The organism is Acinetobacter sp. TAC-1, from assembly GCF_029025845.1.
In the GTDB taxonomy this organism is placed as follows: domain Bacteria; phylum Pseudomonadota; class Gammaproteobacteria; order Pseudomonadales; family Moraxellaceae; genus Acinetobacter; species Acinetobacter guillouiae.
Genome location: NZ_CP118892.1, coordinates 2,534,947 through 2,592,617 on the forward strand (window position 1 = coordinate 2,534,947; position 57,671 = coordinate 2,592,617).

Consider the following 57,671-nt stretch of genomic DNA (forward strand, 5'->3'; position numbering starts at 1 on the left):
TATTTGCTAAAGGCTGAACAACTATTTGAGACCTTAATGAAGTTGCAACCAGACAATGAGGAGTATGAGAAAAATTATTATGCTGTACTCAGTGACAAACTGATGCTGTTACAGAAATATCATCGTGATCAGAATGAGCAAAAACGCCTCATCAATATACTTAAAAAGACTTTATTTCACTATTTATCTGATCCCAATCAAGCTTTCGATGCAGGAAATTTTATTATTTTAGCGCAACAGTATTTTAAATATCTCAATCAGGAAGACCCGAAACTTGCTGAAAAATGGTTACGTGATAATCAGGCTAAAATTGAAGCTGTGGTGAATAAGAATCGTAAGCAAACTCAGCGAGAAAAGGAATTCCTCGCTGAATTCTATGCGCTGCTTGGTCAAACGGTTCGAGCATTGTCCTACTTAAAACAATTAGAATTTTCTGATGAGAACAATACAGAACCATCCTCATTTGAAAATGAACCCAATCTTGCCAATTTAAGGCTAAATCCTGAATATCAGAAATGGTTTAAACAATATAAACAGGATTATGCTGCATATCGTAAAGCAATTCCCAAAGTATGTAAGATCAATCAACTTGAAACAACACAAGATACTTTACAATAATGCTGTTGGAGACTTAACGAATCAAACCTTGCGGTTGCAGAATAATCACCAAAGCCCCAATGATTACAATACATCCACCAAACAAATCCCAGCGAGTTAAGCTAACTTGATCGACAAATTTCAGCCACATCAGTGCACTAAAGATATAGATACCGCCATATGCGGCATAAATACGCCCTGAAGCAGCCGGGTGCAAGGTTAATAGCCAAACAAATACCGCCAAACTTAAAACGGTAGGTATCCATAACCAATGGCTTTTATTTTGATTCAGAATCAAATAAGGAAAATAACAACCTAAAATTTCTGCAACAGCTGTGACAAGAAATAATAAAATCGTAGTTAAAATTTTAGTAAATGCAATGTCCATTGATACTCAAAGAATAATCATGAAGTTAGAGTATATGTGATTTTCACGCGAGCTAAGCAATAAAATTTTGAGCATACTAAAACAACTAAGCTTTTATCTATAAATTGTAGTTGTTGTTTGCCTCATCCACAAAAGCATACATTTTTAAAATATGTTGATGAATTTGCCTTGTTTAAAATAGGATAAAATATCAGCATCTACATTTTTTGGTTTTTTATGGATGAAAATAAATCATTTCGTGTTTAATTTCTTCATTTTCCTCTGGCTTAGCCAAAATGTAGATGCAGCAACACTGAGTCTTCCCCTGTGGCCCAATAGCGCGACACTGGCACCATCCAGTGAACAATATACGATAAATAAGCATGGTGCTATTGAGCATATCACCTCTCCTCAACTGCGCGTATATTCCCCCAAACAGAGCAATCACATCGCTATTTTAGTTATTAGTGGTGGGGGTTATGCCAGAGAGGAATTGGCGAAAGAAAGCACGCCAACTGCACAGTTTTTACAAGAACAGGGATTTACCGTATTTGAATTAATCTACCGCTTACCTAATCAGGATGGCAATAATCTGCTTGCGCCCTTTCAAGATGGCCAAAGAGCCCTGCGTATCATTCGTTATCATGCACATCAATTCAACATTGATCCAGACAAAATTGGTGTACTGGGTTTCTCCGCAGGTGGGCATTTAGCTGGAATCGTTGCGACACAATGGCAACAACAATTTTCGAGTTTAAATGATCCGATTGATCAAATTTCCGCTCGGCCTAATTTTGTGGCGCTACTCTACCCAATCATTAGTATGCAAGCGCCGCTAGATCATACCCATGCTTATAAAAGCTTATTTGGATCAAAACATGATTTAGCCAAACAAATCTTGTTTTCAGTAGATTTACAAGTCAAACAGAATACACCTCCAACCTTTTTAGCCCACGCCATTGATGATCCGATTTCACCTGTTCAGAATAGTCTCAATATGCAAACCGCTTTGCAGCAACACAAGATCACTTATGAATTACATCTTTTCAAAAATGGTGGACATGGTTGGGGCTTAGGCAAAGCCAATACTGAAACAACACAATGGCCAGCATTATTCCTAGCTTGGTTAAAGAAAATTGATATTTTATAAGCGTCTAATTCAAAAAATAACCCGCAATCAATGCGGGTTATTTTAAAGCTCATTCACAACTATGCTGGTTCAGCAGTCTGATCTTCAAAGACTTCTAATGTAAGCCCTACCGCCTTACCATTTTCTTTCTTCACAGAGACAGCAACGTTACCACCATGATCTGCAAGCTCACCAAATAGAATCATCTCAGCAAGTGGTTTCTTCAAATGTTCTTGAATCAAACGTTGCATTGGGCGAGCACCCATTAAACGGTCATAGCCATTCTCAGCCATCCAATCGCGAGCAGATTGATCAACTTCCAGTACCACTTTTTTATCATCTAACTGCGCTTGGAGTTCGGTTAAGAATTTATCAACAACAGACTCAATCACTGTGGTAGGCAATGCTTTAAACTGAATGACACCATCTAAACGATTGCGGAACTCTGGTGCAAATGCACGTTTCATCGCTTCTTGATTGTCATTACTATTGTCTTGCTCAGTAAAACCGATACTGTTACGAGAAATACTTTCAGCACCGATATTGGTAGTCAATACAATAATCACATTACGGAAATCAGACTTACGTCCATTGTTATCGGTTAAAGCACCATGATCCATGACTTGTAATAACAAGTTAAAGACATCTGGATGTGCTTTTTCAATTTCATCTAATAACAAGACACAGTGCGGATTCTTATGAATCGCGTCAGTCAGTAAACCACCTTGATCATAACCAACATAACCTGGAGGCGCACCAATCAAACGAGAAACAGCATGACGCTCCATATATTCAGACATATCGAAACGAACAAGCTCTACACCCAGCAATTTTGCCAATTGTTTGGTCACTTCTGTTTTACCAACACCTGTAGGCCCTGCAAAAACAAAACTACCTACTGGTTTATCTGGTGCTTTCAAACCTGCACGTGACAGTTTAATCGCAGAAGCCAAAGCTGTAATCGCTTCATCTTGACCAAATACCACACGTTTAAGATCACGCTCTAGATATTCAAGTACCGATTTATCATCTTTAGATACTGTTTTTGGCGGGATACGTGCAATCTTCGAAATAATATCTTCGATATTTTCAACTGTAATCAAAGTATCATCTTGTTCAGCTTTTAAACGACGTTGTGCACCAGCTTCATCAATCACATCAATCGCCTTATCTGGCAAGAAACGATCATTAATAAACTTAGCAGACAACTCAACCGCTGAAACTAGCGCAGTATCTTCATATTTAACATGATGGAAATCTTCAAACTTGCTTTTCAAACCACGCAAAATATCAATTGTTTCTGAAATAGAAGGCTCATTCACATCAATTTTTTGGAAACGACGTGATAGTGCATGATCTTTTTCAAATACTTGGCGATATTCTTGGAAAGTGGTTGAACCAATACAACGTAAACTACCATTCGCCAACGCAGGTTTAATTAAATTCGATGCGTCCATGGTACTGCCCATACTTGAGCCAGCACCAATGATCATATGAATTTCATCAATAAATAAAATTGCTTCTGGTTTCTTTTTCAAAGCATTGAGAAGCTGTTTCAAGCGTTTTTCAAAGTCACCACGGTATTTTGTACCTGCAACCAATGCGCCGATGTCTAAACTAAACACTTCAGCAGTCGCAAGTGGCTTAGGTGCTTTACCATTCACAATCAACCAGGCCAGACCTTCAGCAATCGATGTTTTACCCACACCAGGATCACCTACAAGCAATGGGTTGTTTTTACGGCGACGGCAAAGAATTTGAGCAGTTCGTTCAATTTCTTTTTCACGCCCGATTAAAGGATCAGTTTTGCCTTTTTGCGCTTCAATATTCAAATTCAAAGTATAAAGTTCAAGTGGTCCAGCATTTGCTGAAGCATTTGATTCACCTTCTAAATCATCAGATTCTTCTTCAACTTGAATTTCTTCTTTACGCGCACCGTGTGACAAATATTGGGTTAAAGTCAAACGATTGATTTGATGTCGTTTTAGCAAATAAACGGCAAAAGAATCTCGCTCAGAGTACATCGCTACCAGTACATCTGCACCCTCTACTGTGCGATCACCGCCACTTGACTGAACGTGGAAAATTGCACGTTGTAAGATACGGTCAAAACTTTCAGTTGGATGAGGGGCTTGGTCGTTGTTTTCTCCTAGTTTAGGGGTATGTTGTTCTACATACTCCTCTAACTCTTTACGCAAACTGATAATTTCAGCACCGCATGCTTTTAAGGCATTTACCGCTGAATCGTTATCAAGTAAAGCCAATAATAAATGTTCAACCGTAAGAAACTCATGTCTCTTTTGACGAGCCATGCTAACAGCCAAACGGAGTGAAACTTCTAATTGACGACTGAGCATGAAACCCCCTTATTCTTTTGGCTCAATCTGACAAAGCAATGGATGACCTTGAGATCGAGCGTAGTTATTAACTTGGTTGGCTTTAGTCTCCGCAATGTCTCTTGGATAAACACCAGCTTCACCTTTTCCTTCATAATGTACTGTTAACATTACTTGAGTGGCTTGGTCAAGATTCAAAGCAAAGTATTGTTGTAAAATTTCAATAACAAAGTCCATCGGAGTGTAATCATCGTTCAATAAAACGACAGAATACATCGGTGGTCGCTTCACTTCAGGTGGTGCAGTTTGTACTGCAACATCTGCTTGATCATGGTCTGGATGGTTTGGATCTTCTGAATTACTTATACGAATACTCAAGTGCCAATCTATAAATCCTGAATCACGGAATGATGATTTCACTTCATTTAAACTCATTTGACGTTTATTAGTTCGCATATTTTTCAAAATACTTATGATTTATTGAGAATTAGCCGCAGCTTGAGGAACCTCTGCAGCAAACGCTGCTGCACTGTCTACAGCTTGCCCACGTGACCAACTAAACCGTTTAACCACTGGCGTGGCACCATTTAGGCGGATTTCGATAAATTGTGGATTAAAGCCCTTAGGCATGGTCCAACGTCCAGTTAAGCGCTCATAATCAGTAAAATTATAATTCGCATCTGCCATTGGCACTGTTAACACCTCAGTACCGCTAATCAAACGAATTTCAACAGAACCCGTCGCACGTCTTGGACTAACTTGAATAAGATCAAGCTGATATTCATAAGCGTTTTCTGGTAATGGCTTAACGGCCAAATTTTGAATGGTTAAACTCAAACCGCCACGTTGTTTTAACACTTCACGATAAATCGCACTCATCACATCAACTTGTGATTTTTCAGCATTGGCTTTGTTCAATGACTCTAACAGATCGTTAGAGTTCGAAACAGCCACATCTCGTTCCTGTACAGCAGCATTTAAGCTTTTATTTAAATTAGCCAGCGTTGTTTTTTGTTGCTTCACAACTTCTACCAACTGTTCTGCATCTGCATCAAAACCGACTACCGTTAGCCCTTGGCGATGTCCAACCGTATAACCTAAAAGTACACTGCCAGCACATAATACAACCCCACCGATCACCAAAGGCATATTCCCTTTTAAAAAAGGCTTTTTCGGTGCTTGAGCTGGTTGTGACGCGGTATTTGTTTCTGTGTTCTGCATCATCATCTCTAAGTATTATTGATAGAATCAAAACACACATTTAACCGCAAAGTTATATGTGTGTGAAGCCATAAAGCGTTTTTTATGGTAATAATCCGATACCTTGTAAACCAGCATCTTCAGCAAAACCAAACATTAAGTTCATATTTTGTACAGCCTGTCCTGCCGCACCTTTGACTAAATTGTCTTGAACAGACAAAACTATTAACTTGTTCGGATGCGGTTTATACAGTGCAATTCTGAGTTGGTTTGCACCACGTACAGAACGTGTTTCTGGTGAACTATTTGCAGGCATTACGTCTACAAATATTTCATTTGCATAAAATTTTTCATAAAGACTTTGTAAATCTGCTGCTGCACCTTGCTCTGTCAAATCAACATAGATTGTACTAAACATACCACGAATCATCGGAACCAAATGCGGCACAAAAAGAATCTGATCAAATACATTTTTTTGACCCGAAATATTTTCTAATGCTTCTACAATTTCAGGATGATGACGATGTCCAGCAACGCCATAGGCTTTAAAATTATCTGCATTTTCAGAATAAATCATGCCTAGACTAGCTTTACGCCCTGCACCTGATACACCCGATTTCGCATCAATGATAATACTTTCTGGTTTAACCAATGTTTCAGCTTGCTTAAAAAGTGGCGCTAATCCCAACTGAACAGTTGTTGGGTAACAACCCGGGTTACCGACAACATTGGCATTTTTAATTTGTTCACGATTAAGTTCAGATAAACCATAAACAGAGTCTTTCAGTATCTCTGGGCAGGCATGCTGCATCCCATACCATTTTTCAAACTGTGCTAAATTCTGCAAGCGAAAATCAGCGGCTAAATCGATAACTTTGCTATTTGCTGCCAAAAGTTGTTGTGCATGCTGCATTGCCACCCCATGCGGGGTCGCAAAAAACACAACATCACATTTTTTTAATTCATCAATGTTTAAATCTGAATACTTAAGCTCGGTGTGCCCACGTAAGCTTGGAAACATATCATCTACACGGCGACCATCTTCGGTACGTGATGTCAGTACATTCACTTGAACATTTGGATGTCGTAGTAAAAGACGCAACAATTCAACGCCTGTATAACCTGTTCCACCGACAATACCCACTGAAATCACGTTTTTTACCTCGATTTAAAAGTATCCATTTTGTAGTGCTGTAGTATGACAGGAAGTTGATGCTTTCTAAACTATTTTACTGGGTTTTTATGATATTTTAGCATTATGACAAAGTTAAATTCACATAAGTTCGATTGATGAATCTTGCGCAATACAGTTGCGCCCTCTACGTTTGGCAACATACAAAAGTTTGTCAGCAGCTTCTATACCACTCGCTAAATTACGATGTCTCACTTGTGTTAAGCCAAAGCTGGCTGTCAATAAGATGGATTGAGTTAAAAATTGCTCAGTTTCAATAGCAGTCCGCATACGCTCAGCAATTTTATAGGCATAATCGAGATCTTCAACTTGTAATAAAACAATAAACTCTTCACCACCAAAACGCCCCACTAAGCCCTTTTCACCGACATGCTGACTGACAAGACGACCTACGCTTTGCAAAATCTGATCACCGACCAGATGCCCATGGGTATCATTAATTTTCTTAAAATGATCGACATCACACATCAGCAAAAAATATTGTTTTTCTGGCAAATCGATTAAATTGATTTTAGCTGCATCATAAAAGCCACGGCGATTGAGTAAATGCGTTAATGGATCTCTAGAACGTTCATCATTTAATTTCAAAATAATGTCTCGTACTAATGTCCCTAAAAGTACGATCGCAAACCACATGCTCAGGATAATACTGGCAGCAAGCATCATTAACCACCATACTGAATTTACAAGCATACTGGCTTCAATATTTTTCAAAAAAAAGAAAATAATAATGACACGGACAAAAGTATATAAAACAATAAAAAGGTAAGAATAATCGACCAGCTTATTTAACCAATCACTTTGCTTATCATCTTTAAAAATAGATACTAAAACTAAGGATTCAACTGTGGCAATGCTCAGGTTTAAAATTAGCATTCGCATCCATAGCTGTTCATCAACAAAAGAATAATAGACCAGCAGACATATTGTGATAAGGATCAAAATGAAAGCCACTAAAGTGTGCGCACTGGCTTTCTTTCTCAATGCCATAGTATAGGCGCTGGCCCATGCACCAAATAGGTATAAACCACCAACAACAGGGGCAGAGAATGTTAATTGTTGGTTAGACATAAAACTTTGTGCAGCTAAAGCAAAAGACGGCACGATATATCCAAGACCCAACCAAAATAAATAAGTAGGTGCTTTAAAAAAATAATGGCAGATCAAAAGTAAACTGCCCATTAATATCAGGCAGATCGGTACAATCAAAATAAAGTAATGAGTATCTGCAAAATTCACGTCTGATATCTTTATGATAAGAAATAGGAAATATTGGCAAGTCGCCAAGTTTAGAGTATTTTTTTATTCGCTCCCAACTTATGCTTAAAATAATCAGACTATTTTGTAATTTAACTGCTTTTATTAAGAAATACTTTTAAGGCATTATACCCTTACTTAAAATTTATGATGATCAATATACACACGCAGACTATTCAATGACATTGTCTATAAATCTATCAACTTAAATGTCTAAGAAAAATAGGTTTCGTTCATCAGTCCTTTTTAAGACCTAAATCAACATAAAAACCTCATCCTAACTTTCGTCCAAAAGGAGAAGCAACGTTCAATACCAATATTAATAAGTTCACTTGAGCGCTGTTTGATTTATGAAAAAATTTGATGATAAGGAAACAAACCTTTTCATTTTAATTCTCGTTTTTGGCATAAAAGACTATTCAAACAAATTCAAAGAAAACGGTCTTGTCTTGCTAAATGATCTATGCATAATAATTTAGAGTAATTACTCTAAAATTAACAAAAGGACGCATTGGTCATGATTGGATCACGAGCGTGGATGAATACAAGTAATGGAAAACTTAGCTTTAAAGAAAAAACTCAGCTTATCAAACAAGTTCTCATTCCTGCCACACTGAACTATGGCAAAACTTTTCTAAAAGCGAATCATGATTCAACTTCATTTACACTGGATAATTTTCAGATTCCTGACACAGCAATTGTCAAAGAAGCGATGAACGAATTAAAACAAACGGCTTCACAAGCGATCATCAATCATTCTTGGCGGAGCTATTTTTGGGCTGTTGCTATCGCCCACTCCAAACAATGGCAATTTGATCAAGAGAGTCTTGTTATTTCATGTTTGATGCATGATTTAGGACTGGTTAATCATTTGGATCAATATGCATGTCAATGTTTTAGCTTTGAAAGTGCCTTAAGAGCTGAAACACTCTGCAGCAAACACCATTATCCCGAAGACAAAATGGTTAATATTTCAAATGCGATTTGTTTACATATGAATGGCAGTTTAGATGAAAGTGATCACAGTCTTTCTAAAGAAGTGCTATTACTACAAAAAGCCACTTCCTGTGATGTCATTGGGACTGATCTCTACTTATTTTCAAACAGTTTTAAAAACCAAATTTTAAACCAATATCCACGGGTACATTTTAATTCAGAAATGCGTAAACTTATCTCAATTGAAGCAAAAAGAAACCCTCAATCACGGACTGCTTTAATGCACAAACTCGGACTTTCAAACATGATTCAAATGAATATTTTTAAGGACTAAATCATGAAAAATACCTCTTTTACCCAAAAGAATATTGATTTTGGGCAATATCCAATTGTAGTCGATATTTATTCAAACCCTGAAAACAGCCATAGTGTTATTTTGCTGGCTGCGCTAGGCATAGCAATCAGTAAATACGAGGTGCTTATTACCGCTTTAAGCCAAAGTGGCTTGAATGTTATTGTGGCTGATTATCCTCATTGTGGGCGTAATACTCCGCCTGTTTCAGCAAAGATTGATTATGGTTATGCTGATTTACTCAATGACTTTATTCCTCAACTGGAAAAGCTAGCCTTAGAACTAAACCAACAAGTTCCAATCTTATTTGGACATAGTTTAGGTGGACATTTAGCAACACTTTATGCACAAAATCATGCAAACAAAGTCATTGGTGTTGCCACAGGCAATATCGGTTTAAAAAATTGGGACTTAAAAGGTAAAATCAATATTTTAAAAGCAGTCTCAGTGATCAACGCCATGATTTTAAAAGATGGTTATTTTGCAGGCTATAAAATTGCTTTTGGGAATAAAGAGACAAAATCCTTAATGCGTGATTGGTCTAAAGTTATCTTTACAGGAAATTATGCACATATTATTGGGCAAGAAAACGCGGTGAATAACGCTGCCTTATTTGTCTATTTAAATGGCGATGATTTTGCACCAATGTCTTCAATGCTTGGCCTAAGTGGTTATTTTAAAAACCCACAAATAAACACGCTGGATTTAACCCATAAAACCCAAGGCAATCAACATAGTGCATGGATTAAACAGCCTGATGAAGTCGTCGAAATAATTATAGAATGGATCAATAGTTTTACTGAATAAGTTTTGCCTTTGACATCAAAATATATCCACCTTCTTCACTTTCTCCAGTGCTGATTGCTTCCCAGCCATGACCTAAATAAAAAGACAGAGCTTGTTTATTTTCAGATAAACATTTGAGATAGCCTGTATCCGTAAACAGTTGTTCTGCTGCGTGTAGCAATGCTGTCCCTATACCCTGATTTTGAGCATTTGGGGCAATAAATAGATGATGTAAAAAGTTCTCTTGCAGGTAAATAGATGCAAATCCCAAATATTCTTGGTCTTTTTCAGCCACTAAAATCATTTCATTTTCGGTATATTTTTCAAAATCACTCAGCCCCCATTTTGAAGAATCTAACCACGGCCAACTTAATTTTCTGGTATTTAAAAAAAGTTCACTCAATGGTGCTCGGTCATGATTTTGAAAAGATCTGATGTGCATCGCTGTACCTCAATTAAAGTCCCTATAACCTTAGCTTATTTAAGCCAACCTTATTTAATCTAACGTTATTGCCCTTTCTCCAATCACCTCAACAATCCGTAATAAATAACCATCTGGATCTTGAACTAAAAATTGCCTTTGTCCATGCTCTATATTTTCTGCACGGTACCAACGTTCTTCTAACGCTTCAAACAGCGGCCATTGTGCGACATCCAAACGATTTAAAATACTGTCGAGTTGGTCTACTTCAAACTGAAAGTTAATCCCTCTTCCCAATGGGTAGGCCAATGCTCCTGTTAACCATTGTCCTTGTTGTTGTTGCTCCAACATAAACTGAACACCATCAAGTTCCACATAGATAAATTTTTCTTCAGTCCGTTGATACATTACAGAAAAACCCAATATTTCCACCCAAAACTGATAACTTCTCTTCAAATCGGTGACGATCAATTCTGGAACCAATTTATTCCACTGCATTTAAAAATCCTACTTAATTCATTAATTTTTAATATTCAATATGTTGTAAAATATTTACAACCTTTCCAAATGGATCTTTGACATAGAATCGCCTAACACCCCAGTCTTCATTGGTTAAGGGATAGAGAATGTTTAAATCTAATTTTTTGGCTTTTTCATAAAGTTCATCCACATTGTCGACCTCGATTGAAAAATCGGGTACATCTGTTTTATTTCCCCCTTCCGAAGCAATACTGATTTGTGGATGCATCATTTCCTGACTGGCAAATGTTTTGATCCAACCATGATCCATCACCAAGTCCATCGCTAAAAAATCACCATAAAAAGCTTGGGCACTGGCTAAATCTAAAGCTTTAATATTACTTATGATTCTTTTTACAGTCATACGCTTTTCCTCATTTTTGTTTTAATGCAATCTAGAAATTTACTTATTTTATTAGGCCCACTACCAAGGCATTACACTACTTTTTAAAACTTTACGATGCTGCTGATAGTGTTGATCATGCTTTTCAACTTCAGACCAAAAAGCAGCGCTATGATCAAAATGTTTGGTATGTGCCAATTCATGTACACAGACATAACGGGTAATTTGTTGATCACATAAAACCAAGGCACTATTGAGCATAATATCATGATGGGCTGTACAACTTCCCCAACGCGTTTTCGGGTGTCGAACAGCACACTGTCCAAACTTTAAACGGGTTTCATCACTGACTTGCTTTAAATAGATTGGTAAATAATGCTTTGCATAAGCAATCACAAAAGCTTTTAAGTAGCTTTCAGGCTGACGCTCGCTGATAAATAACTGATGCTTTTGCTCATCTAAAATATAGCTATTTTTCTGAGTTTTATAAATAATTTCTAAGGGCTGTTTTAAATTAAACAGTTGCAAGCTTGTCGGTAATATCTGATCAACTTGCTGTATTTTTTCCTGCTGTTTATGCCATGTCTCAATCATCCATTGTTCAGACTCGTGTAAAAAATGCTGAATCTGACGTTGGGTACAATATTTGGGCACAGTTAGGCGAATCTGCGTGGGTTCAACACGTAAACGCAAGCGTGTTGCCCGTGCATGATGTGTGATTTTTATTTCAGGAAGATTTGCCATCTTAATACGCTTATTTTTAGAATCTCCCCCAACGCTTACTTTAAAAAGGGAGGTAGTAAAACTCGTCTTTACTCAAGCAGAAGTTAGGGGAAATTTTTTCTTATCCTGCGGTACGCTCTTCAATACCATCATTGGTGGCGACTACAGCGACATCAGCTTTATTGATCGCAAAAATACCATTACACACCACACCAGGAATATCGTTAATGGTTTTTTCGACCTCTAATGCATTCAAAATATTTAAGTTATACACATCTAGAATGACATTACCATTATCCGTTACTACACCTTCACGATAAACTGGGTCACCGCCTAAAGATACGATTTTACGCGCAACTGCTGAACGTGCCATAGGAATCACTTCGATAGGCAATGGAAATTCACGGCCTAATTGATCGACCCATTTCGAGTCATCAACAATACATACAAATTTTTTCGCAATAGATGCCACGATTTTTTCACGCGTGAGTGCAGCACCACCGCCTTTAATCATATGTAAATGACGATCAATTTCATCAGCACCATCTACATAAGCATCTAAACCACCAACATGGTTCATATCAACCACTTCAATGCCTAATTTCTTAAGACGTTGAGCTGTTGCTTCTGAACTGGCTACGGCTGCTTCAAGTTGTAACTGAGGTAATAATTCAATTAAGAAGTTCACTGTACTACCAGTACCGACTCCCAAAATGCCCCCTCTTGGTAAGTGTTTTAAAGCGGCTTGGGCTGCAGCTTGTTTTTTCTCGTCCTGGGTTGCATAAAGGCTCATGACATCTCTCAATAAAATTTCAATTTCCTGCACATTTTGCATAATTTAAAAACGCAAAGGTACAACGGTTTGTTACAATGAGCGCTCATTTTAAACTGTTAGATGGAAAATTAACATGCTGTCTCGTTTGGTTCGACAAATATTACAGGCAACGGTGTATGACGTTGCAATCGAAACCCCACTCGAAGCAGCGCCACGAATTAGTGAAAAACTAAACAATAACATTCGCTTTAAACGCGAAGATTTACAACCTGTCTTTTCCTTCAAACTACGCGGTGCGTATAACCGTATTAGTCAATTACCGAAATCTCAGTTGGAACGTGGCGTTATTACTGCTTCAGCAGGTAACCATGCTCAGGGCGTGGCTTTATCTGGTCAAAAGTTAGGTATTCGCGCCATTATTGTGATGCCGAAAACCACCCCTGACATTAAAGTTCAAGCAGTAAAGCGTTTGGGTGGTGATGTTGTGCTTCACGGCGACTCATTTGATGTTGCTAACAAATATGCCATTCAACGTGCAAATGACGAAGGTTTAACCTTTATTCCGCCTTATGACGATGAACTGGTTATGGCCGGCCAAGGTACAATTGCCAATGAAATATTGCGTCAATGGCGTGATGTTGAATATGTATTTGTTGCTGTGGGCGGTGGTGGTTTAATTGCTGGTGTAGCAGCATATCTTGGTGATGTTGCCCCGCATGTCAAAGTTATTCCTGTCGAATATGATGAATCTGCATGTTTAAAAGCAGCATTTGAAGCCAATCAACGTGTAGTACTCCCTTCTGTAGGCTTATTTGCAGATGGTACAGCCGTTGCTCAAATCGGTGAAAAGCCATTTGAAGTCATTCAACTACAAAAATCTGATAACTCAGGTCCAATTGTTGAACGTGATGTGGTACTGGTCAATACAGATGAAATCTGTACGGCAATTAAAGACACTTATGATGAATGTCGTAGTATTGTTGAACCATCAGGTGCTATGGCGCTCGCAGGTATCAAAAAATACGTTGCGGCACATGGTCTTGAAGGCAAAAATATGGTGTCGATTGTTTGCGGCGCCAACATGAATTTTGATCGTTTACGTTATATTGCTGAGCGTACCGAACTTGGTGAACGTAAAGAAGCCATTTTTGCAGTGACCATTCCAGAAGAAAAAGGTTCTTTCCTGAATTTCTGTCGTGCTTTGCAAGGGCGTAATATTACGGAATTTAACTACCGTGCCAGTGATGCATCTGCTGCTCAAGTCTTTGTCGGTATTAGCTTAAAGGCTGGTGAAAAAGAACGCCATGACATCTATGAAGCAATGAAATTACATTATGATGTCGATGATTTATCGGATGATGAAGTTGCAAAATTGCATATCCGTTATTTGATTGGTGGTCATGCCGATATTGCCAATGAACGTTTGTTCCGTGTTGAGTTTCCAGAACGCCCAGGTGCTTTATTAACATTCTTAGAGCGTCTTGGTCCAACCCATAACATTAGCCTATTCCATTATCGTAATCACGGTGCAGCAGAAGGACGTGTTTTGGTTGGCTTGGATGCAGAAGATGCGGTACAGAATCCAGATGGACTGATTGAGACGTTGGAAAATATCAATTACCCATATCAAGAAATTACCAATAACTTAGGTTATCAACGTTTCTTAAAATAGAAATAGCTTCAAAATAGAAATAGCCTATAAATTTTTTTATGGGCTATTTTTTATAAAATCAGAACAATTCGAAAAAGTTAACTTAATAAACCGCCATATTTAAATCACCATCATCATTAAATGCGTCATTAAAAGCATCCACAATCTGATTTAATTGTTGCTCATCTTGTGTGGGCACAAGCATCCAATACGGATTTTCACGATATATAATCAATAAAGAAAGCTGATACTGATTTGCAACCAGTTTAATTTGATCAAAAATGATTTCTTCTGTTTGTTGCATTGCGTCCATTTGATCACCTAATGAAACATCATCATCTTCATCGTACTGATCAAATACTTCAGCTATTGCGACTTCGATTTCATTTTGCAATTGCTCAGCATCAATATTGTGCTGGTTAAAGTAGAAATCGTTTTCAATTCCATTGTCATAATATTCTTTTAATTCAATATAATGCAAGAAATCATGCTGTTGATTGATCCATTCACTAAAACTATAAAATTCAATGTCTTGAGGAATTTGTTGTGCATTTAGCTCGGGAATTAAATGTTGAAGTAATGAATATATTTTCTGTGACATGGATATCTCTCTATTTTATTATCAATATGTTGAATTAATCGCAAAAAACTAAGTCGATCTTGAACAATCAAATAATGCGTAATGTTCTATACTGACATCTTCATCATGAAATTGTTTGTTAAAACACTTGCAGAACTTTTCAATTTTATATTCATGATTTGGTACGATCAACCAATAATAATCTTCAGCATAAATCAGCAACAGTTCATGATCATGTTGTCTGGCTTGTTTTAATATTTCCTCGAATACAACATCATAAACCTGATCTTGAACATTATAATAGCGCCCAATAACATCTTTGTGTACTTCATAATGATCAAATAAAGGCTTCACTCTTTCGCGAATTTGAGTTTGAATTCCCAAGCTATCGACTGCATATTCATGAAAAATCGCACAACGCTCAATCTCATTTTCATGAAATTGCATACGGTCAATTTTCATTAAATATCCACGAAATCGCCCACCAAACTTTTCAGCTTCGATCCAATTGAGGAACTCGACAAAACGTTTACGATGTTTCTTTTTGGGAATATCTCTTTGCTCCAACGCTGGGAACCAATGTTGGAGAATTTTAAAAATTTTCTTATCATCCATTTTTTTATCATCCATTTTTTATTCTTGGATCGAAAGCTCAATCTTGGCTTTGCATTTTTAAATTTCAAAGCAATGATATCGGATCAATTTTAAGTTTTTATGACATAAATCTGGTTTTATTTACATTTATCGCTTTTTATTCTCAGTTTGTAGATTGGCGTTGCAATACTTTAAAGATAAAATATATAAAAATTGAATATGATCATACCAACACAAAATCAGTGTCGGGATAAGGACTTTGTAGAATGGCGCAATTCGCTGTCATCGGTTTAGGCAGTTTTGGTGAAGCAGTTGCACTAGAACTCACCAACTTAAATCACGATGTAATAGGTATTGATACATTAAAGAAAAATGTAGAAAACATTGCCGATAAAATCAGTCATGCAGTTATTGCAGATGCTACCGATGAACATGTGTTAGATGAACTGAATATCAAAAATTGTGATGCCGTGGTGGTTGCCATTGGTGAAGATATTGAAGCCAGTATTCTATGCGTATTGCATTTAAAAAATTTGGGTATCGAAAAAATCTTTGTAAAAGCCAAATCTAAATCACATCATATGATTTTGTCTCATTTAGGCATTACAAAAATCATTCACCCTGAAGAAGACATGGGGATTCGTGTTGCGCAATCACTCAGTTATCCAATGGTGAGACGTTATATGGCATTAAATAATGATCGCTATATCGTCAAAATTGAAATAGGTGCAAATTTACAAGGCGCGCAATTTCAAACGGTCATGGAAAATACCCCCGAAATTACAACCTTGTTATTACAACGCGGTTCACATGTACTGTATGATATTGCACCGGGGACGATTTTACAGGAAAAGGATATTTTAATCCTTGAAGGACCTGTAGAAATGTTAAGACAATTTTCGATTCGTTTCTTATAGTTATAACTATGCGTTTATCTAAAAAAGAACTAATCAACAAAAAACACAACAGTATTAATCTCAGTCCACCGAGCTTACTTGCTTTAGGTTTTTTAAGCTTTATTATCATCGGAACATTGCTTCTTAAACTTCCTTTTGCTAATCAAGGCAATTTGACATGGCTAGAGGCCCTGTTTACTGCCACGTCTGCTGTAACCATTACTGGGCTGTCTGTCGTCAATATTGGCGACTCCTTAACCACTTTTGGTCAAGTTGTGGTGATGATCCTGATCCAATGCGGCGGCTTAGGTTTTATGACGTTTGCAATCTTAGCTGCTTTGAGTCTTTCCTCAAAAGTTGGTATTCGGCAGCAAGTTATGGCACAGGAAACCATTGGTCAAACCAGTTTAGCCAAAGCAACCTTTACAGTAAAAGGGGTTTTTCTTTACTCATTGTTCTTTGAAGCGATTGGTACAGGGATTCTAACCATGGCTTGGTCACATCACTACGACCTTGAACATGCATTTTTCTACGCACTGTTTTATAGTATTTCTGCGTTTAACAATGGTGGATTTTCATTATTTCCCAATAGCTTAATGAGTTTCTCTGACCAGTATATGGTGACATTTACCATCAGTATGCTGTATATCATCGGTGGGATTGGTTTTGTTGTGTTGATGGATATTAAAAGAGCCAAGCGTTGGAAGAAACTCTCTACCAATAGTAAGTTAATTCTGTCTACGATTGCGGGCTTAAACCTTTTTGCCTTTATTGTTATTTGGGCAATAGAAGCGTCCAATCCTTTAACACTGGCTCCAATGTCTGTTGGTGATCAAGCTTTAAACGCGTGGTTCCATGCTACCGTACCTCGTTCATCAGGTTTTAACAGCTTGGAAGTCAGCAGCATGACCAATGCATCAACCTTAATTACCATGGTATTGATGTTTATTGGTGGTGGTTCTTTAAGTACTGCTGGTGGAATTAAAGTCGGCACATTTATTATTATGATTTTAAGTGTCATTACCTTCTTAAAACGTTCAGATGAAATTACCATTTTTGGGCATTCTGTTTCTCATCAGGCCACCTTTAAGGCAATGGCGGTCATTTCAATTACTTCACTGCTGATCCTGATTGGCTTTTTTACTCTACTGATCCTTGAGCCTGATAAAAAGTTTTTAGACTTATTATTTGAAGCCGTTTCTGCAGCTTGTACTGTCGGCTTATCACGCGGAATCACTGAAAATTTACATGCTGGCAGCCAAATTGCTTTAATTTGTCTAATGTTTGCTGGACGCTTAGGACCACTAACACTGGCTTATTTGATTGCTACACCGAATAAAAGTCGTGTTCGTCATCCAAATACTGAAATTCAGGTGGGTTAATTGTTTTTAGTCATCAGACGAATACAACTTAAATAGCTTTGTGGGATCATTTTAATCTTATCGCATATATCTAATATTGGCTGAGACTCCTTAAATAGATTGCTCAGACAATCCTTGCAAAATGCATACTGATGACAGTACCACCCATAAAAAAGCGATCTTATCAATGATAGGATCGCTTTTTTACATCTTTCTAAGAATGATTATTCTACTTCTAACTCACTATTGCCTTTAATCAAACGATGCTCTGACTGCAAATATTCATCTGATTGCATTTCGAGTAAACGAGAGCGTGTACGTTCAATTTCGAAAGCCAGCTTCTCTCCGTCATAAATCTCAATAATCGAGTCTTGAGATGTCAGTAGCAGTTTTACGCCACGGTCATAAAACTCATCTACCAGATAAATAAAACGACGTGTACCTTCTGACAACAAATCAGTTAAGTGCGGAACATTACTCACTAAAACAGTATTATAAATATTGGCAATTTCAATAAAGTCCGATGGGCTACGCGGTTTCATACAGAGTTCTCTAAACTCACACCACAATACATCTTCTGTATGGCCTAAAGTTTCAACAACACGGTTATTAATCGTAATTGGTTCTTCTGACACTGTCTGCGATGTGGTTAATGCATTAAAACGCTTTGCCATCCAGACTTTATTGTCATCTGTCAGTGGCGATTTAAACAATTGCGCTTGTTTTAATACCCGTAAACGATAGTCAACACCCGCATCAACATTCAATACCACACAATGTTTTTTTACCATTTCAATCGTTGGAATAAAACGATCACGATGGATTCCATTTTTATATAAACCATCTGGGGCAATATTGGATGTGGCAATCAAGGTAATGCCACGGGTAAATAATTTTTGGAATAAATCACTGAGAATCATTGCATCAGTTACATTTGATACAAAGAACTCATCAAAACAAATCACCACAGCTTCTTTATAAATTTGATCTGCAACGATATCTAAAGGATTACGCTGTCCAGAAAGCTTGTTTAACTCTTTATGCACAAATTGCATAAAGTGATGGAAATGCATACGGGTTTTACGGCGAAAAGGAATCGAATCGTAAAATTGATCCATGAGCCATGTCTTTCCACGCCCTACACCGCCCCACATATATACACCTCTCGGTGCAGTTTGACGGCGGAAACGACGAAAAGCTTTTTTTGATGCTTTATAACGATTGATCAATTCTTGCCATACCCGCTCCAACTCATGTACTGCTTGAGCCTGAGCATCATCTGGTAAAAACTGTCCAGATGACAATGCTTTTGCATAACGCTCAGCGGGTGATACGGGAGTAAATGCTGTTGAAGTTGTATTCTGATCTAACATATCATTTTGTTACTTTTAAAGGCTAAAGGAAGTATATCGAATATTCATTTTTGATAAATAAAACTTTGGGATAATTCTAACTCTATATCTCATATCAGCACTACCTGTTTATTTACCATATTGACGCGGGCTTTGCCCAAACCAACGTTTAAAAGCATGATTAAATGCAGCGGGTTCTGAGTAGCCGAGTAATTCCGCAATCACCTCAATTGAATATTCCTTATATTCAATCAAGCGCAAAGCTTTGTGCTTAATCAGCTGTTCCCGAATTTGTTTATAGCTGGTATTTAATTGCTGCAACTGATGGCGTAAGGTTCTTTCAGGCACATTCAACGCCTGAGCCACTTCGGCCATCGAAGGAATAATCCCTTGCTGTAATTCCAAATAATCATTTACCCGTTGAATCAACGGCGCAATTTTCTGTTCTTCGGCATTCAATCGCTCGATTTCAGCAATACACTTGGCTTCGTAAACCCGATGTGTAATTGGATCTGCGGATGGAATCGGCAGTTGCATCACATCTTCATTGATCCAAAAAGCGGCTTTTTCACAATTAAAATGTAAATCTGAACCGTAATAATCATGATATTGCTTTAATACACTTAAATCCTGAGGCTGCTGAAAGGGTAACTCGATTCTCACGCTGGGCGCTGTAAGTCCCATCATTTTATAAATATCATCCAGAAATTTATAAGTTCCAGAGATTTCACATTGCGCTCTCAACAAACCCATTTCTGTTTCTAAATCTACAGGCTTGTAGGTTAATGCGACTTGATGATCGCCTTTCTCAAGCCCTAAGACACCGTATAAATAAGTTAAACCCTGATAATGCACACCATTTTGAATCGCATCACCAACATTACTACATGTCACCAAGAGCATGAGTAACGGGCCATATCCCGCCAAAGAATAATGCTGACCGATAAACAAGCCTGTTTCTGGCTGTACACCCTGCCCAATCACTTTTTGTATATCCCACTCTAAACTGGGATGAATGATTGAACTAGGATCGAGTGCATCTGCTTTGATCCCAATACTTGCAAGTCGTGAATCTACATCGATTCCAGCATTACGCATACCATGAATTAAATACATTAAACCGAGAATCGAGCGTTTCATTGGATCATCATTTGATTTCTACCCAAACTTTGTACTACAAAGATGGTTTTTTGCAAATTGCCGAATATATCAATTTTTGTGTCAGTGCAATCATATTTCAAGCGTTGCATTTCCGATATTCTATGCAAAACTGGAAAAGTCAGAGCGAACAAAAATGAGTACAGCCCCTACGACTGAAGCAAAAACCCAATCAACGCAAGTTGCAATTATTGGATCTGGATTTGGTGGTTTAGCCATGGCAATCCGCCTATTGCAAGCCAATATTCATGATTTTATCATTTTAGAAAAAGCAGATAATGTTGGTGGTACATGGCGTGAGAACCAGTACCCAGGTGCGGCTTGTGATGTTCAATCACATATGTACTCGCTTTCCTTTGCACCAAAAACAGATTGGTCAAAACGTTATGCCGAAGCGCCTGAGATTTTTGACTATATTCAAGATTTAATTCAGCAATTCAATTTAAAGAAATACATCCAATTTAATCAAGAAGTGGTGTCTACACGTTATGATGAGCACAATTTCAATTGGCATTTAACACTAAAAAGTGGACAAAAAATTGAGGCTCAATTTGTTATTTTTGCATCAGGGCCATTGCATGTACCACAGATTCCTAAAATTAAAGGGGTTGAAAAATTCAAAGGTGAAGTTTTCCATTCATCACACTGGAAGCATGACTATAATTTAAATCAAAAAAATGTAGCATCCATTGGTACTGGTGGTAGTGCAATTCAATATATTCCTGAAATTGCTGCAAAAGTTCAAAATCTTTATGTATTTCAAAGAACCCCTGCTTGGGTGATTCCTCGTGATGAACGCGCCTATAATGCACTTGATAAAAAACTATTTAGTCGCTTTGAATGGTTTAGAAAATTACACCGTGCTCGTTTGTACTGGTCAAATGAATCACGTGTCGTCCCCATTGTAAAACCACAAATCATGAAATATGGTCAGAAACTTGCTGAAGCTTATATAAAATTCCAAGTCAAAGACAAAGAAATCGCCAAAAAACTGACCCCTGACTATATTATGGGCTGTAAGCGTATTCTGATTTCCAACAAATACTTTCCAACATTTAATCGTAAAAATGTCGAATTAATCACCGATGGAATTCAGGAAATTACAGAAAATAGCATCATCACTAAGGATGGCAAAGAACGTCAAATTGATTGTTTAATTTATGGTACTGGTTTTATTACAGACCCACGCATCTATTTAAAATCATTCGATTGCTATGGTGAACACGGCGTTGAATTAAAAACCGCATGGAAAGACGGTGCAGAAAGTTTTTATGGGATCAGCACCAAAGGCTTTCCTAATCTATTTCAATTGCTTGGTCCAAATACCGTACTGGGTCATAACTCTGTAATTTTCATGATTGAATCTCAAGTGAATTATATTTTGCAATTGATTCAAATGGTTGCAAAAACACAGACGCAAGCGGTAGCGGTAAAAGCTGAAGTACAAGATCAATTTAATGAAGATGTACAGCAACAGCTTGCAGGCACGGTATGGCAATCAGGCTGTGTCAGTTGGTACCAACAAGATGGCGGTAAAAACTTTGCATTATGGCCAACCTATACCTGGAAATTTTGGCTCAACACCCGCAAAGTAAACCCAGCAGATTTTCGCTTATTAGGCCGTGAGCAAAGTGCCAAGCAAAAGTCAAAAGCTGCATAAACTTGCTTGATATTCTTCTATAAATTTTCAACCGCTTTTCTGCGCTTCGACTATAATAGATAGGTATCCATTGCCTATCTATTTTTTCATGCAATCACTTTGGCTTATTTTCCAACTTTTATTTTGTTTATGTTTAGGGTTTATTTTAGCCCGCAGAATTCCACAATCCATTGAAAAAATAGCTTTTAAAATACTGCCTTATTTTACCTATATTCTTTTAATTGCGATTGCAATGGAGTTTTCTCAAACAATTCATAATATTGCCAGCCCTGCACAGATTCTCACCAGTTCAATCACAATTGCATTCACCACATCAATGGGTGCATTTTTTTGTTGTTATCTGGTATTTACAGCGATTGGCTACAAACCATCACAAGGTAAAGTTTCTGCTGAATTATTGATGGGTTCATTACTCAACATCAGCTATGCATTTATTGCACTGGCTGTAGGTTATGGCTTAGCAGAGTTGGCCCACCTTTTCCATGTTCCACTGCATGTCAGCACATGGAATTTACTTTTAGTTTACATGTTACTGATCGGCTTGGATCTGGCTTACTCGCCACTGGATCGTTCTTGGTTAAACTGGAAAATTATGCTGGTACCGATTGCCTGCGTGATTGGCTCACTATTGGGTGCTGTTGCGGCATTTTTCCTGATTCAAGACATCAGTATGAAAGATTTAATCATGCTATCGCAAGGTTACGGCTTCTATTCGATGACAGGGATTGTGGTGACTGAATTAAAGAATGCCCATCTGGGAAGTATTGCGTTAATGAACGATTTATTTAGGGAGATTTTTGCCATTTTATTTATGTATATGATTGGATGGCGTTATCCACGTTCAGCAATTTCTTCTGCTGGTGCAACCGCAATGGATGTCACCTTACCTATGGTGAAACAAGCTTGCGGCAATGATTATATTCCACATGCAATGGTCAGTGGTTTTGTTCTGTCGGTATTGGCGCCAATTGCGGTAAGTGTTCTGGCTGCACTTTAAAATTAAGTGCTGAATGTGGCATCCATCGTACTTTATCTGACGAGATAGTAATACTGATCAATAGAATCACTGGAATAAAAAGTTTTTTAAACTTCTGAAAAAAAGATCTAGTAGCGCAGGCACACTACAGTGTATACACAGCAATTTTTATTATATAAATCAAAGAAATCACCCTCTTGATCAACTGAAAAAGAGGGTTTATTTTTATAGGGTCGCTAAAATATCTTGCAGGGTTTTACTTGGATGTTCAGATTGAGTAATTGGACGACCAATCACTAAATGTGTAGAACCATCAAGCATTGCTTGCTTAGGCGTTACAATACGCTTTTGATCATCCGCATTTGCACCAGCTGGACGAATCCCTGGTGTTACCAAAGCAAATTCAGCACCCAAATCTTGACGTAACATCTTGGCTTCCTGAGCCGAGCATACCACGCCATCCAAACCACTCTGTTGAGTCAATTTAGCCAGACGTTTCACTTGTTCAAATGGCTCTATGTCTAAACCAATATCACACAAGTCTTCACGTTCCATTGAAGTAAGTACAGTAACCGCAATCAATTGGGTTTTATAGTTACCTGCTTTTAAGCGTTCTACACAAGTTTCCATCATTCTACGCCCACCTGAGGCATGGACATTGACCATCCATACGCCCAAATCGGCCGCAGCACAAACTGCCTGCGCAGTTGTGTTCGGAATATCATGAAATTTTAAATCGAGGAATACTTCAAAGCCCTTATCATGTAGTGCTTTCACAACCAGAGGCCCTTCATGGGTAAATAGTTCTTTACCGACTTTTAAACGACATAGTGATGGGTCAAGCTGATCAGCAATTGCTAGGGCGTCATATTGGCTTTTTGCATCTAAGGCAACAATAATACTCACGAATCTCAGTTCCATCACATAAATTTGCGCTCATTATAAAGTGATTCACGCCATGTACAAAGCCAGAAAATCGACTTCATCACAAAACAATCAACTATTCTTACATCTTGCTTATGATTTATCTCTGCTCTGAAATCAAAATTGCACGTGTGTCTTGCTCCAGTGCTTCAAAAATATGCGCTTGATCTGCTGGATAGGAAATATAGTCCCCTGCTTGAAGTAACTCAGCACTGTCTAATAAACCGACTTTGGCAGAGCCCTGCATAATAATAATATGCTCCACACTGCCAATAGGATGCGGTTTACTGCAACGCGGCTCACCCGGTTGGGTTGTAAGGATATACACGTCTCGTCGTGCATTGGGTGGGCATGTTGCCAACAAAACAGCCTGATAATTTGATATTTCAGAAACAACTGAAGCGCCCTCGCCATAACGAATCACTTGTGTAGCTTGAGCTTGTGCTTCCATAAGTTTGGCAAAAGGAATATTTAAAGCCACGCAAAGTGCCCATAAAGTTTCGAGACTCGGATTGCCCTGCCCAGATTCAAGTTGCGAAAGTGTGGACTTCGCAATGCCTGCACGTCGAGCAACTTCTCCCAAAGATAATGCAGCACTTTTTCTTTCTTTTTGCAGATTATTTGCAATGATTTCAATTGGTATAGACATTATCCTTCCAAAAAAGACGATCGTTCGGTTTGACGAACAACAATAATAAAACTATTATAACAAATGATCGTTCATTTTATCGAACGATCTTATTACCCCAAGCAAGGCTCATCTCAATGAAGTATAAAGAAATAAAAAATTTACCCAAGCCCCTGATAAAATCAATCGTGATTCTCTGTATCGCAACCGCACTGATCGGGATTTCATTAGGTACGCTTGCAGTCAATTATCAACTGCCGATCTGGATACCTTTACTACTTTCAATCTGTGTCTTGGCTGGTGCTGCCGAGTTTACTTTCATTGGCATGATTGCTGCTGGAAGCAGTCCGATTACAGCTGCGATTGTCGGATTACTGATTAATTTACGACATCTGCCTTTTGGTTTAGCGATTACCCATTTTATAGAAAAAAATAAATTAAAATATTTTGCTACACATATTATGAATGATGAAAGTGTTTTATTTGGTTTAAGCCAATCTTCAAATGAGCTAAAACTGAGTGCTTATTGGCTGTGCGGTGTCGGAATTTTATTTGCTTGGCCGATAGGCGTTTTAAGCGGTTATATATTGGGAAGTCATTTAGCTTATGCAAAATTACTGGGTATCGATACGATTTTTCCTGTCGTACTGTTTGCGCTTACCTTTAAAGCATTAAAAAGAAAATCTGCTCGAAAATCGGCAATGACTGGTGCAGTCATCAGCCTCGCTACTTTTCCATTTCTACCCTTAGGGATTCCGATACTTATGTCATTATTTGGCTTGCTTGTAGGAAGAAAATAACATGCATCAGCAATTTATCATTTTGATCGGGATCATGCTGCTGGCGATGGGGACTTATCTGATCCGATATGCGGGACTTTCACTCGGCCAATATTTTACGATCACTCAACAACGTGAGCAACTTTTTAATGATGCCGCAACAACTTTACTGTTTTCTATTGCGATTCTCAGCACTTTTTTTGAAGGTGCGGATTGGGCAGACTTAGGCAAAATCATGGGGGTATTGGTAGGATTATTTCTGATTTGGAAAAACCACTCACTTATCACGACGATCGTAATAGCAATGCTGGTCACCACAATATTCCGCTTTGCTGAATTTTTCTGGTTAGCCCAATAGAATTGTTAAAGCGTACAAAAAGCGTTTTACAACAATCAAAGCGCTTTTTTTCAACAGCACAATGCAAGTGACTACGCATGCTTAATTATTGATTAAAGATAATGTTTTAATCTCTATGCTTATTTTTTATGGATACTTAATCAATCAATCTTAAAGCGCTTAAAATTCATTTTATATTTGATCATTGTGAAACACGTCACTCACTCCAACAAATAAAAAAATCAAAACATAGTCTTCTATTTATCATTCTTTATGCTTACAACAGATAAATTCTTTTTCATATATTTAAAAACCTATAAAAACTTAAAAAATATTAAATTAAAATTATATTTTTCTCATTCATTGCATCCATGTTTACTCTAGAATTTATATTTTTAATAAATCTATCTGCGCTATTTCCAAATATATTCTTTATAACTAAACAAACATTACATCATAACTAAACAATCAATCTTTTTGATAAATAAAAAAAGTAATCATATTAAGTGAAGCAAAAGTGCATTAAAAACACCTTCTGTTTTTAAAAGCAATCTAGGATGAACGCGATTTTATGTTGATTTAAGCATTTAAAAATAATTTACAAATAAGCTAAATAAATATTAAAGAAAAATCCTTTAAATTCAATCTTATAAAATTTTTTGATGAAAATGATCAATTACAGTGCAGCGTATTAAAATAAAATCCAATATTTAATTAACCACGATAATAAATTATTTTAGAAAATCTTAAAAACATACTCACGCTTAATATAAGCAGATCAAAATAATTTGCTATAATATGACGTTATTCACAAAAAGTGACATTTTTTGTCACTTTTTGGTAAACAGAACCAAATTTTCCTTTAATTAAATAAATATGTTAATTATAAATATACTCTTGTATTTAAATAATAAAAAACAAATCTAAAACAAATAACATTATATTGTGCTTATAAGATAAAAATAATGTGATATTTGTCTCTTTTTTTCATTGTTTTTATTTAGGAAAAATTTATAGTAGCCCTTATTGTTTAGCTCCTAAACACTTCCCCTTTATTAGGAAAGTACCAGTAAAGGGCAAATCAACGCAGTATTGAGAGAAATTCTATGAAAAATATTCAATTGGGTTTAGCGATCATTGGCTTAGGTTTAGCATCTTCAACAGTTTTTGCGGCTGCTGATGGTACAGTAACAGTTACAGGTAAAATCGTTGATCAAACCTGTACAGTTGGTGGTACTGCTGGTAACTACACTGTTGTTTTACCGACTGTAGGTAAATCAACTTTAGCGACAGCGGCGACAACAAATGGCGACACTAAATTTACGATTAATTTAACAGCATGCCCTGTAGGTAATGTGGGTGTTTATTATGACAACACCAATGCAAATATTAATACTGCAGGTCGTCTAAACAACACCGTAACCACTGGCGGTGCAACAAACGTAAATATTCAATTATTAAACTCTGCAAAAGCAGTGATTGACCTAACTAAAGATCGTACAGGTCAAAACATTGTGACTTCAAATGTTGCAACTGCAAACGGTTCTGCAAATCTTGATTTTTATGCGCGTTACTATGCAACAGGTGCAACAACTGCTGGTGATGTAAGCACGACTGCAACTTACTATGTTGTATATCAATAATTAAACATTTGGGTCTGTAAGTTTTTTAAACAGGTCTGGTTAATTGTCACATCTTAGCCAGACTTGCATCTCCCCAAGGGTCTTTCAATGAAAAAACCATTTTTTATTTCTAGCTTGTTAATGCTCAGTACTTTGATCACATCCGCGCATGCTGGTATTGTGATTACAGGTACCCGTGTAATTTACCCAAGTGATAAAGAATTTGTATCTGTGCAATTAACCAATGTAGGTGATCAAATTGCATTAGTACAATCATGGGTGGACAGTAAAGACATTATTGCAGATCCAACCACAACCCAAGCCCCATTTATTGTTACCCCTCCGATAACGACGATTGAAGCAGCGAAAGGACAATCTTTACGTGTCATTTTCAATCAAAAACAAAAGCTTGCTACTGATCGAGAAACATTATTTTGGCTTAACGTGCTTGATATCCCTGCCAAGCCAACAGCTGAAGCAAATTATTTACAATTTGCGATACGTAATCGCTTAAAACTGTTTTACCGACCAACTGGCATCAAAATGGAACAGCAACAAGCGTTTCAAAAAGTTGAAGTACAGCGTGTAAACAGCCAACTACAAATCAATAATCCAACACCTTATTACTTAAATTTTGGTAAATCGAATCTGGTTTTAAAAAATGGTACGCCAAGCGAAATTAAAAATCTAAGCTTTATAGAACCGTTTTCAAAACAACAAATTGATGTCGAAAATTTATCAGACGCTAAGTCCGTACAGCTTTATTTAATCAATGACTACGGCAGTTTATCGACAATAGAGAAACAGTTTTAATCTAAATTATTGGGAGAATTGTGCTTGAAACATTTCACACTTAGGTATAGTGTTTTGGCGCTAAGTCTATATCTATGCAATCAAAATGTTATAGCGCAAGCACCACAATTCGATAATAGTTTTTTATACGGCCAAAATTCTAAAACAATTGATCTTGAAAAGTTTGTTTCAAGCGATAAAGTCGCGCCAAATGATTACATCCTCGATATTTACCTAAATGATCGTTATATCACCCGCTCTATTGTGCATATTTCAGATGATCCTGAATCACCTGAAAAGCAACGTTATTGTATTCCACGCAGTACTGTTAAGCAGCTTGATTTCAATCATAAACTTATCGATTTAGATAAAGTCACTGGTGACTGTATCGATACACGCTTAATGAATCATGTCGTGTTCTGGAAGCTGAATATAGCAGAACAACGCGTGGATGTTTCAAGCCCTCAATCGATGTTAAATGAACGACCATTTGGCTATATAGATCCATCACTTTGGGAAACTGGTGGAAATAGCGCTTTTCTCAAATATTACTACAATTACTATAATTCAGATTATGGTCAGGACAACAAACAAGATTCTAGCTTTCTGAATATTAATTCTGGTATCAATATTGATGATTGGCAATTCCGTCATTCTGGTAGTACTAGTATGGGAGACAGCAATCATTCAGGCCAATATACCAGCTATGAAAACAAGCTTATGCGAGTACTACCTAGTTTAAAAACTCAGCTTACTCTTGGTGATTTCTATACCAATACCAAAACCATCAATAGTAATTCGAGTATCGCCATTCGTGGGGTACAACTTGCCAGCGATGACAGAATGCTTCCGGTTTCATTGCAAAGTTACGCACCCACAATTTCAGGTTATGCAAAAAGTAATGCTTTAATACGCGTTCGCCAAAATCAACAAATTATTATGGAACGCACTGTTCCTGCCGGCGCATTTAATATTACAGATCTCCAAACACCTGGGACGGGTGGTACATTAAATGTAGATATTATTGAAGCAAATGGTGAAATCCGCAGTTTTGATTTGCCTTATAATAATTTTATTCAATCTATCCGCGCAAAGCAGTATCGTTATCAAATTGCCGCAGGTATTTTTCGTCAAAATAGCAAATCCTATGATGAGAAGTTAATCAATGCATCTTTTGATTATGGATTAAATGATTTTATCTCAGTGAGCAGTTCAGCGCTGGTCAGTGATCATTATCAATCCTATATTCTAGGAACCGCGTTAAATACCAAACTCGGTGGTATCGCTTTAGAAAGTAATTTTGTTAAAGCAGATATTAACCAATCCAACCAAAATTTAGACAGTTCTTTGCTTACGCTGCGCTATAACCTTGCTCTAAACGGTGCAAAAACAAATATCAGTTTAAACAGTACTGTTTATGGAAATGATCAATATTATTCCTTCGATGAAGCCATGCAGAATCGTTATATTCAAAACAACAGTTCTGCATTAGTACTTAATGGTCGGCCCAAGTCATCAAACTATATTCAACTGAGCCAGAACCTAGGTCATCAGTTTGGTGCTGTTTCAGCCAGTTTTTCACAGTATGAATTCTGGCATCAAATCAATACACAAAAATTTTATCAAATTAGCTATAGCAATAGTTATAAAGGCATCAGTTACTATGTGGGTATGCAACATACTCAAAATGATCAATACAAGTTAGATAAAGACACTCAATACTTTGTGAATGTGAATATTCCTCTATCGTTTAAAAAGAAAAATAGTAATTTACGCCTAAGTAGTGAAGTCTATCCAGATAATAATGCACTCAATACCAATCAAGTCGGCATATTTGGAAATTTAGGTGAAAATCAGCAGTTCGGCTATAACTTCAATTATTCAAATAGTAAAGATAAAGATCTCTTCAGCAGTTCTTTGAGTTATCGAACCAATCCGGTTTATTTAGCATCGACTTATGCAACCGACTTTGACCAACAACGTCAATACTCTTTACAAGCACAAGGTGCAATTGTTGCACATCAACACGGCATTACCTTAGCCAATGATTTAAATGATACTTTTGCAATTATTCATGCCAAAGGTTTAGAGGGAACCAGCCTCTCCAATGGAAATAATATTAAAATTGATCGCTGGGGTAATGCGATTATTCCCTATCTAAATCCTTACCAATACAATAGTATCAACTTAAACCCAAATACAATTCCATTAAATACCGATGTTGATGCAACCCAATTACAAGTTGTACCTAAATCGAACACAAGTATTTTAGTGGATTTTAAAGCGTTAAAAACCACAAAAGCCTTAATTGAACTTAAACACGCAAATGAAGTGCTCATTCCAATGGGTGCTCAAGTGAAAGATGCTTTGGGTAATGCAGTGACTACAGTAGGACAAGGTCAGCAAATTTTTATGCAAAATATAAATCCTGGACGCTATAACGTCTCTTGGAGTAATAGTGATTCTTGTCAATTCGATATTTCAAAAGAAATATTGCAACAAAGTAAAACTCAAATCCCTTTTGCAAGCTTTAGCCTAAATTGCAAATAAGCACGGAGTAATTTTATGCTGAAATATAAATTGTTATTTATGTTATCTACACTCCCTGCAAGTTTTGCAGTATTTGCAGATTGCAGTGTAGGCAGCAATTTCACCAACGGCTATAGCATGCCGACGATGAATGCCAGTACCATGAATATCAATAAATATGAAGGGACATCAGTACAGTCTAATGTATATTCCCGTGAAGTTGCTTCAGCAAATTTTGATATTTTTCGTGTCTACACTGGATGTACTGTTGGCACAAATAGAACCATTTTTGGTAATGTTTTTGCCACCAATGTGACGACCTATGATGCCAATATTTCGCGTTTAAATGCTTACCCAGCTTTAGGGATTAAAGTTGAAATGGGCGATGCACCGGCGAGTGGTACATTAAAAACACTAAATACCACTGAATTAGCAATTTATAGTTATAGTGGTGATACGCATGGTGTAAAAATGAGGGTGACATTATATGTTTTACCTAGAACATCAACAATGACCTCATACCCCACAACGATCAATGTTTCGAATCTACGAATAGCAACCATCAGTTTAAGACGTGTTAGTGATAATGTTCTTATTCCTGCAAATACACAAATTCCCGTATATTTAAATGCAACAGTCAATATCTCTGAATCCACATGCTCACTGAATCAAAGTAGCTACACCATTGCACTGCCTGATGTTAGTGTACGAAACTTGGGTTTAGTCGGAAATGAGACCGCATTAAGCTCAAGCAATACAGCAACCCTCAGTATAAATTGTGCAAATTTAAATGATGGCGCAGGTCGTGAAATAAAGGCTTATACCACGGATGCCTTAAATCAATCCAATGCAACAAATATATTAGAGAATCAAGTCGGTGCAGGTTATGCGACTGGTGTAGGTATTCGTTTACGTGATAAAAATAATGCGATAATTAGTCTAGATCCAAACCAATCAAAGAGCACCAACAAATGGACCTTTGGTAATTTAAGCACTGCTCAGCTGATTCAACATGTGATTAAAGCCAATTACGTAAGAACAGCAAATACGGTGACACCTGGTCTGGTCAGATCTCAAGCTTATTTAAATATCGTATATGATTAAAGAATAGCGAACTTATATTCTTTTATTTGTTTGATGATATTGAACAAAGTTTTTGATGTTGGATAATCGACACAGTCAAAAATCATTACCAACAAAAAAGCGCTTTACACTGATGGTAAAGCGCTTTTTTATCATAATGATTAAAGCGTATTGATATTCTTATTTTCTGGTTGAATATCTAATACTGTCTTTTCATGACGAGCACTTGCGGCAGCTTCAGCAGCGGCCAATTGTGCTGTCTGTATTTGTTCTTTTCGGAGATGATCAATATCTTTACGAAGACGCTTAACTTCCCATGCGTTTTGGAATACACGGAAAACCTGTACACCAAGCAACAATCCAAGAACAATCCCAAGCACTAAAGTTAATAGTAGCAATAACCCTAAACGCATTGCTGGTACTTGAGTAAACAATAAATCTACAGGTAGTTCAGCTGGATTCTGCAAGACTAATGCTAAAGCATAACCAAAGACTACCAGTAGTAATGCAACTAAGAAATAGCGCATACTCACCTCATTCGAATTTTATTAATTAGCAGATTCGTTTACTGCATCACGGAGTGCTTTACCAGGTTTAAAGTGAGGTACAGCTTTTGCTGCAACTTCTACTGATTTACCTGTTTTAGGATTACGACCCACACGTGGCTCACGGTGATGTAAAGCAAAACTACCAAACCCACGAATTTCAATACGGTCATCTGAAGATAATGATGCAATCATTTGATCGATCATAATCTTAACTGCTTCTTCGACTAATGGCTCTGCTAAATGCGGATTTTTAAGAGCAATTCTTTCTATTAAGTCAGACTTATTAAGTGCTTCAGTTGTCATTTAAGACCTCATTAATTTTAATGCTAATTGATATACACCAGATAATATCCTTTTTAAATACAAAAAGGTAGCGCAGTAATCATATACTACGCTACCTTTTACACTATTTGAATAAAAAATATTAATTAATTACATTAAATAATACTTCTTAACAATCACTTAGTGGTTCATCTGTGCTTTGATCAAATCACCAATTGTCTTAGGACCATTGTCTTGACCAGTAGGCGCAGTTGTAGTTTTCAAGTTTGCTACAGCTTCTTTCTCTTCAGCTTCGTCTTTCGCTTTAATCGACAAGTTGATAGAACGTGATTTACGATCTACATTGATGATTTTAGCTTCAACTTCTTGACCAACTTCTAAGAATTTAGTTGCATCTTCAACGCGATCGCGGTTGATTTCAGATGCTTTCAAAGAAGCTTCAACTTCGTCAGCTAACTTAATTGTTGCGCCTTTAGCGTCAACAGCAGTTACTGTACCTTTAACCAACGCACCGCGTTCGTTAGCAGCTAAGAAGTCATTGAACGGATCGCTGTTCATTTGCTTGATACCAAGACTGATACGGTTGCCTTCAGCATCTACAGACAAGATAACTGCTTCAACTGTATCACCTTTCTTGTAACGACGAATAGCATCTTCGCCTTGTTCGTTCCAAGAAATATCAGACAAGTGAACTAGACCATCGATACCGCCAGGTAAACCGATGAAGATACCGAAGTCAGTGATAGACTTGATCGTACCAGAAACTTTTTCACCTTTGTCGTGTGACTTAGAGAATTCTTCCCATGGGTTCGCACGAGTTTGCTTGATACCCAATGAAATACGACGACGTTCTTCATCAACTTCAAGAACCATAACATCAACTTCATCACCAATCTGAACAACTTTAGATGGGTGGATGTTTTTGTTAGTGTGATCCATTTCTGAAACGTGTACTAAGCCTTCAACGCCTTCAGCGATTTCAGCGAAACAACCGTAGTCAGTTAAGTTTGTAACACGTGCTTTAACGATAGAACCTTTAGGATAACGGTTCATGATCGCTAACCATGGATCTTCGCCTAATTGCTTAAGACCTAAAGATACACGATTACGTTCTTTGTCAAACTTAAGTACTTTAACAGTAACTTCTTGACCCACTTCAACAACTTCTGAAGGGTGTTTGATGCGTTTCCAAGCCATATCTGTGATATGTAGAAGACCATCAATACCGCCAAGGTCAACGAATGCACCGTAATCAGTAAGATTTTTGATCGTACCAGTAACTGTTTGGCCTTCTTCCAATTGAGAAAGAAGCGCTTCACGGTCAGCTGAAGATTCAGCTTCCATTACAGCACGACGAGATACAACAACGTTGTTACGTTTAGCATCAAGTTTGATTACTTTGAATTCTAACTCTTTGCCTTCAAGGTGAGTTGTATCACGAATAGGGCGAGTATCTACCAATGAACCTGGTAAGAATGCACGAACTGGACCGATGTCAACAGTGAAACCGCCTTTAACCTTACCAGAAATAACACCAGTAACGATTTCGCCGTCTTCAAAGATTTTTTCAAGTTTAGTCCAAGTTTCAGCACGTTTCGCTTTTTCACGTGATAAAACTGTTTGACCCATACCGTTGTCAAGCGCTTCAACAACAACATCAACTTCATCGCCAACTTGAACTTCAAGTTCGCGTTGTTCGTTTAAGAATTCTGAACGTGCAACAACACCTTCAGATTTAAGGCCAGTGTCAACAGTAACCCAGTCAGAGTCGATGCTAACAACGATACCTTTAATAACGGCACCTTTGTCGATATTGAGAGTTGATTCGCTTTCTTCAAAGAGGGCTGCAAAAGATTCGGTCATGATATACCTAGTAAAGTCAACGGTCTTGGATCAGACAAGGCCGGTTTAGTTAAGCCATCCACATAGTCCGTATAAACTGATCAAGCTATGCTTTGGCTAATATTTGGTTAAATATTCTTTATTTAGCTAAATGTAACTCGACATAATCAGTCATCAGTTTAAACACTTCATCGATGTTCATTTCTGAGCTATCAATGATATAAGCGTCTTCTGCTGGCTTGAGTGGAGCGACTGTGCGTTCCATATCTCTTTTATCTCGAGCTTGTATATTTGCTAAAATGTCGCTTATTTTAACATCCAGCCCCATTCCCTGCAACTGTTTTACACGACGCTCTGCACGGGACTCAGCTGAGGCAGTGAGATAAATCTTCGCTTGTGCTTGTGGAAAAATAGAAGTACCCATATCACGCCCATCGGCAACCAAGCCAGGCAACTGGGCAAAAGCATGTTGTCGATCTACTAATGCCGCTCTAAGCGCAGGAATTGCTGCGACTTTTGAAGCAAATTCACCAACGCGTTCAGTACGAATCGTTTGTGAGACATCTTCACCATCCAACAAGATCATGATTCCGTTGTCAGCACTCTTAAATACGATATCTAAATTTGTTGCAATCGTCACACTTTGTTGCAATACAGATTCAGTGTCTAATGCGTCCAACAATTCTTTTTGATGCAATGACAATCCAAGCAAACGATACAGCGCACCAGAGTCTAATAAATGGAATTGATAGTGATGCGCAAGCTTTGCTGCAAGTGTTCCTTTACCAGAACCACTTGGCCCATCGATTGTGATAATTTGAATTGTCATTGAATTTCCAATTAAGCTATAGACTTAGCAAGTTTCTTAAATCCAAGTGTAATCGCTAGTTTAAGCTGTGCAAGTATTAATTTACTCACAAATGGTGCACGTGCTTGTAATTCGATCGTATAGTCAACACGGGTTTTGTTTGCAGCAAGCGCTGTAAACTCAATAATTCCAATATGATGTTTAATCAATGGATTGTTAATTAACTTATATTCAATACGTTTATTGACATCCAGATGCGTAATTTGCTCTTGAATCGGCTTGATCGGACCAAACCCCATACGACGGATAGAACCTAATCCATCTGGGCGTTCAGGATCAGCAGCATCTTTTACCCGTACAACTTGAATGGGAGCAAAAGCCACATTATAGGTTGAATGTTTTGATAACAAGTCAAAGACCTGATCGATTGGTGCATTAAACTCTTGTTTTACTTGAATAGAATTCATTGTTATACCCTTTTAAACTTTAACTATATTTTAAACCCTTATTTTGACAATCTTCATTGTCACTAAAATCTTGTGTATTCTAGATCATTTTAATGAGTCATTTAAGGTCTTTTGTTGTAACTTTAATTGTTTTTTTTGCTCACGGCGCATTTTAAAAAAATCAGACAGTTGGCTTGAGCACTGCGTTTGTAAACAACCACCTTCAAACTGAAATATATGATTGTAATAGCCAATCTCTAACAGTTGACGACTACTGATGAGTGAACCCGCTTTAGGTTCAGTCGCGCCAAAAACCACACGTTTGATTCTTGCATGAATTAATGCGCCGACACACATGGTACAAGGTTCAAGTGTGACGTATAACGTTGCATCTTCTGGTAGGCGATAATTTTCAATCTTTTGACACGCATTGCGCAGTGCCTGAATTTCCGCATGGGCTGTTGGATCATGCTGAGCAATCGGTTGATTATAACCTTCACCGATGACTTGCCCCTGACTTACAATCACAGCTCCTACTGGAATTTCACCGATAGATGCAGCAAATGCAGCTTGCTCTAAAGCCAGCTGCATCCATTGTTGATCTATGTAGTGTTGAGTTTCTTCAGTCATACGACCTTAAATAATACCGTACTGACTTAGCAGCGTATTCCAACTGTCAATTGTTGTTACAGGTGGGTTTTTCGCAAGGATTCCACGCAATGTTCGCGACTCAACCTGTTCCCACTCTGGTGATAAATCTTTATCCACCAAACGTGCGCGTACACCTTCAACAAAATCAGGATGACGAATTTTCCAATCAGAAATTTGTTTTTCTAATTCAAAAACCTCAGACCACGGATGAACTTGACGTCCCCACTGCCATAACAACCAGGTAATCGCAGCAGTACTTGGTGAACCTTTTTGTAGATTCTCGCTGGCTTGACGCAACCAATCACTACGCGCATCACTTAGACCAATAATCGCTTCATAATCATGTTCAAAGTTTACACCACGACAAACACTATGAATCACATCCAAAGAGTTTTGCAACGGTCCAGGTGAAACAGGACGATGTAAACTATTTAAGGTGTCATCTAAAGCACGGAAATCACCAGCAGGATAATGATCCCAATCGATATCAATCAGTTTCTGTAAAACCACATCACGTTGTGCATCACAAATATGGGTTGCCCAACCAATCCCATAACCACCCGCTGCAGTCATGATCGATCCAGTTAAACCCGTAAATAAACCAATCGGACCACGATCTGCCAAGAAACGTGTAGCACCCACATCTGGATATAGACCGATATTCACTTCAGGCATAGCAAGACGCGAATACGGTGTAACTAAACGGAAAGGAGCTGCCATGAATAAGCCTAAGCCACCACCCATGACATAACCTTCACCCCAAACCACTACAGGTTTAGCATAATTATGCAACAGTAAATCTAAAGCATATTCCGTTTCAAAAAACTTATTGGCTGTTTCAACTTCATTGTTGATCACCAATTGACGCAGTTTACGAACGTCACCGCCTGCACAAAAAGCTTTAGGCGTGGTTGAATCTAACCAAATTGCCTTAACTGAGTCATCATGATGAAAATCCTCAAACAGCTTCAATAATGCCGCAACGATAGATTCATCAAGTGCATGAAGCGACTTAGGACGATTTAAGCGAATAATTCGCCATCCCTTTTTCGCTTCTTCGATAATCAGATCTGGGTGATAATTATTTATTTCGGGAGAGTTTGTCATGCGTCCAGCTGCCAGTCGATTGGCTCAATGCCATATTGTTTCAGATAATTATTTGTTTTTGAAAAAACCTTACAACCAAAAAAGCCACCACGATTTGCTGCCAATGGAGATGGGTGCGCAGCTTTTAATACCAGATGCTTCGTTTGGTCTATACGTTGTCCTTTTTTCTGAGCATATGCGCCCCAAAGTATAAATACAATGTGCTCTCTATGCTCATTCAACACATCAATCACATGATCTGTAAAATTTTCCCAACCGCGTTTTTGATGTGATGTTGGTTGCCCAGCTTCCACTGTCAACACACTATTTAAAAGCAATACACCCTGTTGAGCCCATTTGGTGAGATCACCATGTCGGGATACAGGTACAGCTAAATCTGTATTTAATTCATGAAAGATATTACGTAAAGACGGAGGCAATGCAACGCCTTTTTGTACGGAAAAACTCAACCCATGCGCTTGATCAGGACCGTGATAAGGATCTTGTCCTAAAATCACCACCTTTACATGATTCAATGGCGTTGTGTCTAATGCATTGAAAATAAGTGAGCTCGGTGGGTAAATGGTTTTATTTGCATTTTTTTCAGCAACTAAAAAAGAACGCAAATCATCCATTTGCTGACTCAAAAGAAACTCAGCTAAACCTTCTTTCCAACTTTGATCTAACCGAACTTGATTTAATTTTGTTTGTTCGAGTTCAGATAATTGCATCAACTTTCATCCTAAATTTCATTTTCCTAAAAATTTATTTGTCCTAAAGATGGATTTCACTCAAAAATCATCATTTAAATTTTAACCTGTAAATCCACTTCAGGGTTTTGAAACGGAATACCCTGTTTCAATTTTTCATACATTTCTGGGTCAGACCATTCAGATGTGACCTGCTCAGAAAAAATAATTTTATCCAGACTCAACAGTCCCATCTGAGCATTTTCAATATCTTCTTGAAAACTTTGCGCATAACCTGTATCGGTTTCATGCACAATCACAGAATAGACTTCAACATCCCCTTCCCCATTTTGGGTAATGGTTGATTTTAAAATCTGTTGCGCGAGAAAAAAGAATATCCGTGAAAACTGTTCAGCCGATGGAGAAACTGGCAAAGCCACCCAACGAGCACTAAAAGTTTTACACGCCTGAATATATTCAGGGTTATCTTCTTGCCAAAAACAGATCGCATGGTCAAAACTGTCGAAAATTTCTTTGATTACACCTTTAAGCAAGCCAAAGTCATATACCATTTGACCATGATCAAGTTTTGAAGCTTTAAGTAGTAATTCAACTTTATAGCTGTGCCCGTGTATAGACCGTTTGCAACGATCTGACGTGCAATTCCGCACAATATGTGCATTTTCAAACTTAAATAACTTACGAATTAACATGAGCCAAATTTTATAAACAAATCGGTAAAGAATCTCGATTATAAAGCAAAACTCGAACCCTGAGCATTAATTTTCACGTTGATTGCAATTAGCCAAAAGGATGATCTGCTTTTTTAGGCCTATTTAGCTTATCGAATCATGTTTACTCAATCAACCAACCTTTTAACTACCTTTTAACTATCTTTTATAGTTATTTAAAATCATATAGTTAAAAAAATATTCACTAAAATTTTCAAAATGGTGCAAGGCTACGCGAATAAACATAAACTTGTGATTTATCATTACGCATAAAGCGTGTAGTAAATTGACGCTTGCGATTGCTTAAAGATACTTCGATCTTGGCTTTAAAATAACTGGATGTTACTCCAAAAATCTTGTCTGCCTCGGTTTTGCTTGCAGCTTCCAAGCTGTCAAATGGTGCGATTTTCATTAGCTCGCCCACATTGGCAAAATGCTCAAGTTTTTCTTGTCGCGCTTTTAAAGCTGTTTGTACGCTATTTACGTCTAGTTTCTCATCCATGGCTGCCAAAACCATTGCAGGTGCAGTATTGACATTAATTTTTGTTGCAATATCAGGCAGTGCCGATATATAAGGTGCAATTAAATCATACTTCTTTTCTTCAAAACCACGTACTTGTTTAAGTTCTTCAACACTGGAAAATTTTCGATTTGCAGCCAAATATGGTTTAGGCAAACCCTGGTAATAACTTGTTTCAGCACCGTATGAACCTATGGTTTCATTGTCTGGATCTTGCCAATCAATCACGGCTTGAACAGCATCAGCAGGTAAACCGACACGAACCAAAAGCTTAGAAAAATATTTCTGTGCCGCGTCGTTGGGCTTACCTTCATTGGTTAATAAACTGTTTAAATTGAATTTACCGGACTCATCTTCCAACACACCTGTGACATATCCATCTTCAACCGGAAATGCTGGCATCGGTTTTGCCCATGTTTCTTGTAAGTAATCTGCCTCTTTGCTGTTTTCGCTGTCTTGTACCAATATCTCAGAATAAAATGCTTCCGCACTCTTTGCATAAAAAAGTGCTTGGCTTTGCCGTTTTAAAAACCCTGTACTTTCATTGGTGTAATTTTGACGTTTAGCAATCGTCGCAGCAATGATGGTTGCCAAAGCGACCATCACTAAAATCGTAATTAATGCGATACCTTTTTGCTGCTTTAATTGCATGAATGATTTACCTAAATTTATTGATCCGCATCTACCACAATACTGATTTAATTAGCTGCGCCGTTATTGATCAGATAGTCAGAATTGAGCAAACTAAAAATCCATTCATATTCTATATCACGAATCGTGACTTTAATTTTAATCCCACGCGGCAATTGCCTATCATTTTTAATCATATCATTTGGCCAACGATCTAATTCTGTTGGATTTAAAACATCAATACGATACTGATCCACATCTGCCAATAACACACTCGACAAGGGCTGTTCTGAATTATTTCGATTTAAATTTGAATATTTTAACCGATAAAGTTTTTTCTCTTGCGCATTGTAAACATATTCAATTCGTTCATAGGGTGACAAACCCTGTTTAAGCGGGTCGGTTACACCTGTTTTACTGAAAGAAAGTTTTTGATTATCTAAACCTAAAGCAGGTTCAATTTCCTCACCACTTCTTGCAGAAATCGGAACAATCTGTAAGGTATCACGCTGAATCTGTTGATACGCACCTTGTAATTGGCCTAAATTTTCCTCATGTATGACATTACGATCTTTAACTTTAATCAGGTAGTCAAATATTTTCCAGCCCAATGCTGACAAAACAGCAAAGATTGCTATGGCCACCAAAAGTTCAATTAAGGTAAAGCCTGTGCTTTTCTGTGCATACACAGTTTGATTTTTTTTATGCTTGATTAGATTCATCATTATTTTTCTTTGATCGGATAATTAAAGAACACCATATTGGTAATCCCTGCTTCTACTTTACCCGTATCAGGATTAAAAAGGCTCACTTGCACATCTATTTTTTGTACATTTGGGCTCAGTGTAGATTCTGCTTTTTTATCTACCTGCCAAGTTTCACCTTGTGTGGTGACTTGTTTGGATGACGTTCCTGACAGCCATTCACGATTAATCATCATCATTGAGATTTCATTCTGTGCAACAAACTGAGCCTTGGTTCGTAAAATCGCATTGGCTGTCGACTGCGTATATTGCATCGCGACTTTGGTCAAAGCCATTGCTGCGACTGCAAAAATCGCCAAAGCCACAACCACCTCAATTAAAGTAAAGCCTTTATTTTTCTTCATCTACTTTACCCAAATAATCAACTCGAATTACCCCACCCACTGGCTTTTGCTGATAATACATTTGAATTGTGACAGGTTTGACTTCACCATTTCCAAACCAAATCAATTTAGGTGCATTATTTCCCAAGAGTTCTGAGTTATTTGCATTTTGGAATTGATGATCTTCCGTTTCAATAGAAAATGAAACGTATTCTGGCAACGCTCTTTTAGGAAAGTCCGTCACTTCTTTCCATGGTTTATTGTCAACCACTCGAATACGTTGCTCAGCGTCTTCTTTGACTGGAATATACTCAATAACCCCATACTGTGCAGCTGCAACATCCGTAGCATTGTGTAAATCGAGTGCGTAAATACGCGCTTGATCATTGGCTTCACGATTAATCTGCTTTAAATCGAGCAATAACATCTCACGTGCTTGCATAGCTTTACGCTGATCTACGCCATCAATATTTAAAATGATCAATGAGGCAATAATACTGATGATGACGATCACCACCATCACCTCAATTAAGGTAAAACCTCGTATTTTTTGAGATGATCGTAGATTTTTCATTGCAGCTAAGCCACCTGTTCTGAGGCTTGTGGATGTTTTGGCACAGCCAATGCCTGATCAATCAATGCGACACGCAAGGTATCTCGACAACCTAAATAACGCTGATAGAAGCTGGAATTCAGTATCGCTGCTCCACCATGCGTAATTGACCAAATCGAAGCCAAATAATCACGTACCGACATCAAACTTTGAATCGATTCTAGATAGCTTTCTGTCATGCGAATAATGATACGTAAACGTTGTTTACGTACTTGATAGAGTTCACTAAATAAATGATGGATGCCTTGTCCAGTGGTGGATAATCGCTCTTCGATCTGATGGAATAACACTGCACGTTCAGGATGATGTAAATGGTGCAACATAAAAAAAGCCAAATGCTCAGGAAATGCTTTTTCAGTATCACGTACCATTTCAAGTAACATACGTTCATTACGAATGATGAGCAGTATATACAACTCATCCTTACTCTGAAAATGCTTATAAAGTGTTCCCTTAGCTAGATCTAATTCTGCAGCTAGGGCATCCAATGTCATCCCTGCTTCACCATTTTCTAAAAGCAGTTGTTCAGCAACCTGAAAAATCAATGCTTCTCTTGCTCTAAACTGAGCCTGTCGATCCATCTTCACCCGATAAACTCTCTTGTTAATTCTATCCGTTAATAAATTGACGCACTTCTATTGATTGCTTTTTAAATCAGTGCTTTTCAATCACTTTTGTTGAAGCAGATTTTCAAAATTTTGTGTGGTAATGAAAGCAATCTCTTCAAGTGTTTTATCATATACATCACTCAGCGCTTTGGCTACATAAGGAACGTATTTTGGTTCATTCGGTTTGCCACGATAAGGCATCGGTGCCAAATAAGGACTATCCGTTTCAATCAACAAGCGATCTAAAGGCACTTGCTTAGCAACATCTCTTAAATCTTGCGCATTTTTAAATGAAACAATTCCAGAGAAGGAAATATAGTAGCCACAATCTAAAACGGCCTTTGCAGTCTCCCAATCTTCTGTAAAACAATGCAAAATACCATGTGTTGATTTTTCAGCCCGAATAATATCTACGGTTTCATGCTTTGCTGAACGAGTATGCACAACTACAGGTTTTTTAAGCTGTTGCGATGCGTGAATATGTCGTGCAAAACAGGCTTTTTGTTCAGCAATAAATTCAGTACTATGAAAATAATCCAAGCCTGTTTCACCCAAGGCCCAAACTTTTTCAGCTTGCGCCAGTTCAACCAGTTTTTCAACACTTGCACGTTGCATCACAGCTGGATCTTCACATGGGTGTACACCGACACTATAGCCCACATCTGAATGTCTTGCGGCAATTTCTGCAAGTGCGATATGGTCATCCAAATCTACAGAAATCCCCATAAACTTGGACACACCAGCATCTCTTGCTTGTTGTAATGCGGCATCGAGATCCCCTGCATAAGGTTCAAGATTTAACATGGTTAAATGGCAATGCGTATCAACAAACACAGAAATTCCTAAATATTGAAAATTGGCTTACATTGTAAAGCTAGGACGGTCCAAAGACATACTGCCTGCGAGTAATTTTTCTGCTTCCATTTTGTAATAGATGCCTTTTTCACCAGTGAGTTGAATTGCAAAACCTTGTGGCTTAATTCCATTTTGCTTTTGCGAAATCCAAATCACTTTCCCTGTTAAAGGAACTTTCTGTGATTGATCTGGCAAACCAGCCAATACAAACACTTCATCGCCCATTTTTACAGGATTCTTTGATGGTACAAATAAGCCACCGCCTAAAATATAAGGCATATAACTGGCTTGTAAAGTTGCACGATCATTGATGTTGACTTGAATCAAACCGCCCATACGTGGTTGCATGATTATTCCCCCTGAATATTCAAATTTTATGTCACATTCATTAACTGAATCGACAATTGATCAATAATTAGATTTGTTTGTACATTTTGATCAACTTTTAGCTTCGATTGTTGTAAGTCTTCATAAATAGAGAACAAGCTTTGCAATTGATACTGCGCTGCAAGCTCATCTAATTGCAAGTCTGAATTCTTTACAACTTGATTCAGCTTGACACAAATTATATCTGACAACAAGTATTCAAACATTTGTAAAAAATCATAAAAGCTCAGTTCTTTATTCCATTTTGAAGCAAACTGTAAAGGCATGCTTTTTTGACTGACCAATTTTTGCCAATCTTGTAAAAACTCCCCACGCCGGTTTAACCAATCCAGCTCAGCAAGCGCCAATGCTTGCAATGGCATATTATTGGATAAATTCATCAACAAGTTAATTTTAGAATGCATTTCAGCGGGTAAATGTTGTTGCAAATATTGTTCTGAAAGCGTGGGGCTAATACGATCCATGGCAAAGTGCTGTAATCGACTACGAATCGTTGCTGGGAGCTTTAGATAATGTTCCGCAAGTAAAATAATCTGTATCCGATCACCTGGCTCTTCTAGCGTTTTTAATAATGCATTTGCAGAAGCAATGTTTAAAGCTTCTGCAGGTTCAATCACAATAACGCGCCAACCATCTACTGTTTGCTGCACAAATGGTAGTAAATCACGGATCTTCTCGATCTTAATTTTCGCGTTTTGCTTCTTATTCTCTTCATCGGTCGTGATATTAACATAGTTAGGATGAGTATCCGATTTAAGCCACTGGCAACTTGCGCACTCGCCACAAGCACCTTGTGGTGTTTTATTTAAACACAAAACCCATGATAAAAAATGTTGGGTAAATGCATGTTTACCACAGCCTTTTTTACCATAGAACAATAAACCATGCCCTAATTTTGGAAAGCGACCAGTTAAGGTTTCCCATGTTTGTTGCTGCCAAGGATAAACCTGAGAATTAGAAGCATCCATGAATCAAAAACCTAAATACAAGTGTGGTAAAAACAAGTGACGCAAAGATAAATAACGCAAATACAAGCTATTCAAAAACCGCTACATCCAAGGCGTTTAAGCGATCCAAATCTGCTTGAGTATCGACACCGGGTGGTAAGTTTACTTGTGCGATATCAATCGCAATACGATGTCCATTTTCTAAAACACGTAATTGCTCTAAGCTTTCCAACTGTTCTAAAACCCCCATATCCCAAGTGACATATTCTTGTAAAAGCTTGACACGGTAAGCATATAAGCCCAAATGGCGATAAGCATGCTGATGGAGCTTTTGCTCAACCTGTTTAACACCCTCTCGATCGTAAGGAATTTGTGCACGACTGAAATAAAGCGCTTCGTTGAACTTTGACATCACCACTTTGACGATGCTGTCACGCTGAAACTCGTCAAACTGATGTATCGGCTCACATAAGGTCGACATTGAACAATCCGCTTTCTGTGCCAGCAACTCAGCAACTTGAATCACCAATTGTGCAGGCAACAAAGGCTCATCACCCTGTACATTCACAATAATATCCTCGGCATCCCAACCTTTGATCCGAGCAACTTCACTTAAACGGTCTGTGCCCGAAGGATGATTCGGATCAGTTATCACAACATCCACACCTTCTGCTCGGCAAAGTGCTGCAATACGCGGGTCATCTGTCGCCACACAAAGATCATCAAAGCCCTGTACTTTTTTTGCTTGATCGACCACACGTAAAATCATGGCTCGCCCATGAATTTCTAAAAGAGGCTTACCGGGAAGGCGTGAACTGGCAAAACGCGCAGGAATAACAATATGTTTCATCAAATTAACCTTGTATTAGATCAATACCAAGTTGAGTAAGTTGTTGGTTGAGTAATAGATAACATTCATCAGACAAGACCGCTCCCACCGGAACCACCCAAATCTCACGACTAAATGTAGAATGATTTTTCAATAATGGTAAAAGCTTTACCGCATCTTTTTCAGTGGTAATAATTGGATTGTTATCTTCAAACTGTAAATCATCAATTTCATAATCATAATGGTCTGGAAATTCATGACATTGAAATTGAGTTACACCGATACTTTCCAAGGTGTTATAAAAGCGTTGCGGAAAACCAATTCCAACGACTGCATAATAATCAAGTGTAGGATCAAACTGCTCAGACTGGTCAAAACTTGGATTTAATAAATAAGGTTCAGTCACTTCTAAATGCATATTGAGAGCTGAATGCGGCTGATGCGCATGCTCAATCACGGTACCGTGTTTTAAACGGCTCACTGGCTCGCGTAAATAACCTTCAGGAAGTAGCTTCTGATTGCCCAAACCTCGGTTATTATCCAGTACAATCCATTCGATTTGACGCGCCAAAGCCCAATGCTGTAAACCATCATCACTGATGATTAAATCAAGTTCATAATGTTGCAGTAGTAACTCAATATTGGCTTGGCGATTACCACCCACCACCATGGGAACCTCAGTAGACTGAACAATCAAACAGGGTTCATCGCCCACTTGATCAGGCACAGAATCTAAAGTAACCAGTGCAGGGAAAGGCCCTTGCCCCCCATAACCACGACTAATCACGCCAACGCGAACATGGTGATGTTGCAAATATTTCACCAACTGGATCAATAACGGTGTCTTTCCACTCCCGCCCACAGTAATATTTCCAATAATCATCACGGGGACAGGTGCTTGATAGGTTTTTTTTATACCTTTTTGATACAGTTGCTTATTTACCGTAAAACCGAACTGATATAACCATGACAATGGCCGCAATGCAATCAACCACTTGGACTGTTTATTCCAAGCATCTTGAATGATTTGCGCAATAGACATGTTCGATTATTCCTCAAAGTTACGTTCATACAATTGATAGTAAGCGCCATGCTTCGCCAATAACTCAGTATGAGTACCTTGCTCTATGATACGCCCTTTATCCATAACCACAATCTTATCCGCTTTTTCGATCGTGGATAGACGGTGAGCAATCACTATCGTGGTTCGATTTTGATCAAGCATCGCTTCATCAAATGCTTTTTGAATAAAGTGTTCAGACTCATTATCCAAAGCACTGGTGGCTTCATCAAGGATAAGAATTGGTGCATTTTTAAGGATTGCACGTGCAATGGCGATACGTTGACGTTGACCACCTGAAAGACTTAAGCCCTGCGCACCTAAAGGTGTGTCATAACCTTTTGGTAACTCCATAATAAAGTCATGTGCATAAGCTGCTTTAGCAGCGGCAATAATGGCTTCCTCAGAGGCTTTTTCTAATTGGCCGTATGCAATATTTTCACGCACTGTTCGATCAAATAACACAACTTGCTGGTTGACCATCGCAACTTGGGTACGCAAACAACTGAGTTCAATATCTTGAATAGGCAGTTGATCTAGATAAATCTGCCCTGCACTAATTTCTTGAAAGCGCACTAACATATTCACCAAAGATGACTTACCAGCACCTGAACGCCCAACCAAAGCAATGGTTTGGCCTGCTTGTATGTCTAATGAGAAATCATCAATCCCTTTTACATTATTTTTATAAACCAAAGACACATGATCAAACTTGATATTACCCAATAATTTTGGCGTTAATGTTCCAGTATTTTCTTCTTGAGGCAGGTCTAGAACTTCAAATACAGAATATGCAGCCGCAATACCACGTTGTAATTTTTCATTGATATCTGTTAAATTTTTAATAGGCTTTGCTAACAATCCTGCTGCTGTGATATAGGCAACAAACTCGCCAGCTGAAGTATCACCTAAAATTTGTGGGCGTAATGCCAACCAAATAATGATACCTAGAGCAAAAGCCATGACCAATTGTACAAGTGGACTATTTAAGTTTTGTACAACCACCATTTTCAAACCACGTTTTAAGTTTTCTTCTGAAGACTTATAGAAACGTTTTTGTTCATTTTCCTCGCCAGCAAAGCTTTTGACAACCGCATTCGCACTGACTGTTTCTTGCACAATATGGTTGACATCCCCCATGGTATTTTGCACTTGAATAGACAGCTTACGCATGCGTTTTGAAGCTTTACGCACCAATAAACCAATAATCGGCATAAAGATAAAAATACACAAGGTTAAACGCCAATTGGTATACAGCAAATAACCCAATAAACCTAAAGCAATTGCACCATCACGAATTAATGTTTTTAACGATTCAGAGGAAGCTGCGGTTAACTGCTCCACGTTATACATAATTTTTGCAGTGATGTGACCTGATGAATTATCCAAATAATACTGTGCGGGTAGTTTTAACAGTTTGGCATAAACTTCTTGACGAATACTAAATACCAAACTTCTTGAGATGACTGCAGTAAAGTAGCCACCCATAAACAACCCTAAGCCACGGAAAAAAATCAACAAGATAATTAGCGCTGGAAACCAATCAAGATCTCCACGATTACCATCTTGAATTGCATCAATAATATATTTAAGTAATTTCGCTACAGAAACTTCAGTTGCCGCATTTACGCCAAATCCAATAATAACGAGTAAGGCTGCCCCCCAGTACGGCTTTAAATACGCCAAAAGACGGACATAGACCTTAAAATCTTGATTCACTAATTAATAACCTCGAGATGGAACTTTGGTACTGATATTGATGTTAACGAAACCGAGCTGTCCTGCGACATCCATCACTCGTATAACATCTTGATGCGTCGCTTTGGCATCTGCAGCAATCACAAACATCAGATCACGATTGTCATTTGCTGCTTGCTTAATTGCAGTACTTAAATCAGCCGACTCTTTACTCGAAAGTGCCTGCCCATTTACTGCATAATGCCCTGCCGAGTCTACCATGACTTCAATTTTATTTTTGTATTCTTTTGGCGGAACACCTTGTGCATCCGGTAAAGAAAGATTGATCCGACTTTGCTGGTTAAAGGTGGTGGTCAGTAATAAAATCACCAATATAAATAACAAGCAATCAATCAATGGCGTAAGATTGATATGAATATCTTCAACTGTTCTGCGTCTAAATTTCATGAAACACCCCTAAAACGGATTTAACCAGCTTTCTTTTTTTCATTTTCAAGGTGTTTCTGAAAAAATAAGGCGGCATGAAATAAAGTCGACTGTTGCTCGAGTTCAGCCACATATTCCTGAACTAGGCGCTGAAAATAACGGTAGGCAAATAGTGCTGGAATAGCAATTACCATACCCGCAGCTGTGGTAATTAATGCCTTAGAAATACCTGGAATCATCATGGTTGGATTGGCATTCGTACCTAAATCAATCACCAAAAAGGATTCGATAATCCCAATCACTGTACCCAATAGCCCCAATAACGGTGCAACAGCGCTCAATGTACCTAAGAAATTGATATTTTTTTCTAAATATCCAATTTCGCGCGAAGCAGTCGCTTCCATCTGAGCACGTGCAAATGCCTCGCCTTGAGCGTAAGCATCAATACCATCTTTAAAAATATAGCCCAATGCCGTTTGGCAAACCGCTTGATCTTGTTCCATTTCATCTAAAACATCGTCAACACTGCGGCCTTTTTGCATCATAAGCGACTTAGGTAGAACTAAAGATCGTTTCAGCCGTATAAATCTCTCGATTGAAATCGCAACAGTAAAAATTGAACATAAAACCAATGGCAGCATTAACCAACCGCCGGCTTTAACAAGTTCCCACATCTTTAGTTCCCCAAATTAATTAAATCGCTTAAACATTATTGTTCTGGTAAACAGATATTTAAAATTCCATCTAACTCATCAAGCGAGTTATAACTGATGACCAGCTTGCCTTTACCCTGTTTGTTATAGTCTAATTTTACACTGGCACTAAAGCGCTCTGACAGTTTCTGAGTCAGTTGTTGCACATCTGGCGCAAGTGGATTTTTAGATTTTTCCTGCTTTGGCGTATTCCAATCACGCACCAACTGCTCGGTTTGACGAACAGACAAACTCTTATCAATCACGATTTTTGCAATTTGCAATTGATCTTTAGCTTTTAGGGTCAATATCGCACGGGCGTGCCCCATGTCCAACAGACCTTGTTGCATTAAATCTTTGATTTCATCTTCTAGACTTAATAAACGCAATAAATTACTTACGGTAGTGCGTGCTTTACCTACAGTGTCTGCAATTTCTTGATGACTAAGCCCAAATTCTTCATGGAAGCGTTGTAATGCCAGTGCTTGATCAACTGGGTTTAAATCTTGACGCTGAATGTTTTCGATCAATGCCAAGGCAATCGCAACTTGATCGGTCAAATCACGTACAATTGCAGGGATTTCAGTCAAACCCGCCAATTGTGCCGCACGCCAACGACGTTCACCTGCAATGATTTCATAGGGAGTTTCGTCATTTTCAATCGGACGAATCACAATCGGCTGCATTACACCATGTTTTTTAATTGACGCTGCAAGTTCTTGTAAATCTTGCTCACCAATAAAACGACGGGGTTGATATGCACCACGTTTTAATTGGGTTACATCCATCTGTTTTAATTGGCCATGATCCAATGCTTGAACTTCAAGTTGTAATTTTTCTTTTTGGATTGAACCTAATAATGCATCTAAGCCACGACCCTTTGCCAACCCTCTTTTTTTCACGGTCATGCTTTATTTCCTTTTTTCACTTTACTCTTTTTCAACATTTCAGCTGCTAAATTTAAATATGCAATTGCACCTTTAGAGCTTTTCTCAAAATAAATAATCGGTAATCCATGTGCTGGCGCTTCGGCCAAGCGCACATTACGCGGAATCACTGTATCATAAAGTTTCTTACCAAAATACTGTTCTAATTCGGCAGAAACATCACGGGTGAGTGCATTACGTGCATCATACATGGTACGAAGCACCCCAATAATTTCCAATTCAGGGTTTAACGCCTGTTGAATTTTATCAATGGTCTGGGTCAGATCTGCCAATCCTTCTAATGCATAATACTCACATTGCATTGGAATAATCACTGCATCGACTGCGGCTAAAGCATTGACCGTAATTAAACTTAAACTTGGTGCACAATCAACAATAATATAATCAAAGTCTTTTTCAATTTGCTGTAAAGCGTTACGCAAAATAAACTCACGTCCATCTTGCTCTGCGATTGCCAGTTCAACACCTGCCAAATCACGATTTGAGCCAAGCACTTTATAACCGACTTCAGCTTTACTAATTGCAGTTTCAATCGGTACTTCACCCAGAAGTACATCGGTGACTGAATACAACAAATCATTTTTTTGAATACCCGACCCCATGGTAGCATTACCCTGAGAGTCCATATCCACCAATAAAACACGCTTTTTCAACACTGCCAAAGAGGCAGCCAAATTCACGGCTGTCGTGGTTTTACCTACGCCACCTTTCTGGTTTGCGATAGCAATAATTTGAGCCATGGTAACCCCAACCCTTAGTCTGTTTTAAATCTGTTTTAATAAAAGTAAATGACGTTGTTCGTCCAACCGAGGTACATGCAATTCAATAATGTCACAACTCCACTTGTCTTTTAAAGCATCAACTTCTTCAGTGGGAATCAAACCTTTCATTGACGCAATGATACTGCGTTCATGCATATAAGGTTTTGAAGCTGTCACAAAATCTGTCAATGAAGCAAATGCACGACTGGTGATCACATCAAATTGTCCTAGATCATGGATACTATCTTCATTTTCTACACGTGTCTGAACTGCGACAACATTTTTTAGTTTTAAATCTGCAATAAACTGTTTCAGAAAACGAATTTTCTTACCATTTGAATCCAACAAAACACATTGGCGTTCAGGTTGGCACAGTGCAATGATCATCCCTGGCATACCCCCGCCTGTACCAATATCGAGTAAACGACCAGCGGGTAAATCATTTAAAATACTTAAGCTATCCAATAAATGTTTAACCAACATTTCTTTAGGATCGCGAATCGCCGTTAAGTTATAAGCTTTGTTCCACAGGACGAGTGCATCTTGATATTGCAACAATAATCCTAATGCTTCATCACTAAGTTTTAAGCCAAGCTTTAGACTGCCTTGCTTTAACTCTTGAAAAAATGGATGCATGATCAAATAACATCTCTAAAAAGTTAGCTGAAAGTATACCTATTTCTCGCCCGTGGAACAGTAGTTAACGATGAGTTAATACGCACTTAAGCGTATTTATCCTCACTTAACTATACTCACCCTGTCTTATTTGCCAATCCAAGGCTGTTAAACGCTCAGGTGTACCCACATCAACCCACGCTGCCTGCATTTTCTCAGCCGAGATTTTACCGTCTAGCATGCCTTGTTTAAGCAAGGGTGCAAGCGGTCTTTTACCCTGTTCCAGACCATCAAACATTTTTGGGTTAATCACAGCGACACCACTATAAGTTAAATTTTCACCTTGCTGATTTTGCTCAAAGGTATAAGCACGACCATTTGCCAAGGTAAAATCGCCCTGTGGATGCTGTTCAGGATTATTGACAAAAACCAAATGTGCAAGATCATCGGCAAGATTGATATCTAATAATGATGCAAAATCAAAAGTGGTCCATACATCACCATTGACCAGAATAAAAGGTTGATCACCGAGAAGCGCTAAGGCATTGATAATCCCACCTGCGGTTTCCAAGCCCTCATCTTCACGCGTCCAGCGAATAGTCACACCAAATTGTGAGCCATCACCCAAGGTACCAATCAGAATATCTGCTAACCATGCAGAATTAATCACGATTTCAGTCACACCGATTTTTTTTAATTTTTCTATATGCCATACAATCAGTGCCTTGCCGCCGACTTCTAATAAAGGCTTTGGCTTATAGAGGGTCAGAGGTCGCATTCTATTGCCTAGCCCCGCAGCTAAAATCATTGCTTTCATGCTGCAATCACCTCATATACGCCATATTTTTCTTCAAATTTTGGTAAAACCCGTGCATGAATAAAATGCATAAACGGTTGTAATTCTGGGTAAGGTTTTGATTCTTCCAATAAGTACCACATGACACGAGGCAAGTCTTTGAGATAACCAGATTTACCATCACGCTCAAACAAACGCACAAAAATACCTAAAATTTTGATATGGCGCTGAATTGCCATAAAGTCAGCATCTTGTTTGAATTGATCAAAATCACGATCTTGCTTGGCAGTTTCTGGTAATAAGTCATAAAACACTTTAAACCATCCATACACACGCTCAGGACCCCACTGTACGTAGGCATCACGAGTAATCGAAATCAAGTCATAGGTGTCAGCACCAATCACTGCATCTTGAAAATCAATCACGCCTTGATCTTTCTCAGCTTCAAGAATCATCAGATTACGACTATGGAAATCACGATGTACGATTACTTGAGGTTGTGCCAAAGCAGCATTGGCAAGAATAGCAAAGGTTCGTTTAATTAACCCAAGCTCTTCATCTGTTACTTGGATAGCTAATGATGGCAACAACCAATCCGTTAACAATTCCATTTCTGAGATCAGCTTTTCATAGGCATATGCTGGCAAGTGCGATGAATCAGCAGCAATAGACTGCAACTGCACCAACTGCTTAAAACTTTGCGCATAATGTGCATCTACCGTTTGATCATTCAATTGTGTAGATAACAATACATCGCCAAAATCTTCAAGTAACAACAAACCTTGATCTAAATCCTTGGCAACAATATGAGGTACACGCACCCCATTTGTGTCAAAGAATTCATCAATCGCAACAAAAGGACGACAATCTTCCTTCTCAGGAGGTGCATCCATAAGCATAAATGTTTTATTATTCAAGGTAATTCGTGCATAACGACGGAAACTCGCATCGCCTGCTAAAAAATTGATTTCAAATTGATCTGAACTGAGTACAGATGTTAACCATGTTTGTATCAATTGTTCACGTTGTGTATTCATTTGCAATTTAATCTAATTCAGGCTGAATTTTTGAAGTGCTAAGTGTAGCTACTTATCGACTTTTTCTCTATGATGCGACAATAATTAATTGCGATTAGCATATTTGGTTAACGAGACAAATGAAGCATCAGTTTAAATTTAATCCTTTAGCGACTGCTATTTTGACACTTCTTTGTGGAAGTTCAGTATCCAGCTATGCTGAATCGACAGACACTGTTTCTGAAGTTAATAATAAGCAACTGAATGCAGCCATCAAAGAAAGCTTTGCAGGGCAAAATTTCTTTGAACAATATTATGTGGACAAAAACTCACCTGAAGCACAGGTACGTGATTTAAAAAATCCAATTACCCGTTATTGTGAAGGTGTCTGGGTTACACCTTTTAGCACTCAAGCTAAATCAACAAACCCAGAAGAAGCGTCATCTGTGATTACCGCAGATAATGGTTATTACAATCCCAATGGTGACTCTTTCCTGTCTGGTGATGTGGTCATTGACCAATCTGGACGTATGATTCGCGCCGATGAAGTGACCATTGATAAAACACAAACTTTCGCCAAAGCGAAAGGCAATGTACAAATGGCGCAAGGTGGTATCATCGCGCAAAGTGATCAGATTGATTACAACCTGAAAGATGAAACTGGTCAGTTAAATAATAGTTTCTATATTGCGGAAGTGACCCATGCACATGGTCATGCAGAAAAAATAGAAAGAACTTCGCCAACCAATATCGTCCTTGAAAATGCCACCTACACCACCTGCCCACCCGATGAAAAGCCCACTTGGAAAATTCAGGCCAATAAAATTGAATTGGATCAAGATACTGGTCGAGGTGTAACGCGTGGGACCAAACTCTATGTTAAGGATGTGCCTGTACTCGCAGTTCCATATTTTAACTTCCCAATCGATGACCGCCGTACTACGGGGATTTTAAATCCTAGTTTCGGCTTTACCAATGATGGTGGTTTTGAACTTGCAGTTCCCGTTTATTTAAATTTGGCACCCAACTATGATGCCACTATTACACCACGGCTGATTACTGACCGCGGTCTTATGGCTCAAGGTGAGTTTCGCTATTTAACTGAGAACTTTGGTGCTGGTAGTGTTTGGGGAAGTTACTTACCTTCTGACCGTGATTATAATGATGAAGATCGTAAAGACCTGCATTTCCTACACAAGTGGGATATCACTAAACAATGGTCAACCAACTTAGAATATAACTACGTTTCTGATAAAGATTTTTTCTCAGATCTAGATAACAACCCAAACACTCGTACAGAGCTGAATCAACGTCGTGCATGGGAACTCAACTACAATCACGGTATTCCAGGCTTAAAAGCTCAACTTAAAGTTGAGGACTTCCAAACCCTTGATAAAACCATCAAAGATGTAGATAAACCTTACGCCCGCCTACCTCAGTTTTTACTGAACTATGTCGCTGGAAATCCGCAAGGTTTGGAATACGAATTTAACAACGATACTGCGTATTTCCAAAAAGACATCAATGATGCCGATTATAACAACCAGCCAAGTGGTACACGTTTATATAACCAATTTGCGACACGTTATAATTTCCGTAATCCATGGTCTTTTGTGATTCCTGAAGTCTCTGTTCGAAGTTTAAATACTTTCTATGATCAAACCACAGTAGATCAACTTAATTTAAATAACCAAAGCCAAGATAGCAAAAACAAATCCGTTGTTGTTCCTCAATTTACTTTGGATACGGGGCTAACATTTGAAAAGGACGGAAAATTTCTCCAAACCATTACACCTCGCGCTTTCTATGCGTATGCACCATATAAAAATCAAACAGGTTATCCAAACTTTGATTCAACAACAGCTTCTATCAGCTATGATCAATTGTTTAGCCCGTACCGCTTTTATGGACATGACCGTTTAGAAGACAATAACTTTTTATCTCTTGGTTTAAGTTATAGCTTATTTGATACAGTCGGCTTAGAGCGCTTAAGAGCCAGTATTGGTCAAAGTTATTATTTTGATGATCGAAAAGTTACTTTACTCAACAATACAGATGATTTAGACAGAGAAAAACATACTGGTCCTGTGCTGAGCCTTTCTAGCCAACTTTCACAAAACTTCACACTGAGTACCAATTCAGCGTGGATGTCAAATGGTGATAGCGCTCAACATGACTTCCAATTGTATTATACAGGCCAACGCGGAAACCTTTATAACGTTGGTTATTTTTATCGCAATAACCTCCCTGACCGTCAACGTGCATATGATCAAGCAGTTGCATCATTTATACAGCCTGTAAAAGACAACTGGCGTATTATGGGACATGTTCAATATGACCTTGACAACCATGTCGCACGCGAATATTTATTGGGTGTGAATTATGAATCTTGTTGTTGGGGAATTTCCGTCTATGGTCGCTCGTACTTTAATGATCTAGATGACGTTTCTCTTCCTGATACAAAGCCAAAACGCGCAGTGATGGCTGAGATCACACTAAAAGGACTTGGTGGTTTGAACAACAAGTTAAGTTCATTACTTGAAAATCGTATTTTAGGTTTTGATAAAGCTAATCAATCTTGGACACATTAATGAAGACGCAAAAATTTAAAAAATTATTTAAAGCATCAACCTTAGCTTTACTCATCTCCACCTCGGTATCAGTTTATGCTGCTCCGCAGGACCAAATCATTGCAATTGTTGGTTCTACAGCAATTTTAAAAAGTGATTTAGACCAAGGTGTTGCTGAAGCGACACATCGACTTCAGGCACAAAAGAAAGAAATCCCACCACAAAACATTCTGCAACAGCAAGTACTGAGTCAGCTCATCACCCATGATGCACAGCTTGAACAAGTGAAGAAGTATGGCTTAAAAGCAGATGAAAAAAGCTTAAATGAAGCCGTATTGAAAGTTGCCCAACAATCTGGTGCAAATTCTTTAGAAGCTTTTCAAAAAAAATTAGATGCTGTTGCACCGGGCACCTATGAATTACTGCGTAACCGTGTTGCAGAAGATTTACTCATTCAACGATTGAGTCAACAACAAGTGATGTCTCGTATCAAGATCACTGACCTTGATGTTGAAAACTTCTTAAAATCACCTGAAGGTCAAGCTGCTGTTGGTAGTCAAGTCCATGTACTACATATGCGTATTTCAGGAGAAGCGCCTGCAAGCGAGTTAGAAAGTATTGCAAAAGCAGTCCGTACTGACTTAAAAGATAGCAATGACGTTAAAAGCATAGAAAAGAAATTTAGCACAGCTCAAGTTAAAGTTGATGGTGCTGATATGGGCTTCCGTCCGCTTTCAGATATTCCAACAGATCTTGCTGCACGTGTTACTACCCTTGAGCCAGGACAAACTACTGACTTAATTCCAGCAAAAGACGGCGTTCATGTTTTAAAATTATTAGAAAAAAAATCGAATGAGCAAAAAGCTTTAGTTCCGCAATTTAATACGCGTCATATTTTGATTAAAACATCAGAAGTTGTTAGCCCCGAAAATGCAAAGCAAACCATTGACAGTATTTATAACCGCTTAAAAGCGGGCGATGATTTTGCTACGCTTGCTTCAACCTATTCAAATGACCCTGGTTCTGCTCGTGATGGCGGAAGTCTTGGTTGGGTAAGCCCTGGCATGATGGTTCCTGAGTTTGACAAACTCATGCAGAGTTCACCAGTCAACGAAATCAGCAAACCATTTCAAACTCAGTTTGGCTGGCATATTCTCCAAGTTACAGGCACACGTCAACAAGATATGACCTCAGAGTACCAAAAGCGTATGGCTCGCCAAATTTTAGGTGAACGTCAATTCGAATCAGAATATGACGGCTGGTTAAGAGAGTTACGTGCAAATACTTACATTGAAATCAAAGACCCAAGCCTAGATCCAAAGAAAAATGAAAGTTAAGTCTATGCTAAGTCGTTAAATTAAAAACCAGTGCTTTTGCACTGGTTTTTTTATCTCTAAATTTAATTTTAGAAAGTGTCAACCTTATCGAGGATGGGACAACCAATAAAAAAGAGACGCCAATTTGGCGTCTCTTTTACAATCGTTCTTGTTAAATCAAGAAATTAACGATTGTTTTCATCTTCTTGTGAATCTTCAAATTTTGTTTCGCCGCCAAAGTCAGTACCTTGACCGCCGAAGCCACCTTGACCACCGAAGCCACCTTGACCACCGAAGCCACCTTGACCGCCGAAGCCACCTTGGCTACCGAAACCACCTTGACCACCGAAACCGCCTTGT

62 protein-coding genes (2 of these 62 only partly in view) are annotated in these 57,671 nt (G+C 38.1%); 17 read left to right on the top strand and 45 right to left on the bottom strand.

Annotated features, from left to right (window positions below):
• On the top strand, positions 1–618 hold the 3' portion of the coding sequence (locus PYV58_RS11900; RefSeq protein WP_275059531.1) for a hypothetical protein. Its footprint begins 450 nt before the window's first position; only the last 618 of its 1,068 coding nucleotides appear in the window; the start codon falls outside the window, past its left edge; it ends in the stop codon at positions 616–618.
• A 13-nt stretch (positions 619–631) separates the two neighbouring features.
• Here PYV58_RS11900 and PYV58_RS11905 read toward each other — a convergent pair whose 3' ends face one another.
• Positions 632–985 (bottom strand): YnfA family protein, encoded by a 354-nt coding sequence (locus PYV58_RS11905; RefSeq protein ID WP_004720731.1) that lies wholly within the window; start codon positions 983–985, stop codon positions 632–634.
• Between the two features lie 220 nt (positions 986–1,205).
• On the opposite strand from PYV58_RS11905, the gene PYV58_RS11910 reads away from it, so the two are divergent.
• Positions 1,206–2,114 carry an alpha/beta hydrolase gene (locus PYV58_RS11910; RefSeq protein ID WP_034610280.1) on the top strand — a complete coding sequence of 303 codons (909 nt, stop codon included), beginning with the start codon at positions 1,206–1,208 and terminating at the stop codon, positions 2,112–2,114.
• Positions 2,115–2,173: 59 nt separating this feature from the next.
• Here the strand turns inward: PYV58_RS11910 and clpA are convergent, their stop codons facing one another.
• From clpA to PYV58_RS11935, 5 genes are all read right to left on the bottom strand, one after another.
• The gene (clpA, locus tag PYV58_RS11915) at positions 2,174–4,450 is read right to left on the bottom strand and encodes an ATP-dependent Clp protease ATP-binding subunit ClpA (protein ID WP_004720735.1); all 2,277 of its coding nucleotides are present in this window, start codon (positions 4,448–4,450) and stop codon (positions 2,174–2,176) included.
• A gap of 9 nt (positions 4,451–4,459) precedes the next feature.
• Positions 4,460–4,885, bottom strand: coding sequence for an ATP-dependent Clp protease adapter ClpS (clpS, locus tag PYV58_RS11920; RefSeq protein ID WP_004720737.1), 426 nt, complete (start codon positions 4,883–4,885; stop codon positions 4,460–4,462).
• Positions 4,886–4,906: 21 nt separating this feature from the next.
• A complete protein-coding gene (locus PYV58_RS11925) occupies positions 4,907–5,650 on the bottom strand; it encodes a DUF6776 family protein (RefSeq protein ID WP_004720739.1) in 744 nt (247 codons plus the stop codon).
• A gap of 82 nt (positions 5,651–5,732) precedes the next feature.
• Positions 5,733–6,782 (bottom strand): N-acetyl-gamma-glutamyl-phosphate reductase, encoded by a 1,050-nt coding sequence (gene argC / locus PYV58_RS11930; protein ID WP_034610273.1) that lies wholly within the window; start codon positions 6,780–6,782, stop codon positions 5,733–5,735.
• A gap of 120 nt (positions 6,783–6,902) precedes the next feature.
• Positions 6,903–8,003 (bottom strand): GGDEF domain-containing protein, encoded by a 1,101-nt coding sequence (locus PYV58_RS11935; RefSeq protein WP_034610270.1) that lies wholly within the window; start codon positions 8,001–8,003, stop codon positions 6,903–6,905.
• Positions 8,004–8,595: 592 nt separating this feature from the next.
• Here PYV58_RS11935 and PYV58_RS11940 point away from each other — a divergent pair.
• Both PYV58_RS11940 and PYV58_RS11945 read left to right on the top strand, forming a co-directional pair.
• Entirely contained in the window at positions 8,596–9,348 is a 753-nt protein-coding gene (locus PYV58_RS11940; protein ID WP_034610263.1) for an HD domain-containing protein, read from the top strand.
• 3 nt (positions 9,349–9,351) lie between these two features.
• Positions 9,352–10,173 carry an alpha/beta fold hydrolase gene (locus PYV58_RS11945; protein WP_034610260.1) on the top strand — a complete coding sequence of 274 codons (822 nt, stop codon included), beginning with the start codon at positions 9,352–9,354 and terminating at the stop codon, positions 10,171–10,173.
• Here PYV58_RS11945 and PYV58_RS11950 read toward each other — a convergent pair.
• The 5 genes from PYV58_RS11950 to rpiA all read right to left on the bottom strand — a co-directional run bounded on the left by PYV58_RS11950 (position 10,163) and on the right by rpiA (position 12,951).
• Positions 10,163–10,594 (bottom strand): GNAT family N-acetyltransferase, encoded by a 432-nt coding sequence (locus PYV58_RS11950; RefSeq protein ID WP_034610258.1) that lies wholly within the window; start codon positions 10,592–10,594, stop codon positions 10,163–10,165. The genes PYV58_RS11945 and PYV58_RS11950 overlap by 11 nt on opposite strands.
• Positions 10,595–10,648: 54 nt before the next feature.
• A complete protein-coding gene (locus PYV58_RS11955; RefSeq protein WP_034610255.1) occupies positions 10,649–11,071 on the bottom strand; it encodes a VOC family protein in 423 nt (140 codons plus the stop codon).
• 28 nt (positions 11,072–11,099) lie between these two features.
• Positions 11,100–11,456: a VOC family protein gene (locus tag PYV58_RS11960; protein ID WP_034610251.1), complete on the bottom strand. Its 357-nt coding sequence runs from the start codon at positions 11,454–11,456 to the stop codon at positions 11,100–11,102.
• A gap of 60 nt (positions 11,457–11,516) precedes the next feature.
• Positions 11,517–12,179 (bottom strand): YgjP-like metallopeptidase domain-containing protein, encoded by a 663-nt coding sequence (locus PYV58_RS11965; RefSeq protein ID WP_034610247.1) that lies wholly within the window; start codon positions 12,177–12,179, stop codon positions 11,517–11,519.
• 100 nt (positions 12,180–12,279) lie between these two features.
• On the bottom strand, positions 12,280–12,951 hold the full coding sequence (gene rpiA, locus PYV58_RS11970) for a ribose-5-phosphate isomerase RpiA (RefSeq protein WP_034610544.1): 672 nt from the start codon (positions 12,949–12,951) through the stop codon (positions 12,280–12,282).
• Positions 12,952–13,066: 115 nt separating this feature from the next.
• Between rpiA and ilvA the strand changes: the two genes are divergently transcribed.
• Positions 13,067–14,605, top strand: a complete 1,539-nt coding sequence (ilvA, locus tag PYV58_RS11975) for a threonine ammonia-lyase, biosynthetic (protein ID WP_034610244.1) — start codon at positions 13,067–13,069, stop codon at positions 14,603–14,605.
• A gap of 82 nt (positions 14,606–14,687) precedes the next feature.
• Here ilvA and PYV58_RS11980 read toward each other — a convergent pair whose 3' ends face one another.
• Together PYV58_RS11980 and PYV58_RS11985 are read right to left on the bottom strand one after the other, a co-directional pair.
• A complete protein-coding gene (locus PYV58_RS11980) occupies positions 14,688–15,185 on the bottom strand; it encodes a hypothetical protein (RefSeq protein WP_034610241.1) in 498 nt (165 codons plus the stop codon).
• Between the two features lie 48 nt (positions 15,186–15,233).
• On the bottom strand, positions 15,234–15,779 hold the full coding sequence (locus tag PYV58_RS11985) for a hypothetical protein (protein WP_004821284.1): 546 nt from the start codon (positions 15,777–15,779) through the stop codon (positions 15,234–15,236).
• 245 nt (positions 15,780–16,024) lie between these two features.
• On the opposite strand from PYV58_RS11985, the gene PYV58_RS11990 reads away from it, so the two are divergent.
• Both PYV58_RS11990 and PYV58_RS11995 read left to right on the top strand, forming a co-directional pair.
• Entirely contained in the window at positions 16,025–16,675 is a 651-nt protein-coding gene (locus PYV58_RS11990) for a TrkA family potassium uptake protein (RefSeq protein WP_004821282.1), read from the top strand.
• A gap of 8 nt (positions 16,676–16,683) precedes the next feature.
• Positions 16,684–18,036 carry a potassium transporter TrkG gene (locus PYV58_RS11995; protein ID WP_004720769.1) on the top strand — a complete coding sequence of 451 codons (1,353 nt, stop codon included), beginning with the start codon at positions 16,684–16,686 and terminating at the stop codon, positions 18,034–18,036.
• A 203-nt stretch (positions 18,037–18,239) separates the two neighbouring features.
• Here PYV58_RS11995 and zapE read toward each other — a convergent pair whose 3' ends face one another.
• Entirely contained in the window at positions 18,240–19,388 is a 1,149-nt protein-coding gene (gene zapE, locus PYV58_RS12000) for a cell division protein ZapE (protein WP_004720770.1), read from the bottom strand.
• Between the two features lie 108 nt (positions 19,389–19,496).
• Positions 19,497–20,507, bottom strand: a complete 1,011-nt coding sequence (locus PYV58_RS12005; RefSeq protein ID WP_004720772.1) for an AraC family transcriptional regulator — start codon at positions 20,505–20,507, stop codon at positions 19,497–19,499.
• Between the two features lie 154 nt (positions 20,508–20,661).
• Here PYV58_RS12005 and PYV58_RS12010 point away from each other — a divergent pair, with 154 nt between their 5' ends.
• Both PYV58_RS12010 and PYV58_RS12015 read left to right on the top strand, forming a co-directional pair.
• Positions 20,662–22,185 (top strand): NAD(P)/FAD-dependent oxidoreductase, encoded by a 1,524-nt coding sequence (locus PYV58_RS12010; protein WP_004821277.1) that lies wholly within the window; start codon positions 20,662–20,664, stop codon positions 22,183–22,185.
• Positions 22,186–22,273: 88 nt separating this feature from the next.
• On the top strand, positions 22,274–23,182 hold the full coding sequence (locus tag PYV58_RS12015) for a lysine exporter LysO family protein (protein ID WP_034610237.1): 909 nt from the start codon (positions 22,274–22,276) through the stop codon (positions 23,180–23,182).
• 204 nt (positions 23,183–23,386) lie between these two features.
• Here PYV58_RS12015 and pyrF read toward each other — a convergent pair whose 3' ends face one another.
• Together pyrF and PYV58_RS12025 are read right to left on the bottom strand one after the other, a co-directional pair.
• Entirely contained in the window at positions 23,387–24,082 is a 696-nt protein-coding gene (gene pyrF, locus PYV58_RS12020; RefSeq protein ID WP_171077742.1) for an orotidine-5'-phosphate decarboxylase, read from the bottom strand.
• Between the two features lie 103 nt (positions 24,083–24,185).
• Positions 24,186–24,734, bottom strand: a complete 549-nt coding sequence (locus PYV58_RS12025) for an XRE family transcriptional regulator (RefSeq protein WP_034610234.1) — start codon at positions 24,732–24,734, stop codon at positions 24,186–24,188.
• Between the two features lie 116 nt (positions 24,735–24,850).
• Here PYV58_RS12025 and PYV58_RS12030 point away from each other — a divergent pair, with 116 nt between their 5' ends.
• From PYV58_RS12030 to PYV58_RS12055, 6 genes are all read left to right on the top strand, one after another.
• The gene (locus tag PYV58_RS12030) at positions 24,851–25,513 is read left to right on the top strand and encodes an AzlC family ABC transporter permease (protein ID WP_034610231.1); all 663 of its coding nucleotides are present in this window, start codon (positions 24,851–24,853) and stop codon (positions 25,511–25,513) included.
• A gap of 1 nt (position 25,514) precedes the next feature.
• Positions 25,515–25,850 carry an AzlD domain-containing protein gene (locus PYV58_RS12035; protein WP_034610229.1) on the top strand — a complete coding sequence of 112 codons (336 nt, stop codon included), beginning with the start codon at positions 25,515–25,517 and terminating at the stop codon, positions 25,848–25,850.
• A gap of 1,085 nt (positions 25,851–26,935) precedes the next feature.
• The gene (locus tag PYV58_RS12040; protein WP_004821263.1) at positions 26,936–27,472 is read left to right on the top strand and encodes a fimbrial protein; all 537 of its coding nucleotides are present in this window, start codon (positions 26,936–26,938) and stop codon (positions 27,470–27,472) included.
• Positions 27,473–27,559: 87 nt separating this feature from the next.
• Entirely contained in the window at positions 27,560–28,264 is a 705-nt protein-coding gene (locus PYV58_RS12045; protein ID WP_004821261.1) for a molecular chaperone, read from the top strand.
• A 24-nt stretch (positions 28,265–28,288) separates the two neighbouring features.
• Entirely contained in the window at positions 28,289–30,793 is a 2,505-nt protein-coding gene (locus PYV58_RS12050; protein ID WP_034610227.1) for a fimbria/pilus outer membrane usher protein, read from the top strand.
• A 15-nt stretch (positions 30,794–30,808) separates the two neighbouring features.
• The gene (locus PYV58_RS12055; RefSeq protein WP_275059532.1) at positions 30,809–31,876 is read left to right on the top strand and encodes a fimbrial protein; all 1,068 of its coding nucleotides are present in this window, start codon (positions 30,809–30,811) and stop codon (positions 31,874–31,876) included.
• Positions 31,877–32,016: 140 nt separating this feature from the next.
• Here PYV58_RS12055 and PYV58_RS12060 read toward each other — a convergent pair whose 3' ends face one another.
• The 27 genes from PYV58_RS12060 to PYV58_RS12190 form a co-directional block, all read right to left on the bottom strand.
• Positions 32,017–32,382, bottom strand: coding sequence for a lipopolysaccharide assembly protein LapA domain-containing protein (locus PYV58_RS12060; protein ID WP_004821255.1), 366 nt, complete (start codon positions 32,380–32,382; stop codon positions 32,017–32,019).
• 21 nt (positions 32,383–32,403) lie between these two features.
• Positions 32,404–32,706, bottom strand: coding sequence for an integration host factor subunit beta (locus PYV58_RS12065; RefSeq protein WP_004720793.1), 303 nt, complete (start codon positions 32,704–32,706; stop codon positions 32,404–32,406).
• A 159-nt stretch (positions 32,707–32,865) separates the two neighbouring features.
• Positions 32,866–34,548: a 30S ribosomal protein S1 gene (rpsA, locus tag PYV58_RS12070; protein WP_004821252.1), complete on the bottom strand. Its 1,683-nt coding sequence runs from the start codon at positions 34,546–34,548 to the stop codon at positions 32,866–32,868.
• A gap of 118 nt (positions 34,549–34,666) precedes the next feature.
• Positions 34,667–35,356: a (d)CMP kinase gene (cmk, locus tag PYV58_RS12075; RefSeq protein ID WP_004821249.1), complete on the bottom strand. Its 690-nt coding sequence runs from the start codon at positions 35,354–35,356 to the stop codon at positions 34,667–34,669.
• An 11-nt stretch (positions 35,357–35,367) separates the two neighbouring features.
• The gene (locus PYV58_RS12080) at positions 35,368–35,802 is read right to left on the bottom strand and encodes an SRPBCC family protein (protein WP_034610221.1); all 435 of its coding nucleotides are present in this window, start codon (positions 35,800–35,802) and stop codon (positions 35,368–35,370) included.
• Between the two features lie 84 nt (positions 35,803–35,886).
• Positions 35,887–36,411, bottom strand: coding sequence for a tRNA adenosine(34) deaminase TadA (tadA, locus tag PYV58_RS12085; RefSeq protein WP_034610219.1), 525 nt, complete (start codon positions 36,409–36,411; stop codon positions 35,887–35,889).
• Between the two features lie 6 nt (positions 36,412–36,417).
• On the bottom strand, positions 36,418–37,539 hold the full coding sequence (locus PYV58_RS12090) for an enoyl-CoA hydratase/isomerase family protein (protein WP_034610216.1): 1,122 nt from the start codon (positions 37,537–37,539) through the stop codon (positions 36,418–36,420).
• The gene (gene ung / locus PYV58_RS12095; protein ID WP_004821244.1) at positions 37,536–38,249 is read right to left on the bottom strand and encodes a uracil-DNA glycosylase; all 714 of its coding nucleotides are present in this window, start codon (positions 38,247–38,249) and stop codon (positions 37,536–37,538) included. Before ung ends, PYV58_RS12090 begins: the two co-directional genes overlap by 4 nt.
• Before the next feature lie 74 nt (positions 38,250–38,323).
• Positions 38,324–38,920: a 6-carboxytetrahydropterin synthase gene (locus PYV58_RS12100; protein WP_004821241.1), complete on the bottom strand. Its 597-nt coding sequence runs from the start codon at positions 38,918–38,920 to the stop codon at positions 38,324–38,326.
• Between the two features lie 232 nt (positions 38,921–39,152).
• On the bottom strand, positions 39,153–40,109 hold the full coding sequence (gspK, locus tag PYV58_RS12105; RefSeq protein WP_004821240.1) for a type II secretion system minor pseudopilin GspK: 957 nt from the start codon (positions 40,107–40,109) through the stop codon (positions 39,153–39,155).
• 47 nt (positions 40,110–40,156) lie between these two features.
• Positions 40,157–40,813 (bottom strand): type II secretion system minor pseudopilin GspJ, encoded by a 657-nt coding sequence (gene gspJ, locus PYV58_RS12110; RefSeq protein ID WP_081407352.1) that lies wholly within the window; start codon positions 40,811–40,813, stop codon positions 40,157–40,159.
• Positions 40,813–41,196 carry a type II secretion system minor pseudopilin GspI gene (gene gspI / locus PYV58_RS12115; RefSeq protein ID WP_004821236.1) on the bottom strand — a complete coding sequence of 128 codons (384 nt, stop codon included), beginning with the start codon at positions 41,194–41,196 and terminating at the stop codon, positions 40,813–40,815. The genes gspJ and gspI overlap by 1 nt, the downstream gene beginning before the upstream one ends.
• Positions 41,183–41,749, bottom strand: coding sequence for a prepilin-type N-terminal cleavage/methylation domain-containing protein (locus PYV58_RS12120; RefSeq protein WP_034610211.1), 567 nt, complete (start codon positions 41,747–41,749; stop codon positions 41,183–41,185). The genes gspI and PYV58_RS12120 overlap by 14 nt, the downstream gene beginning before the upstream one ends.
• Before the next feature lie 5 nt (positions 41,750–41,754).
• Positions 41,755–42,369 (bottom strand): TetR/AcrR family transcriptional regulator, encoded by a 615-nt coding sequence (locus PYV58_RS12125; protein ID WP_004821232.1) that lies wholly within the window; start codon positions 42,367–42,369, stop codon positions 41,755–41,757.
• An 87-nt stretch (positions 42,370–42,456) separates the two neighbouring features.
• On the bottom strand, positions 42,457–43,230 hold the full coding sequence (locus PYV58_RS12130) for a TatD family hydrolase (RefSeq protein WP_004720827.1): 774 nt from the start codon (positions 43,228–43,230) through the stop codon (positions 42,457–42,459).
• A 27-nt stretch (positions 43,231–43,257) separates the two neighbouring features.
• Positions 43,258–43,599 carry a PilZ domain-containing protein gene (locus tag PYV58_RS12135; RefSeq protein WP_004821228.1) on the bottom strand — a complete coding sequence of 114 codons (342 nt, stop codon included), beginning with the start codon at positions 43,597–43,599 and terminating at the stop codon, positions 43,258–43,260.
• Between the two features lie 26 nt (positions 43,600–43,625).
• Complete coding sequence (locus PYV58_RS12140) at positions 43,626–44,606, bottom strand: DNA polymerase III subunit delta' (protein WP_034610209.1); 981 nt, start codon at positions 44,604–44,606, stop codon at positions 43,626–43,628.
• A 67-nt stretch (positions 44,607–44,673) separates the two neighbouring features.
• Complete coding sequence (gene kdsB / locus PYV58_RS12145) at positions 44,674–45,435, bottom strand: 3-deoxy-manno-octulosonate cytidylyltransferase (protein WP_034610208.1); 762 nt, start codon at positions 45,433–45,435, stop codon at positions 44,674–44,676.
• Between the two features lie 4 nt (positions 45,436–45,439).
• Entirely contained in the window at positions 45,440–46,456 is a 1,017-nt protein-coding gene (lpxK, locus tag PYV58_RS12150) for a tetraacyldisaccharide 4'-kinase (RefSeq protein ID WP_034610207.1), read from the bottom strand.
• A gap of 6 nt (positions 46,457–46,462) precedes the next feature.
• Positions 46,463–48,193, bottom strand: a complete 1,731-nt coding sequence (gene msbA / locus PYV58_RS12155) for a lipid A export permease/ATP-binding protein MsbA (protein ID WP_034610206.1) — start codon at positions 48,191–48,193, stop codon at positions 46,463–46,465.
• A gap of 3 nt (positions 48,194–48,196) precedes the next feature.
• Positions 48,197–48,619: a biopolymer transporter ExbD gene (locus tag PYV58_RS12160; protein WP_004821219.1), complete on the bottom strand. Its 423-nt coding sequence runs from the start codon at positions 48,617–48,619 to the stop codon at positions 48,197–48,199.
• Between the two features lie 20 nt (positions 48,620–48,639).
• The gene (locus PYV58_RS12165) at positions 48,640–49,272 is read right to left on the bottom strand and encodes a MotA/TolQ/ExbB proton channel family protein (protein WP_004821216.1); all 633 of its coding nucleotides are present in this window, start codon (positions 49,270–49,272) and stop codon (positions 48,640–48,642) included.
• 35 nt (positions 49,273–49,307) lie between these two features.
• Positions 49,308–50,198, bottom strand: coding sequence for a ParB/RepB/Spo0J family partition protein (locus PYV58_RS12170; protein WP_034610204.1), 891 nt, complete (start codon positions 50,196–50,198; stop codon positions 49,308–49,310).
• On the bottom strand, positions 50,195–50,977 hold the full coding sequence (locus PYV58_RS12175; protein ID WP_004720853.1) for a ParA family protein: 783 nt from the start codon (positions 50,975–50,977) through the stop codon (positions 50,195–50,197). The genes PYV58_RS12170 and PYV58_RS12175 overlap by 4 nt, the downstream gene beginning before the upstream one ends.
• Before the next feature lie 24 nt (positions 50,978–51,001).
• A complete protein-coding gene (gene rsmG / locus PYV58_RS12180; protein WP_004821214.1) occupies positions 51,002–51,634 on the bottom strand; it encodes a 16S rRNA (guanine(527)-N(7))-methyltransferase RsmG in 633 nt (210 codons plus the stop codon).
• A 106-nt stretch (positions 51,635–51,740) separates the two neighbouring features.
• Entirely contained in the window at positions 51,741–52,430 is a 690-nt protein-coding gene (gene murU / locus PYV58_RS12185; RefSeq protein ID WP_004821212.1) for an N-acetylmuramate alpha-1-phosphate uridylyltransferase MurU, read from the bottom strand.
• Positions 52,427–53,446, bottom strand: coding sequence for a phosphotransferase (locus tag PYV58_RS12190; RefSeq protein ID WP_034610201.1), 1,020 nt, complete (start codon positions 53,444–53,446; stop codon positions 52,427–52,429). Before PYV58_RS12190 ends, murU begins: the two co-directional genes overlap by 4 nt.
• Before the next feature lie 119 nt (positions 53,447–53,565).
• Between PYV58_RS12190 and PYV58_RS12195 the strand changes: the two genes are divergently transcribed.
• A complete protein-coding gene (locus PYV58_RS12195) occupies positions 53,566–56,016 on the top strand; it encodes an LPS-assembly protein LptD (protein WP_275059533.1) in 2,451 nt (816 codons plus the stop codon).
• On the top strand, positions 56,016–57,332 hold the full coding sequence (locus tag PYV58_RS12200) for a peptidylprolyl isomerase (protein WP_004821208.1): 1,317 nt from the start codon (positions 56,016–56,018) through the stop codon (positions 57,330–57,332). The genes PYV58_RS12195 and PYV58_RS12200 overlap by 1 nt, the downstream gene beginning before the upstream one ends.
• A 164-nt stretch (positions 57,333–57,496) precedes the next feature.
• Here PYV58_RS12200 and hfq read toward each other — a convergent pair whose 3' ends face one another.
• Positions 57,497–57,671 carry the 3' portion of an RNA chaperone Hfq gene (gene hfq / locus PYV58_RS12205; RefSeq protein WP_004720864.1) on the bottom strand. The gene runs 341 nt beyond the window's last position, so only the last 175 of its 516 coding nucleotides appear in the window; its start codon lies beyond the right edge, outside the window — the gene reads right to left on this strand; the stop codon is at positions 57,497–57,499.

Excerpts from the sequence above, each read along its gene's own strand:
- tadA (WP_034610219.1), bottom strand. The coding sequence starts at position 36,411 with ATGACTGAAGAAACTCAACACTACATAGATCAACAATGGATGCAGCTG.
- clpS (WP_004720737.1), bottom strand. The coding sequence starts at position 4,885 with ATGCGAACTAATAAACGTCAAATGAGTTTAAATGAAGTGAAATCATCA.
- PYV58_RS11990 (WP_004821282.1), top strand. The coding sequence starts at position 16,025 with ATGGCGCAATTCGCTGTCATCGGTTTAGGCAGTTTTGGTGAAGCAGTT.
- PYV58_RS11905 (WP_004720731.1), bottom strand. The coding sequence starts at position 985 with ATGGACATTGCATTTACTAAAATTTTAACTACGATTTTATTATTTCTT.
- gspK (WP_004821240.1), bottom strand. The coding sequence starts at position 40,109 with ATGCAATTAAAGCAGCAAAAAGGTATCGCATTAATTACGATTTTAGTG.
- PYV58_RS12040 (WP_004821263.1), top strand. The coding sequence starts at position 26,936 with ATGAAAAATATTCAATTGGGTTTAGCGATCATTGGCTTAGGTTTAGCA.
- PYV58_RS12200 (WP_004821208.1), top strand. The coding sequence starts at position 56,016 with ATGAAGACGCAAAAATTTAAAAAATTATTTAAAGCATCAACCTTAGCT.
- PYV58_RS12165 (WP_004821216.1), bottom strand. The coding sequence starts at position 49,272 with ATGTGGGAACTTGTTAAAGCCGGCGGTTGGTTAATGCTGCCATTGGTT.
- PYV58_RS12195 (WP_275059533.1), top strand. The coding sequence starts at position 53,566 with ATGAAGCATCAGTTTAAATTTAATCCTTTAGCGACTGCTATTTTGACA.
- PYV58_RS11950 (WP_034610258.1), bottom strand. The coding sequence starts at position 10,594 with ATGCACATCAGATCTTTTCAAAATCATGACCGAGCACCATTGAGTGAA.
- pyrF (WP_171077742.1), bottom strand. The coding sequence starts at position 24,082 with ATGGAACTGAGATTCGTGAGTATTATTGTTGCCTTAGATGCAAAAAGC.
- gspJ (WP_081407352.1), bottom strand. The coding sequence starts at position 40,813 with ATGATGAATCTAATCAAGCATAAAAAAAATCAAACTGTGTATGCACAG.
- PYV58_RS12140 (WP_034610209.1), bottom strand. The coding sequence starts at position 44,606 with ATGGATGCTTCTAATTCTCAGGTTTATCCTTGGCAGCAACAAACATGG.
- PYV58_RS12035 (WP_034610229.1), top strand. The coding sequence starts at position 25,515 with ATGCATCAGCAATTTATCATTTTGATCGGGATCATGCTGCTGGCGATG.
- PYV58_RS11995 (WP_004720769.1), top strand. The coding sequence starts at position 16,684 with ATGCGTTTATCTAAAAAAGAACTAATCAACAAAAAACACAACAGTATT.
- PYV58_RS12045 (WP_004821261.1), top strand. The coding sequence starts at position 27,560 with ATGAAAAAACCATTTTTTATTTCTAGCTTGTTAATGCTCAGTACTTTG.
- PYV58_RS11935 (WP_034610270.1), bottom strand. The coding sequence starts at position 8,003 with ATGGGCAGTTTACTTTTGATCTGCCATTATTTTTTTAAAGCACCTACT.
- kdsB (WP_034610208.1), bottom strand. The coding sequence starts at position 45,435 with ATGAAACATATTGTTATTCCTGCGCGTTTTGCCAGTTCACGCCTTCCC.
- PYV58_RS12025 (WP_034610234.1), bottom strand. The coding sequence starts at position 24,734 with ATGTCTATACCAATTGAAATCATTGCAAATAATCTGCAAAAAGAAAGA.
- PYV58_RS11965 (WP_034610247.1), bottom strand. The coding sequence starts at position 12,179 with ATGGCAAATCTTCCTGAAATAAAAATCACACATCATGCACGGGCAACA.
- PYV58_RS11980 (WP_034610241.1), bottom strand. The coding sequence starts at position 15,185 with ATGTCACAGAAAATATATTCATTACTTCAACATTTAATTCCCGAGCTA.
- PYV58_RS12190 (WP_034610201.1), bottom strand. The coding sequence starts at position 53,446 with ATGAATACACAACGTGAACAATTGATACAAACATGGTTAACATCTGTA.
- rpsA (WP_004821252.1), bottom strand. The coding sequence starts at position 34,548 with ATGACCGAATCTTTTGCAGCCCTCTTTGAAGAAAGCGAATCAACTCTC.
- PYV58_RS12055 (WP_275059532.1), top strand. The coding sequence starts at position 30,809 with ATGCTGAAATATAAATTGTTATTTATGTTATCTACACTCCCTGCAAGT.
- PYV58_RS12015 (WP_034610237.1), top strand. The coding sequence starts at position 22,274 with ATGCAATCACTTTGGCTTATTTTCCAACTTTTATTTTGTTTATGTTTA.
- PYV58_RS11960 (WP_034610251.1), bottom strand. The coding sequence starts at position 11,456 with ATGACTGTAAAAAGAATCATAAGTAATATTAAAGCTTTAGATTTAGCC.
- PYV58_RS12175 (WP_004720853.1), bottom strand. The coding sequence starts at position 50,977 with ATGGCTCAAATTATTGCTATCGCAAACCAGAAAGGTGGCGTAGGTAAA.
- PYV58_RS11910 (WP_034610280.1), top strand. The coding sequence starts at position 1,206 with ATGAAAATAAATCATTTCGTGTTTAATTTCTTCATTTTCCTCTGGCTT.
- lpxK (WP_034610207.1), bottom strand. The coding sequence starts at position 46,456 with ATGTCTATTGCGCAAATCATTCAAGATGCTTGGAATAAACAGTCCAAG.
- PYV58_RS12080 (WP_034610221.1), bottom strand. The coding sequence starts at position 35,802 with ATGAATTCTATTCAAGTAAAACAAGAGTTTAATGCACCAATCGATCAG.
- PYV58_RS12135 (WP_004821228.1), bottom strand. The coding sequence starts at position 43,599 with ATGCAACCACGTATGGGCGGTTTGATTCAAGTCAACATCAATGATCGT.
- PYV58_RS12125 (WP_004821232.1), bottom strand. The coding sequence starts at position 42,369 with ATGGATCGACAGGCTCAGTTTAGAGCAAGAGAAGCATTGATTTTTCAG.
- gspI (WP_004821236.1), bottom strand. The coding sequence starts at position 41,196 with ATGAAGAAAAATAAAGGCTTTACTTTAATTGAGGTGGTTGTGGCTTTG.
- PYV58_RS12170 (WP_034610204.1), bottom strand. The coding sequence starts at position 50,198 with ATGACCGTGAAAAAAAGAGGGTTGGCAAAGGGTCGTGGCTTAGATGCA.
- PYV58_RS12030 (WP_034610231.1), top strand. The coding sequence starts at position 24,851 with ATGAAGTATAAAGAAATAAAAAATTTACCCAAGCCCCTGATAAAATCA.
- murU (WP_004821212.1), bottom strand. The coding sequence starts at position 52,430 with ATGAAAGCAATGATTTTAGCTGCGGGGCTAGGCAATAGAATGCGACCT.
- PYV58_RS11925 (WP_004720739.1), bottom strand. The coding sequence starts at position 5,650 with ATGCAGAACACAGAAACAAATACCGCGTCACAACCAGCTCAAGCACCG.
- PYV58_RS11945 (WP_034610260.1), top strand. The coding sequence starts at position 9,352 with ATGAAAAATACCTCTTTTACCCAAAAGAATATTGATTTTGGGCAATAT.
- ung (WP_004821244.1), bottom strand. The coding sequence starts at position 38,249 with ATGCAATTATCTGAACTCGAACAAACAAAATTAAATCAAGTTCGGTTA.
- ilvA (WP_034610244.1), top strand. The coding sequence starts at position 13,067 with ATGCTGTCTCGTTTGGTTCGACAAATATTACAGGCAACGGTGTATGAC.
- PYV58_RS11985 (WP_004821284.1), bottom strand. The coding sequence starts at position 15,779 with ATGGATGATAAGAAAATTTTTAAAATTCTCCAACATTGGTTCCCAGCG.
- PYV58_RS11955 (WP_034610255.1), bottom strand. The coding sequence starts at position 11,071 with ATGCAGTGGAATAAATTGGTTCCAGAATTGATCGTCACCGATTTGAAG.
- cmk (WP_004821249.1), bottom strand. The coding sequence starts at position 35,356 with ATGACAATTCAAATTATCACAATCGATGGGCCAAGTGGTTCTGGTAAA.
- PYV58_RS12010 (WP_004821277.1), top strand. The coding sequence starts at position 20,662 with ATGAGTACAGCCCCTACGACTGAAGCAAAAACCCAATCAACGCAAGTT.
- PYV58_RS12060 (WP_004821255.1), bottom strand. The coding sequence starts at position 32,382 with ATGCGCTATTTCTTAGTTGCATTACTACTGGTAGTCTTTGGTTATGCT.
- PYV58_RS12100 (WP_004821241.1), bottom strand. The coding sequence starts at position 38,920 with ATGTTAATTCGTAAGTTATTTAAGTTTGAAAATGCACATATTGTGCGG.
- PYV58_RS12005 (WP_004720772.1), bottom strand. The coding sequence starts at position 20,507 with ATGAAACGCTCGATTCTCGGTTTAATGTATTTAATTCATGGTATGCGT.
- PYV58_RS12090 (WP_034610216.1), bottom strand. The coding sequence starts at position 37,539 with ATGACAAACTCTCCCGAAATAAATAATTATCACCCAGATCTGATTATC.
- rpiA (WP_034610544.1), bottom strand. The coding sequence starts at position 12,951 with ATGAGCCTTTATGCAACCCAGGACGAGAAAAAACAAGCTGCAGCCCAA.
- PYV58_RS12065 (WP_004720793.1), bottom strand. The coding sequence starts at position 32,706 with ATGACAACTGAAGCACTTAATAAGTCTGACTTAATAGAAAGAATTGCT.
- PYV58_RS12160 (WP_004821219.1), bottom strand. The coding sequence starts at position 48,619 with ATGAAATTTAGACGCAGAACAGTTGAAGATATTCATATCAATCTTACG.
- clpA (WP_004720735.1), bottom strand. The coding sequence starts at position 4,450 with ATGCTCAGTCGTCAATTAGAAGTTTCACTCCGTTTGGCTGTTAGCATG.
- PYV58_RS11940 (WP_034610263.1), top strand. The coding sequence starts at position 8,596 with ATGATTGGATCACGAGCGTGGATGAATACAAGTAATGGAAAACTTAGC.
- zapE (WP_004720770.1), bottom strand. The coding sequence starts at position 19,388 with ATGTTAGATCAGAATACAACTTCAACAGCATTTACTCCCGTATCACCC.
- rsmG (WP_004821214.1), bottom strand. The coding sequence starts at position 51,634 with ATGCATCCATTTTTTCAAGAGTTAAAGCAAGGCAGTCTAAAGCTTGGC.
- PYV58_RS12120 (WP_034610211.1), bottom strand. The coding sequence starts at position 41,749 with ATGAAAAATCTACGATCATCTCAAAAAATACGAGGTTTTACCTTAATT.